This is a genomic window from Microbacterium sp. LWO14-1.2, assembly GCF_038397715.1.
Lineage (GTDB): Bacteria > Actinomycetota > Actinomycetes > Actinomycetales > Microbacteriaceae > Microbacterium.
Genome location: NZ_CP151633.1, coordinates 1,286,444 through 1,344,114, shown reverse-complemented (window position 1 = coordinate 1,344,114; position 57,671 = coordinate 1,286,444). Strand labels below are relative to the sequence as shown.

Sequence of the window (57,671 nt, the reverse complement as noted above, 5' to 3'; positions counted from 1 at the left end):
CCCGGCGTCGCGCCGGTGTGGCCTTCCCAGACCCATCCGATGGCCCACAGCTCGACCACGGCGACCGCCACGAGGACGAGCGATCCCGTGGTGAACCAGATCGCGACGGCCACGGCTGCCACGATCGCGACGTCGATCAGGTACGCACCGGCGCGCTGGCCGGACGTCGCGGGGGCGGCGATCGTCGTCGGCACGGGCGGGGGAGTCGTTCGCGTCCGCGATCGCAGCGGAGCGGCGGGCGGGGAGACGGTCACGAGAAGACCTCCAGAATCTGTCCGGCGATCCCGGAGCCGTACAGCAGGGCGGCCGGGGCCAGCGCGAGGAGCAGCCCTTCGACGATGTCACCGGTGCGCGACCATCCGAGCGACCGCCAGTCTCGGGCGAGCGGCACCGTCAGGCATCCGACCACGACGCCCGCCAGCAGGAGCGCAAGCGAGACCAGCAGCCCACTGGGCTGCAGGGCGAGGATGAGGGCAGTCGCCGAGATGGCCGCGATGACGGTCCCGGTGACCAGGGCGGCTGCTCGGGAGATGCCGTTGCGCACCGTCCGCGAGGTGAGGAGGAAGTAGCAGCCGGCGCCGAGCGACCCGCCCAGCACGCACCACGACTCGATCGACCGGTCGACGGCCGTCGGCACCGCGTAGAGGGCCGACAGCATCGCGAGCGTGCAGGCGATCACGATGCCCGCTTCCGAGCGGCGTCGCGCGAGGAAGTACTGCCGTGCAGCGGCCTCGGCATGCACCGGGGACGGCGGGATCGGAGTCCCCGATCGCAGCCCCTGCGCGTCGCGGATCACGAAGGGCGTGTCGATCAGCTCGTTCGCGTCGACGTCGAGTGCTGCCGCGCGCATGTAGTGGAAGATCGGGATCGCGCAGGCGATGTGCACGGCCGTCATCGTCGTGGCCGGGATCTCGGCGAGGAACGCGGCGGTGTCGACGACCGCGAACACCGACCAGAGCACGGCGACGACCGCCGTCGTCGCACGGGGCACGGTGCCCGCCACCTGCGCCTGGGCATGACGGGTGCAGGCGATCGTGGCGCCTGCCACGAGGCCGGCCGCGATCATGGCCCCCGCATCATGGAAGCCGGCGAGCAGGACGGCGCCCCCAGCGCCGCCGAGCAGCGGCGCGATGTACGCCACGGACGGAGCCGAGTAGTCCACCGGCCGGGTCAGCATGCTCACGGCGCCCGCGAGCAGCAGGACGGCCGACAGCCCCACGATCAGTGGCGTCGGAGTGAGCACCGCGCAGAGGACGAGGGTCGCGGTGATCAGGAGCAGCAGTGCCAGCAGCAGCGGACCCAGGTGCGCGCGAGAGGCAGGCGCATCGGCCCGCGCGGCGCGACGCGACGACGCCGCCTCGGTCTGCGTGCGGTCGAACAGCCAGATGACACCGCCGTCTCCCGGCGTGACCGAGACGGTGCTGTCGAGATCGATCGCCGCGCCGGAGGTCGTCGTGCCCACGTAGCGGCGCAGGTCCACGCCGCCGACGGCGAGGAGCTCTGACACGGTGGAATCAGCGGCGACGACGAGGTCGTGTCGTCCGTTCGCGTCGGCGACGGTGAGGCGAATCGTCTTCGCTGACATCCCCGCCCCTCGAAGTTCTCGCGCGATACCGGTTCATCTCGGCGTCCTGCCACAATAGTAGGCGACGCGAGGAGGGCCAGTCGTGAGCACCACCAGCAATCGCCGTGCGCCGAAACCCCCGGCCGGGGGCCAACTCACCCTGCAGCAGGCGCCGGAGCTCCCGAAGCCCGAAGGTGCCTCGAACACCCTCATGATGGCACTGCCGATGGTGGGGAGCCTCGGGTCCGTCGCGGTGCTCTCGCTCACCCAGGGCGGCGACGCCACACGCACCTACATCATGGGCGGGCTGTTCCTGTTCATGGCGCTGTCGATGGTCGGCGGGCAGATGTGGCGGCAGAAGTCGCAGCACTCCACCAACGTCGAGAACACCCGCCGCGAGTACCTCGCCTACCTCGCCGAGACGCGCGACGCCGTCCGCGAGGTGGCGTCTCGCCAGCGCCGCTACGAGGAGTGGATGCTGCCGGCCCCCGACTCCCTGCCCTTCATCGTGGAGGAGGGGTCCCGCGTGTGGGAGCGGCCGGTCGGCGACCCGCAGTTCCTGGTGACGAGGGTCGGCACGGCCACGCAGCCGCTCGTCATGACGCTCGACGAGGCTCCGATCCCGCCGCTCGCGCAGCTCGACCCGGTCAGCGCCTCGGCGGCGCACCGCTTCGTCCTCACCCACGACCAGGTGCCCGACCTGCCGTTCGGTCTGAACATCGCCACCTGCGCGCGCATCGAGCTCGTGGGCGACACCGTGCGCGGGCGGGGCCTCGCGCGGGCCATGATCGCGCAGCTGGTGACCTTCGCCGCGCCGGAGGACCTGCAGGTCGCGGTCATCGCGTCGGGCGTCGACCTCCCCTACTGGGAGTGGGTCAAGTGGCTCCCGCACGCGCAGTCGGAGAGCAAGACGGATGCCGTGGGCGGCGCGCGCCGGATCGGCTCCTCCTGGGCGGAGATCGAGCCGCTGATCGCCGACATCCGTTCGCGCGGACCGGTGAGCGGCCGGGGCGGCGGAGCCGTCCCGCACATCCTGGTGATCACCGACGGCGTCGAGCTGCCGCCGGGCAACCTGCTGAACGAGGAGGGCGGCGTGGACGGCGTGACCGTGCTCGACATCCCTCGGGAGTGGGACCAGCTGACCGACCCGCTCACGATCCGGCTCATCCTCGAGGGCGAGACCGGCACGGCGCTGACGGTCGCGCGGCGCGGTGTGGGTGCGGTCTCGGCATCCGCTGACTTCCTCGGCATCGCATCGGCCGAGGCGGTCGCGCGGCGGCTCACCGGCCTCGGCGAGGCGGCGCAGGACGAGGATGCCGGCGGTGCCCGCACGATCAGCGCCGAGCTCACCGACCTGCTGTCGTTGCCGGACGTGCGCGACTTCGACCCGGAGGTGGCGTGGAAGCCGCGCTCCGCCCGGGACCGGCTGCGGGTGCCGATCGGGCTCACCTCCACGGGGCAGCCGATGGTGCTCGACCTCAAGGAATCCGCGCAGCAGGGCATGGGCCCGCACGGCATGCTGATCGGCGCCACCGGATCGGGGAAGTCGGAGGTGCTGCGCACCCTGGTGCTGTCGCTGGCGATGACCCACTCGTCCGAGGCCCTCAACTTCGTCCTCATCGACTTCAAGGGCGGTGCGACCTTCGCCGGCATGGCCGATATGCCGCACGTGTCGGCGGTCATCACGAACCTCGGCGACGACCTCACGCTCGTCGACCGCATGCAGGACGCGATCCAGGGCGAGATGACGCGTCGGCAGGAGCTGCTCCGCGACGCCGGCAACTTCGCGAACGTGACCGACTACGAGACCGCGCGCAAGGGCGGTCGCACCGATCTCAAGCCGCTGCCCGCGCTGCTGATCGTCGCCGACGAGTTCTCCGAGCTGCTCGCCGCGAAGCCGGACTTCACCGAGCTGTTCGTCGCGATCGGCCGCCTCGGTCGGTCGCTGCAGGTGCACCTCCTGCTCTCGACGCAGCGTCTGGAGGAGGGCAAGCTCCGTGGCCTCGACTCGCACCTCTCGTACCGGATCGGTCTGAAGACCTTCTCCGGCGCCGACTCGCGTGCGGTCATCGGCGTGCCGGACGCGTTCACCCTTCCCGGAGGCGGTGGCCACGGCATCCTGAAGTCGGATGCCGAGACGCTCACCCAGTTCCGTGCGGCGTACGTCTCCGCCCCGCCGAAGACGCGCCGGCGCAAGCCCGGCGCGACGGCGGAGGCACCGGGGAGCGACCTGCCGGTCCGCGCGATCGAGGCGCGCTCCTTCACCGCCGCCCCCGTGCACGTGCAGGAGGACGCCGAGGAGCCGCAACTCGCTCTGGGCGCTGCTGCCGGCGAGGCCCCGGAGAAGCGCGTGACGTTCGACATCGCCGTCTCGCTCATGAAGGGTCGGAGCGTGCCCGCGCATCAGGTGTGGCTGCCCCCGCTCGACGTTCCGCCCACCTTCGACGAGATGCTCGGCGACCTGGTCGAGGACCCGCAGCTGGGTCTCATCTCGCCGCGCTGGCGCGCGCAGGGACCGTTGACCATCCCTCTCGGCATCGTCGACCGGCCGCTCGAGCAGCGTCGCGACAGCCTCGTCATGAGCCTCACCGGTGCAGGCGGTCACCTCGCCATCGTCGGCGGGGCGCGGAGCGGCAAGAGCACACTGGCTCGCAGCGTCCTCACCGGCATCGCCCTGACCCACACCCCGCAGGAGGTGCAGTTCTACGTCATGGACTTCGGGGGCGGCACGTTCGTGCCGTTCGGCAAGATGGCGCACGTCGCAGGGGTCGCCGGCAGGAACCAGCCCGACGTCCTGCGACGCATGTTCCAGGAGGTCGTGGGGATCGTCAACGCCCGCGAGCGCTACTTCACCGCGAACTCCATCGACTCGATCGAGACGTACCGGCGACTGCGTGCCAGGGGGCAGGCCGACGACGGGTACGGCGACGTCTTCCTCGTCATCGACGGCTGGCCGACGATCCGCGCCGAGTTCGACGAGATGGAGTTCGGCATCCAGGCGCTCGCCGGTCGGGCGCTGACGTTCGGCGTGCACCTGATCGTGACGACGACCCGCTGGATGGACTTCCGCACCGCCATCCGCGACACCTTCGGATCGAAGCTCGAGCTGCGTCTCGGCGACACGACCGACTCGGAGATCGACCGCAAGGTCGCCGCCAACGTGCCGCTCGGGCGGCCGGGCCGAGGCCTCGCCCCGTCGAAGCACCACATGCTGACGGCCCTGCCCCGCGTGGACGGGTCCGGGGACCCGGAGACCCTCGGTGAGGGCGTCGAGCATCTGATCGAGCGGGTCAATGCGGCGTGGAAGGGGCCGCAGGCTCCCAAGCTCCGTCTGCTGCCCGAGATGCTGGAGCTGCCGCGTCTGCAGCAGCTCGCCGCCGGCACGCCGCTCGAGAGCCAGGTGCTCCTGGGGGTCGACGAGGCGGAGCTGGCGCCCACCGCGTTCGACGTGCGTCGCAACCCGCACCTGTATGTCTTCGGCGACAGTCAGTCGGGCAAGTCGAGCTTCCTGCGCGCCTTCGCGCGCGAGGTCATGCGCACGACCACCCCGAAGACGGCGCAGGTGTTCGTCGTCGACTACCGCCGTGCCCTGCTCTCGGAGATCCCCGACGAATACCTCGCCGGCTACTACACGACGGCGCAGCAGGCCTCGGAGGAGCTCGCCGGCCTGGCGGAGTATCTGCGCGGACGACTGCCCGGTCCGGATGTGACGCCGCAGCAGCTCCGCGACCGGTCCTGGTGGACGGGGGCGGAGGTCTACGTGCTGGTCGACGACTACGACCTCGTGAACACGCAGTCGGGCAACCCGATCGCGGTGCTGCAGCCCCTGCTCGCGCAGGCCACCGACGTGGGCCTGCATCTCGTGCTCGCCCGCCGTTCCGGCGGTGCGTCCCGCGCGACGTTCGAGCCGGTGATGCAGACGCTGCGCGATCTGGCCTCTCCCGGCATCCTCCTGTCGGGAAGCCCCGACGAGGGGCCGCTCATCGGCAACGTCAAGGCGACGCCGGCCGTGCCCGGTCGGGCCAAGGTCATCACGCGCGAGCGCGGGGTGCAGACCATGCAGCTCGCGTACGCGCCCTCGTCCCACCTCTGACGACGATGAGTCCGAGGTTCGACCGGCAGGTGGGCAGAGCTACCCATGGGCAGCGCCGCACCTGACCCGTAAGGTGATATCTGTCGCCGGGCATCGGCGTCACGGCCCCCATCCGGGGTCGACCAATCGGGGCCCAAGAGCCCTTATGACCAGGAGGTGACCGTGGCAGGAGAAGTCTCTGCAGCGGATGGTGCCCTGCAGCAAGGTGCCAGCATCGTCAGCAGTTCGAAAACGGACATCATCGGTGAGCTGAACTCGATTCAGAGCCAGCTCTCCGGCATCGGTGCGTCTTGGGCCGGCTCGGGCGCCGCTGCGTTCCAGCAGACCTTCCAGGCGTGGCAGGAGAAGTCGCGGAAGATCACGAACGCGCTCGACACGTTCGAGCAGAACCTGCGCGACTCGCAGTCTGCTTACACCCAGACCGACGACGCGTCGGCGCAGGCTCAGAACAAGTTCATGGGCCGTCTCGGCTGAGATCGGAGGGGAAGACACTATGGGTAACGACGGTTACAAGATGCAGTTCGGCGCTGTCGACACGGCGGGTACCGACCTGGTCCGCGGCGCCAACAACATCGAGAGCAAGCTCAACGACATGGAGGACGCGCTCAAGCCCCTCCAGGCCAACTGGACGGGTTCGGCCTCGGAGGCCTACCTCCAGGCGAAGGCGCAGTGGAACTCGGCCCTGAGCGAGATGAAGGCGCTCCTGACCGACATCGGACGCCAGGTCTCGCAGGACTCTGCCGACGGCCAGGCGAACGAGAACAAGAACATGAACCGCTGGTGACGATGTCGCCACCTTCACGGTGAGTTCTGAGCCGGCTGTCACCCTCGGGTGGCAGCCGGCTTTCTCGTGCGGGGAGGAGCCGGAGGCCGAGCCGACTCAGCGCGCGGCGGTGGCGTCGGCGAGGTGCCGTGCGTTGTGGCTGAGCACCTTGACGATGATGCCGTGGCGGCGCAGTTCCGCGACGGTGCGCGCGCCCTCGTCGGCGTCACGGCCGAGGGCGCGGATGTTCGCGACGACGAGCACGTCGCCCTTGTGCAGCGTCGCGATGAGGCGGGAGAGTCGGTCGTTCCAGCTCTCCAGGATGTCGGGGGCCGGATGACGGAAGCCCTCGATCGGCACGCCGAAGCGCGTGAGGTCGTCGCGCTGCTCGACCACCGACGGCATGTCGTCGCGCGACACGACGAGTCCGACGAGGCGCGAGCCGTCGGGGCGGGCGAGCCAGAAATCACGGTTCTGCTGCAGCTCGGTGAAGCACTTCGGGCACTCGGCCGCGGCGTGCGGCAGGTGCAGCGGGCTGGTCAGCGGCTCCTCGACGGATGCCGCCGCCCTCGTGGGATCGATCGTCTCGCTCATCGCGCACCTCCGGCATCCATTCTGCCCTGAATGAGACGCGAACGGTGACGCGTCAGAGCAGTCCGAGCGCGGTCACGGCGTCGCGCTCCTCGACGAGCTCGGCCACCGACGCGTCGATTCGCTGACGCGCCCAGTCGCTCACCTCGAGTCCCTCGACGACCTGCCATTCACCGTCGACCGACTGCACCGGGAACGAGCAGACGAGACCCTCGGGCACCCCGTACTCGCCCTGCGAGACGACGCCGGCCGACGTCCAGTCCTGGCTGCCGCGCACCCAGTCGCGCACATGGTCGAGGGTCGCGTTGGCCGCGGATGCGACGGAGGAGGAGCCGCGCACCTCGATGATCTCCGCGCCGCGCTTGGCGACCCGGGGGATGAACGTCGAGTCGAGCCAGCCGGGCACATCGCCGACGATGGCCTCGAGCGCCTCGTGCACCGGTCTGCCGGCCACGGTGGCGTGCGACACGTCGGGGAACTGCGTGGCCGAGTGGTTGCCCCAGATCGGCACGCGGCGCACCGTGTCGACGGGCACCGCGAGGGTCTGGGCGAGCTGCGCGCGGGCGCGGTTCTCGTCGAGGCGCGTCAGAGCGGTGAACCGCGACGACGGCACTCCGTCGGCGGCTGCCGCCGCGATGAGGGCGTTGGTGTTCGCCGGGTTGCCCACCACCGTGACGCGCACGTCCGGCGAGGCGTTCGCGGCGATCGCCGCCCCCTGCGGACCGAAGATGCCGCCGTTGGCCGCGAGCAGGTCGCCGCGTTCCATGCCGGGTCCCCGCGGGCGAGCGCCGACGAGCAGCGCGAGGTCGCATCCGTCGAATCCGACCGCTGCGTCGTCGGTGACCTCGACGTGCTCGAGCAGTCCGAACGCGCCGTCCTGCAGTTCGAGGGCGGCGCCCTCCGCGGCGCCGAGCCCCTGGGGGATCTCGAGCAGTCGCAGCCGCACCTTCTCGTCAGGGCCGAGCAGGTCTCCGGCGGCGATGCGGAACAGCAGCGCGTAGCCGATCTGTCCGCCCGCGCCCGTGATCGTGATCGTGGTGCTCATGCCCCGAGCCTACGACGGGCGCCGGCGATGCGGGGGCGCGGCACCCGGGCGGAGTACCCTCGTGGCATGACCTTCAACCCCGAGGCCGATGTCTCCGGCAACACCGCCCGTCGCAAGGGCCGCGGCGCGGTCGTGGCCGGTGCCGGGGGCGTGGGCCTTCTCGGCATCATCGCGCTCATCGCCGGTCCGCTGCTCGGCATCGACCTCACCGGACTCCTCGGCGGGTCCGGCGGCGGGGGCACCGGTTCCGAGCCCTCCGAGGGCAGCGTGATCGAGAACTGCCTGACCGGCCAGGACGCGAACGAGAACGTCGACTGCCGGGTCGCGAGTTCCCAGCTAGCCCTCGACGGCTACTGGGAGGACCACGTCGAGAACTACCGGCCGCCGCAGCTGATCATCGTCGACGGTGCGACGGCCAGCTCCTGCGGGACGGCGTCGAACGCCGTGGGGCCGTTCTACTGCCCGCCCGATGAGACGGTGTACATCGACCCGACGTTCTTCCAGCTCATGCAGCAGCAGTTCGGCGCATCGGCCGGCAACCTCGCGCAGCTGTACATCGTGGGGCACGAGTGGGGCCACCACATCCAGTACATCACCGGCGACATGGAGCGCTACCCGAACAACGGCACCGGGCCTGACAGCAACGGCGTGCGCATCGAGCTGCAGGCGGACTGCTACGCCGGCGCGTGGATCGGGCAGATGGAGGACGAGGAGGACAAGAACGGCGTGCCCTACCTGCAGCCCAGCACCGAGGCGGAGCGGCAGGATGCTCTGAACGCGGCGTTCACGGTCGGGGACGACAACATCCAGGAGCAGTCGAGCGGCACCGTGAACCCGGAGAGCTTCACGCACGGCTCGAGCACGCAGCGGCAGTTCTGGTTCGCGAGCGGCTACCAGAACGGCCTCGACAGCTGCTCGCAGCCCCTCACCGTCTCCGGCGACGAACTCTGAACTCGGCACCCCGGCGGGCGCGTCGGGCATCGAGCTGAGGGCGCTCGGGTCCCGAAACGGTCAGAACGGCAGGGAGGCGGCGCGCGCCTGATCCGCGAGCAGCGCCGGGCGCTCCGAGAGGGCGGGCCCGTGCCCGGGGAGCGTGACCCGGGCATCGAGCGCCTCGACCGTGGAGAGGGCATCGATCGCGTCCTCCGGGATCGCGTGGAACATCCGGGCGAGCAGTTGCGGACCGGCGAGGGGACTCGTCGGGTGGCCGCTGACGAGAGCGTCGCCGGTGATCAGGACTCCGGCGCGGGGGAGCAGGAATCCGGTGTGCCCGCGGGTGTGACCGGGAAGAGGGACAGGCTGGATGTCGACGCCCACCGCGTCGGCGAGGTCGTCGGGCAGCGGTCGCGCGTCGAGCACCGGAGCCGCTTTCTTGCCGCCGGCGCGGAGGGCGTGGAGGGCCCACCGGAAGACGCCCGGGCGGAACGCGTGCGGCAGCACGTCGCGGATCTCGACCTGCTCGCAGATCTCGCGCCGCACGTTGGGGATCTCCTCCGCGGATGTCAAGACGGGGCAGGACGCCTCGGCCGCGAAGGCCGCCGCGTTGCCCATGTGGTCGCCGTGGCCGTGCGTGATCAGGATCGCCGCGAGCTCCCGCACCGCGTGGCCGGCGTCGCGCAGGCTCGCGCGCACGGCACCCTCGTCGCCCGGATAGCCGGTGTCGATCAGCACGGGCCCTGCCGCGCCGTCCAGGATGATCCAGTTCACGCTCGGCCCCTGCACGAACACCACGCCCGGTGCCACCGTCGCGCTCCGATATCCCGACATCGCCACTCCGTTCCTCGCTGTCGCCGCGGTCCTCCCCGGGCCGCTCCCCATCATCACCGGCGAGGGGGCGTGCCCGCCGCGACGGGTCGAGAGCTCGCGCATCGTATGCCGGGATTCCGGTGGCTGCGGGCGACCTGCCAGTCAGGCGCGGAGCGCCGCCGTGAGCGTCTTCAGAAGTCCCAGGACGCCGCCGCCGGCTCGGAACCGGGTCAGGCCCTCGCTCACCTGCGCGCCCGTGCGCGCGGAGACGAACCACGGCGGCGTCGGCAGGATCGTGAACCGGCCTCCGCCGTTGACGAGCGGCAGCGAGCGAGGGAACGGACGGAACGGCCCGCGGATGACCGAGCGCTCGACGCCATCCAGCAGCAGCGCGTTGTGCACGACGCCGATCCCGCTGCCCACGTCGTCGATCGTGTTGCCGGGGAAGGCGCCCCAGGTGAGCGTCGGGATGATGAAGCCGAATGCGGTCCAGCTGTTGATGGCGATCGACCCGTACCGCAGTGCGGCGATCGCGCGCTCGAAACCGGTGCCGAGCGACTTCTCCGTCACCGGGTCGACGAGCAGGTTGGCGCCGAGCGTGCCCTGCAGGCTGTCGTTCGCGTACGCGACGGCGGCGTCGAGGAACGCCTGTCCGGAGCCCGGCAGCGAGACGACACCGAGCACCGGGGCGAAGTACTCCGTGCTCTGCAGCGCTGCGGCATCCTGTCCCTCGTCGATCTCGACGAGCAGTCTGTCGCCGAGCACGAGGGCGTCGGGGTAGTCCTCCGTGGCCGCGTCCATACGCGAGGGCGATCCCGGGTACCAGATCGGCCGCTCCGGGGCGTTCGCGTAGGCGCGGCGCAGCGCGGCCCGGAACGCATCCGCCTGCTCCCAGTCCGCCGACACGATGACGACCTGTCCGGCGATGCAGTTGTGGCCGCCGTTCTGCAGGCGCATGGTCGCGATGTGCTCGGCCTGGTAGGTCAGGTCTGCCTCGGTCCACGGACCGGGCACGACGATGATGGGCGAGACCCCGCCGAGCTCTGCGGTGATCGGCTTCTTCATCTGCGGACGGTTCTCGCGGCGACGGCGCGTGGCGCCCGAGCCGCTTCCCCAGACGATCGCGTCGAAAGTCGCGGCGGATCCGGTGATGTGCACGTGTGCGAGATCGCGGTGGCCGGTGAGGTAGGCGCCGACGGCGGGGCCGCCGCGGACGATGCGCAGGAATCCCGGGCCGATGAGCGGAGCCAGGGCCCTCTTGAACACGGGGACAAGGGCGTCCTGCGTCGGGTTCACCTTGAGCAGCGCGGTGCGGTTGTGCGCGAGCAGTTCGTAGAGCACGTCGAGCACCGGGATCGACGTGACGTTGCCGGCGCCGAGCACCAGGCCCACACCCCCGGATGCCGCGGGCGTGCGCTGCGCGAGGCCGGCGCCGGCGCGCGCGCCGTTCGGGGTGATGCCCGGCTCGAGCCACACCTCGCCCGTGAAGCCGGACAGCAGGAACCGGTCGATGCCCGTGAGGGGGAAGGCCTGCACGCGGACGCGTCCGCCCGGTGCACGGCCCACGCGCACACCATCCAGCGGATTGCGACCGTCGGCGAGGCGGGCGAGTGTGTCGATGTACGCGTCGAGCGCACCCAGCACGCTGTAGGGGCCGCTCAGCCACTCCTCACCGCGCAGCGGATGGCGTCCGTCCAGGCGCTTCGACGCGGCGGCCGTGACGGCCCAGTCCTCCGCCGCGGCGGCGACGCTCGTCCGCACCTGACGCAGCAGGGTGACCCGCTGGGCGAGAGTCAGCGCCGACCAGGTGCCGGCGCCGACGTGCAGCTCGCCGATCGCGGCGTCGAGGCGGGCTCGTTCGCCCTCGTCGAGGTCGGGCCCTTGGGCGGAGCCGGCGGTGGGCGAGGCGGACGTGGTCGCAGAAGTCATCGGCGTCTCCTTCGGACGGGTCTCCAGCCTATGCCGCCGGCACCGCCGCGCGACGGGTCATGCCTCGGTCAGATCAGCGACAGCTCGCGCAGCTTCGCCTCGACGTCGGCGTTCGACGGCTCGACGTGGTGCGAGGAGTCCGGGTAGAGCACGACAGGGATGTTCGTGCGGCCCGAGATCTCCTTGGCGACGTCGGCGGCCGAGGGGTCGGCCACGAGGTCGACGTAGGTGTACTCGACACCCAGCTCGTCGAGCTGCTTCTTGGTGCGGATGCAGTCGCGGCACCAGTCGGCGCCGAACATCGTGATGGTGGATGCTGCGGGAGAGGTCATGCATCAAGGGTACGTCCGCGTGGGGTGCACGGCGCCGGGACGACGGGGGATCGCCACCCGAAGGGTTGCCAGGTTAGGTGAGCCTTACCTAGACTTGTCGGCATGACGACAGCGAGCGAGCACCTCGAGGATCCGGACTGGGAGCGCATCGAGGGAGCCGTGCTCATCGCCGGAGACGCCGCCGATGTCGGCCTGATCACCGCGATCGCCGCGCGCATGCCGTGGGACGCCGAGGGCGTGATCCTCATCGAGGCCGCCGCTCGCATCCAGTTCCGTCACATCGACGTTCCCGAGGGGGTCTCCGTGCGGTGGCTGCTGCGCGGCGACGGCATCCGTCAGCACGCGAAGGGCGAGCGCCTCGCGAACGCCGTGCACTCGTGGTGCGTCGAGTGGACGTGCTCCGAGCCCCCCGCTCAGTGGACGGTCTGGCTCGGGCCGCACACGCCGCCGCACGTCGCGCGCATGGCGCGCAGCCTGCTCGGCGTCGCGAACTAGCGGGTCGCGGCGCTCAGACGGTCGCGAGCGCCGGTGCCTGTGCGGACGCGCCGGCCGTGATCGCATCGAGCGCACGGCGCAGCGAAGAGCTCGAGGTGTGCGCGGTGTACGGGAAGTACACGACCTCCACGCCCACCTCGGCGAACTCCCGCTCGAGGCGCAGCCCCTTGTCGGTGCCCCGCCAGTCGTCGCCCTTGAAGAAGTGCGTGAAGTGCACGTCGCGCCACGAGTCCATCTTCGACGGACTGGTCTCGACGTACACGTCGTCGACGAACGAGATGTGCTTGACGATCTCCGCGCGCTCGGCCGTCGGGATGACGGGCTCGATGCCCTTCACCTGGCGGAGCATCTCGTCGCTGACGACGCCGGCGATCAGGATGTCGCACTGCTGCTTGGCGTGACGAAGAAGGTTCAGATGCCCGACGTGAAACAGGTCGAAGGCACCAACGGCATAGCCGATGCGCGTCTGCATGATCTCCCCAGATCAAGTAGTTCCCCAGAAGGCGGATCCCCATCCGCCCAGCGACTCCCACAGCCGCATTCGAGCAGTGTAGCAGGAACCGGTTTCGTCGCGCACAGCAACCCGTGGAACGATGGAGGCCGCAGCGAGAGCCATCGCCGCCGAAGGGGGACACCGTGCAGACAGCGGTCACGGTCATCGTGCCGACGTTCAACGAACGCGACAACGTCGCGGAACTCGTCGCACGCACCGCCGCCGCGCTCGCCGGATACGACGCCGAGATCCTCTTCGTCGACGACAGCACGGACGACACCGCCGCCGAGGTGGCGAGGGTCGCGGCCGACGCGCCGCTGCCCGTCCGCGTCATCCATCGCGACGACAACACCGGCGGTCTGGGCGGCGCGGTGGTGGTCGGGCTGGGGGCCGCGGCATCCGACCTGTGCATCGTGATGGACGGCGACCTGCAGCATCCGCCCGAGCTGCTGCCGGCGCTCGTCGCGCGGCATGCGGAGGGCGGGGTCGACGTCGTCGCCGCCTCACGGTACGTCGGCGGCGGCGACACGAGCGGACTCGGCACGGCCGTGCGCTTCGGCGTCTCGCGGGCCGCGACCTGGCTGACCCGCGCGATGTTCCCGATCCGCCTCGCCCGCAGCACCGACCCGATGACCGGGTTCTTCCTCGTCGACCGGAGCCGCCTCGACCTCGCGACGCTCAAACCCCAGGGTTTCAAGATCCTCCTCGAGATCCTCGCCCGCACCGACCTGCGCATCGCCGAGGTGCCGATGGAGTTCGGCGAGCGGCGCCACGGCACCTCGAAGGCGAGCCTTCGCCAGGGGACGACCTTCATCGCCCACCTCGCACGCCTGCGGTTCGGCAAGATGTCGCTGTTCGCGCTCATCGGCGTGATCGGGGCCGTCGCGAACCTCGCGATCATGTGGGCGCTCACCACGGCGGGCGTCCCGTACGTATGGGCGGCGATCATCGGGGCCGAGGTCACCATCGTCGGGAACTTCCTGCTGCAGGAGCGCTTCGTCTTCGCCGACATGCGCACCGACGCCCGGGGGCTCGGTCTGCGCTTCGCCGCCTCGTTCGGGTTCAACAACGTCGAGGCGGCACTGCGCATCCCGCTGATGGCACTCATGGTCGAGACGTGGCACATCTCGAGCGTCCTCGCGACCGGGCTCTCGCTCGTCGTCGCGTTCTTCGCGCGTTTCCTGTTCCACTCGCTCGTCGTCTACGCGCCGAAGCGCGCGCGAGGCGCCGACGCGGCATCCGAGCCGAAGCCCGACACCGCGGCCCTGCGCGTGATCAGGGCGATCGACGCGGAGGCGATGAAGCCGGGCGAGCTCTAAGAGAGACCGTGCCCTGCGGCAAGGTACTCCTGCAGCGCGGCGTCGACGTCTCGGGGCGTCCAGCCGGTCGCCGTGATCTTGGCCAGATCGAGCATGCTGTTGCGCGGGCGGGGCGCGATCGGACCGTCCTGGCCCACGAAATACTCCTCCGTCGTGACGGGCGTCACTGCCGCCGGATCGTGACCGGACAGGCGGTACACCGCGCAAGCGATGTCGGCCCAGGAACGAGGCGATCCTGAGCTCGTGACGTTGTAGACGCCGTGAGGAGCCCCGGATGCGAGGAGGTGCACGATCGCCCCCGCGAGATCCTCGGTGAAGGTCAGACGCCCCACCTGGTCGCCGACCACGCGCGGGGCGACGCCACGCTGGGCGAGCGAGGCCATCGTGCGCACGAAGTTGCGCCCCTCGCCGATCACCCACGAGGTCCGCAGGACGTAATGGCGCGGAACCGTGGTCGCTGCGATGTCTCCCGCCGCCTTGCTCTGTCCGTACACACTCAGCGGCGCGACCGGATCATCCTCGCCGTACGCTCCGTCCTTGGTGCCGTCGAAGACATAGTCGCTCGAGACGTGCACGAGGGTGATGCCGTGTTCGGTCGCAAGGCGGGCGAGGTTCGCGACACCCGCGGCATTCGCCGTCCAGGCCGCCTCGCGGCCCGCGGGGGTCTCCGCCAGGTCGACAGCGGTGAAGGCGGCTGCGTTGATCACCGTCTCGTAATCGCGCCACCGGCGAGCGGAGGCGAGGTGAGGGTCGGTCAGATCGAGATCCGAGCGATTCGCGTACTCCAGGTGCGGTCGGTCACCCAGAGCGCGGCGCAGCGCCGCCCCGAGCTGCCCGCTCGCGCCGAGGACCAGAGTCTTGCGCGGCGGGATCGGGCGGACCTCCGCGAGCCGGGGGTGGGCCAGATCCTTCGCGGAGATCTCGACCTCGTCGAGCGGGATCGGCCACGCTATCGCCGCGGTCTCGTCACCGAGATTGAGGAACGAGTACTCGGCGTCCGGCGACCAATGGTCGTTGACGAGATACGTGTAGGCCGTGTCCGGCTCGAGCGTCTGGTAGGAGTTGCCCACCCCGCGAGGAACGAAGATCGCTCGCGAGGGATCGAGCTCGGCGGTGAAGACCGCGCCGAACGTGTCGCCCTCCCGGAGGTCGACCCATGCTCCGAAGATGCGTCCGGTGGCGACGGAGACCCACTTGTCCCAGGGCTCCGCGTGGATGCCGCGCGTCGTGCCCACCGCATCGTTGAACGACACGTTGTTCTGCACCGGGCCGAAGTCGGGGAGTCCCGCGGCCCGCATCTTCTCACGTTGCCAGTTCTCCTTGAACCACCCTCGCGAGTCTCCGTGCACCGGCAGCTCCGCCACCAGCAGCCCGGGGATGGGAGTCGGGGTGACGACGAGATCCTTGCCGAACTCCGTCATCACTGCCCCTTCGCCGCGTAGAACGACTCCGTCGCGTCCTTCGACGGTGCCCACCAGGCCTCGTTGTCGCGATACCAGTCGATGGTCGACGCGAGACCGGATTCGAAGTCGGAGAACTGCGGCGACCAGCCGAGCTCGGTGCGCAGCTTCGTCGAGTCGATCGCGTATCGCAGGTCGTGACCCGCACGGTCGGTCACATGGTCGTAGGCGTCCGCAGGCTGCCCCATCTGGGTGAGGATCAGCTCGACCACCGATCGGTTGTCCTTCTCGCCGTCAGCCCCGATGAGGTAGGTCTCGCCGATCTCGCCTCTGTCGAGGATCGCCAGCACAGCCGACGAATGATCGTCCGCATGGATCCAGTCCCGCACGTTCTGACCCGCCCCGTACAGCTTCGGGCGGATTCCGCGGATCACGTTCGTGATCTGCCGCGGGATGAACTTCTCCACATGCTGGAAGGGGCCGTAGTTGTTCGAGCAGTTCGAGATCGTCGCCCGCACCCCGAACGATCGCACCCAGGCGCGCACCAGCAGGTCGCTGCCCGCCTTGGTGGACGAGTAGGGAGACGACGGGTTGTACGGTGTGCTCTCGGTGAAGCGTGCGGGATCGTCGAGTTCGAGGTCGCCGTACACTTCGTCGGTCGAGATGTGGTGGAACCGGCGGTCGTGGCGACGCGCGGCTTCGAGCAGCGTGTAGGTGCCGATGATGTTCGTGTCGAGGAACGGCCTCGGGTCGTGCAGCGAGTTGTCGTTGTGCGACTCCGCGGCGTAGTGCACGACCGCGTCGACCTCGGCGAACAGGCCGTCGACGATCGAGGCGTCGCTGATGTCGCCTTCGACGAGACGCACACGATCCTCGGGGAGACCCGCCAGCGATGCGCGGTTGCCTGCGTACGTCAGCTTGTCGAGGACCACCACCTCTGCGTCGGTGTGGGCGATCACGTGGTGGACGAAGTTCGAGCCGATGAAGCCGGCGCCTCCGGTCACGAGCAGACGGGTCATGCGCGGCCCCTTTCGAGCAGTGCGAGCAGGTAGGAGCCGTAGCCGGACTTCACCAGGGACTCGGCCCGCGTGCGCAACTCCTCATCGTCGAGGAAGCCCTGCCTCCAGGCCACTTCCTCGGGGACTCCGATCTTCATGCCAGTGCGGCGCTCCATCGTGCGCACGTAATCCGCGGCATCCGTCATCTGGTCGAATGTCCCGGTGTCGAGCCACGCCGTGCCGCGGGGGAGCACTTCGACCTGCAGTCTGCCCCGGCGCAGGTATTCGCGGTTCACATCGGTGATCTCGAACTCGCCGCGGGGGCTGGGTCGCAGCTCGCGAGCGATCTCGACGACGTCGTTGTCGTAGAAGTACAGGCCGGGCACCGCGTAGTTGCTCTGCGGCTTCGCGGGCTTCTCCTCGAGGGACACCGCCCGACCGTCCGCGTCGAAGGACACGACCCCGTACGCTTCCGGCTCGCCGACCCAGTACGCGAACACGGCTCCGCCTTCGATGTCTGAGAAGCGCTTCAGCTGGGTGCCGAGACCAGGGCCGTACAGCAGGTTGTCTCCGAGGACGAGCGCCACCTTGTCGTCCTCGATGAAGTCGGCGCCGATGGTGAACGCCTGCGCGAGGCCATCCGGGGACGGCTGTTGCGCGAAGCTCAAGGAGATCCCGAACTGGGAACCGTCGCCGAGGAGCCGTTCGAAGTGCGCGGCGTCGTGCGGAGTGGTGATCACGAGGATCTCGTCGATACCGGCGAGCATCAGGGTCGACAACGGGTAGTAGACCATCGGCTTGTCATAGACCGGGATGAGCTGCTTCGACACTCCCAGCGTGATCGGATGGAGGCGGGTGCCGGAGCCGCCCGCCAGAATGATGCCCTTCATGATCCCCCTCGTACTGCGTTGAAAAAGCGTGGTGGCGTCACGGAAAGGGCGGCCGTCCCCTGCCGCCCACGACCCCCACAGTCGTATCGACGACTCTAGCGGTTCGCCTGCTGAGAGCGTGAGCGGCGCTTGACCCGCACCGCCGCGCGATAGGCGTCGGCGTGCGCGCGGCCGGCGTCGGCCCATTCGCGGCGCGAGAGGTCGGGGGAGCCGTCGAGGTCGGCGACCGCCCGCCAGGTGGTCACGAGATCGTCGGCGTCGAGGTCGCCGTCGTACATGCGCACCCAGTCCGCGCCGACCTCGCGGGCCAGAGCCTCGTTGGCCTCGTTGCGAGGCACGAGCACCGGTCGGTCGAGCGACAGGGCGGCGAGCACGCTTCCCGAGTTGTGCATGAAGCGGTAGGCCAGCACGATCAGCTCCGACGAGGTCGCGAGCTGCACGAGTTCGGCGTCGCTGAGGAAGTCGAGCTGCAGGTGCACGTCGGGCAGGTCCGCGGTCCGAGCCCGCAGGTCGTCGCCGAGCTCGGTGCTCGACGGTCGACCGCCGATGGCCAGGCTCAGCTGCGGTTCGGTCGCCACAGCCTCGCCGTACGCGTCGATGAACCCCTCGAGTCCCTTGTAGCGGCGCACTCCGCCGAATGCGCCGAGCCGCCCGCGCACCCGTTCCGCCGCGGGGTACTCGGCGTACCAGTCGCGGTAGTGGCCGTGCAGGATGAGGTGGTGCGGTGCGGCAGCCGGCAGCGGCGTCGTCTCGTTGATCGCGATCCGGTAGTCGGTGTGCTTCTCGATGAAGCGCAGCACCCGGAGCCGCGCGGCGTCGTCGTCGGGCAGCTCGATGTTGTGCACCGTGCGCACCACGGCGATGCGGCGCGACAGGCGGTGACGCATCGCGAGCGCGGCCGTGAGCACGAGCTTGCCCGTCGACTTCACCCACGAGGACCCGTGCATCTTCGCCTCGGGCCAGTGCCAGTGGAAGGCGTCGTATCGGCCGAAGAGCGCCGTCTTCCACGAGAACCGCAGGTGCGTCAGTCCCTCGGTCGCGCCGAGGGCGTCGTCGAGCATCTTGTTGTAGGGGTTCGTCGTCGGCCGCGGAGCGCCCAGCGACTGCATCACGCGGATGCCGGAATCGGTCATGGTCGTGTCATCCTCCGATGGGCGACGGTACTCGTCGTAGCGGCGACCGAGGGCGGCGGCGATCGTGCCGCGGCCGCGGTGCACCAGTCTCGTGCCCCTGGCGTGGTGGTCGATGCGCGAGGTCAGCGCGCCGAACGCCCGCCGCGCGCCGCCGACAGCGATGCGCGCGACGCCTCCGAGCAGTGCCTCGGCCCGCACGAGCGCGCGCCGGGGCGCGCCGTCGGTGAGCTGCAGGCGGATGCGGGTTCCGGCGTTCGCTGAGCTGAACGCGCGCTGCGCCGCCCACGCGCGGCTGAGGCGCGCCGCGACCACGAGGTCCTCGGTCTCCGACTCGTTGCACCACACGATCCGGCCGCCTTTGCGGGCGAGCTGGCGGGAGAAGAGCGTGTCCTCGCCGCCGCCGAGTCCGAGGGTCTCGTCGAAGCGCAGTCCGAGCCGCCGGATGGTCCGGAGGTCGAGCAGCAGGTTGCCCGCCGCCGCGACCTGCAGCACCGTGCCCGTCGTCCGCGGTGGGCGGCGGAACGTTCCGGAGGCGAGAAGCCAGGGGTCGACGTCGTCGTCGAACACCGAGATGACGCGCCCCATCACGGCATCCGCCTCGTGCTCCCGCCAGACCCCGACGAGTGCAGACAGCCAGTTCTCCCGGGGGATCTCGTCGTCGTCGATGAAGGCGACGAGGTCGCTCTGCGCGCACTCGTCCAGGATGCGGTTGCGTGCCGCCGCGATCCCGGCGGTGCTCTCGACGACGTAGCGGACCGGCAGTTCCGCGTCGGCGGCGGTACGGCGGGCGGAGCCGGTCGGGTCGTTGTCGACGACGAGCACGTCGATCTCGAGCCCGAGCCCGCGGCATTCCTCGATGCGGGCGGGGAGCGCGCGAAGCAGGGCCGCCAGCAGCTCGGGGCGCTGATACGTGGGGACGCCGATGGTGACGGCGACCGCGTCGCCCGATGCCGATTGCTGTGTCATCCGCCCCGTCCCCATGGCACATCGCGCCGCACCCGGCGCCGGCTCATCGTACCGTGACGGCCGGATTCCGGCATCCTGAGGCGCTCTCGCGTATAGTCTGTGCCCTGGGAGTCGACGTCGGTCGCGACTCCGGGGAATTCGACCGGCGACCCGAGCCGATCCGCGATGCGGAGCCGGGGGGAGGAGCGCGTGCCCGTGGTGCACGGACGCCTGGCGATCGTGGTCGTCAACTACGCCTCCGCCGCGCTGCTCCGCCGCAACCTCGTGATCGTCGAGGGCGCGGCCAGGGAGCTCGACCCGGCGACGACGGTGATCGTCGTCGACAACTGGGCGGGGTCCGACGAGCGACGCGAGACGCGGAGCGCCGCTGCCGAGCACGGCTGGACCCTCGTCGAGTCCGAGACGAACGCGGGCTTCGGCGGCGGCGTCAACCTCGGCGTGACCCGCGCGCTCGCGGACGGGGCGATCGATGTGCTCGTCATCAATCCGGACGCGCACATCGACACGGCATCCCTCCGCCTGCTGCGGGATGCGACCACCGAGGCCCGCACCACCCTCGCCTGCCCCGTGATCGAGGACTCCGACGGGCGCACCTGGTTCGCGGGCGTCGACGTGCTGCTCGATGACGGCACGATGCGCGCTCGACGCAAGCGCACCGTCGGCGACGCGCGGCCGTTCGAGCCGTGGCTGAGCGGCGCGTGCCTCTGGATCACCCGCGAGGTGTGGGAGCTCACCGGCGGCTTCGACGAGGACTACTTCCTGTACTGGGAGGACGTCGATTTCTCCCACCGCGTCCTCGACGCCGGGGGAGGGCTCGCCCTCGTAGAGGGGGCGAAGGCCGTGCACGACGAGGGCGGAACCCAGCGCGCCGAGGTCGAACCGAGCCGCGCCAAGTCCGAGGGCTACTACTTCTACAACATCCGCAATCGGATGCTGTTCGCTGTTCGCCACCTCGACGACGAGGCCGTGCGACGCTGGTCGCGATCGATCCCGCGCACGGCGCGCGAGGTCATCCTGCGCGGGGGTCGCCGCCAGCTGCTGCGATCGGTCGCGCCGGTCAGGGCGTACCTGCGCGGTGTTCGGGAAGCGCGGCGCATCGCACGCCGTCGGGGAGTCCAGCGGAAGGACGGCACATGGTCCTAGAGGCGTACCATCGCCTGGCGAAGGCGCAGAAGGGGCACGCCAGGGGCGCGCCCGCGTACTCGGTGTACGTGAACCGCCGCATCGGCCGCGTCCTCGCCGCCGTCGCCTACCGGTTCGGCCTCACGCCGAACCAGGTCTCGATCATCAGCGCGATCCACTCGTTCGCGGCCATCGGCCTGATCGCCTTCGCGCCGGTGACGGTGCCGCTGGGGCTGCTCATCGCTCTGCTCCTCGTGCTCGGCTACGCGTGGGACTCGGCCGACGGCCAGGTCGCGCGCCTTCGAGGCGGGGGAAGCCCGCAGGGGGAGTGGCTCGACCACTTCATCGACACGCTCAAGATCGCCTCACTGCATCTCGCCGTGCTCGTCGGGCTCTACCGCGTGCTGCCGGAGACGCCCGCGCTGCTCCTGATCCCGATCGTGTTCAGCATCGTCGCGACGACGACCTTCTCCGGGATGCTGCTGAACGATCTGCTCAAGGGCAAGCACGCCGTCGAATCGACGCACGAGCGCGGCGGAGGCACGCTGCTCCGGTCCCTGGTGCTGCTGCCGACCGACTTCGGCCTCGTCTGCCTGGTGTTCGTCCTCTGGGGCTGGACCCCCGGTTTCCTCGTCGTCTACTCGCTGCTGTGCGCGGCGGCCGTCGCGTTCCTCGCGCTCGCCGCGGTGAAGTGGTTCCGTGAGATCGGAAGGCTCGGTGCGACCTCATGACCGAAGAGAGCATCCTCGTCGTCTGCGCCGCGAACGTGTGTCGTTCCCCGCTCGCCGAGCTGCTGCTGCAGCGGGGCCTCGGCTCCTCGGCCGGCATCACCGTGACGAGCGGCGGGGTCAGAGCGACGGCGGGTGACACGATCTGCACCGAGGTCGCCCACCTGCACGGCGACGAGGCGTGGCGCGAGTCGGCCGACGCGCATCGTGCACGGGAGGTGACCGCGGAGATGATCGAGCACGCGAGCATCGTGCTGGCGGCCTCGCGAGACATCCGCGGCGAGCTCGTGCGTCTCGCTCCGAGGTCGCGCGACTGGATGTTCACGATCAAGGAGGCCGCCCACCTGGGCGAGGGGTTCCCCTCGGCGGCCGAGGATCGGGTCGTCGAGTACGTCGCGCACCTCGATCGCGCGCGCTCCCGCGCCGTGCCGCTCGCCGCGCCCGATGATCTCGGCAGCCGCCTGCGACGGGTGTTCTCCGGCCGTGCGCCGAGCGACCCCACGAGCATCGCCGACCGGCATGGGAGCCGCGGTCACCGCGACACGATCGCGGAGGTCGAGCGAGCCGTGGAGACCATCGTGGCTCAGCTCGGCGGTCCGGCCCGTCGTTCTTCCTGATTCCCTCTTGTGAGGGCGGCGTTTCGGCATTAGTATGAGCCGACGCCGCGTTCTGCGCGACGTGAGGGGAAGCCGAGGCGAGGGGCCTCGGAACTGGGGATTTTTTCTGTACTGGGGAGCTGCAGTGTTCAGCGTTTCTTCCTGCCGTCGTGGGGATGGCACATCGCGCACGCATCGTGCGCTCCTGATCGCGCCCGTCGTGGCGCTCGCCGTCGTGCTCGCCGGATGCACGGGTGCTCCGGCCGCGTCCGAGACACCCGAGCCCGAAGCCTCGGTCACGACCGAGTGGGACGCGCCGGCCGATCCGACCGCCGACGGTCCCACCGAGGCACCGGAGCTGACGGTGCAGGCCGGCGCCCTCGACGAGACGATCACTCTCTCGACCGACGTGGCCATCACGATCGACAAGATCTCGACCACGACCGTGACGCCTGAGACACCCGGCGAGTACGCGGGTCCGGCCGTCGTCGTCACGGTCTCGGTCGCCAACGACTCCGACCGCGCGCAGAGCATCGACTCGGCCGTCGTCAATCTCGTCACCGACGACGGCGACGTGGGGGTGGCCACCACGGCCGGCCCGAACAAGCCGCTCCAGGGCGAGCTCGCCGCAGGCGCCAAGACCGAGGGCACCTACGTCTTCATGCTCGACCCGGCGCAGGGTCGAGCCGTCTCGATCAACGTCAACTACGCCGCAGGAGAACCCGTCGCGACCTTCGCCGGCGTGATCTCCTGACGCATCACGGATTCATCGTCATCGTCATCTGAGCTTTTCATTTTTTACCCTGCTCGATATATCGCAATACCGCAGTACTGAAGTACGGCAATCACTTTTCACAACATCACATTTCTGGGGACTGGGGAGTCACTCATGGGGAACACATCGATCGGGAAGCGGACGCGCTCCGTCCTCGCTTCCGTCGTCACGGCGGCGCTGCTCGTCGCCGGCATGACGACGCTGGGAGGGCAGGCCGCGGTCGCGGCCGACGCGCCGCAGCCGCCGCCGCTGCTGCAGCGCGACGACAACGTCGTGACGTCCGACCCGATCCCGACTGTGCAGATCGACAACGGCTACGTCTGGTCGCAGACGACCATCGGGTCGACGGTCTACGCGGTCGGCAAGTTCGACAACGCCCGCGCGCCGCTCGCCGTGCCGGGCACCAGCCTCACGGCACGGTCGAACGTGTTGGCCTACGACATCAACACCGGCCAGTTGCTCTCGTTCGCACCGCAGGTCAACGGCGTCATCAAGGCCGTCGCGGCATCGCCCGACGGAAGCCGCATCTACATCGGCGGATCGTTCAACTCCGTGAACGGCCAGACCCGCTGGAACTTCGCGGCGCTCGACGCCCAGACCGGCCAGCTCGTCTCAGGCTTCAACCCCTCGATCGGCGGCAGCGGCGTCTACGCCCTCGCGACCTCGGGATCCAGCGTCTACGTCGGCGGCCTGTTCACCCAGGGCAACGGCACCACCCGCAAGAACCTCGCCGCCTTCAACGCGGCCAACGGCGCACTGCTGCCGTGGGCGCCACAGGCCGACCTGCAGGTCGATGCGATGGTCATGGACCCCGCGGGACAGAACGTCATCGCGGCGGGCCGCTTCTCTCAGGTCAACGGTGACACGAGCATGCGCGGTACCGTCGCGATCGACAAGACCACGGGTGCCGTCGACACCAACTGGGCTCTGCCGCAGACGGTGAAGAACGGCTCCAACACCGGCGGCAACGCCGGCAAGGCGGGCATCTTCGGCCTCGCCGCCGACGCGAACGGCGTCTACGGCACCGGCTGGGTCTACGCGGACGCCGCGACCGGCAACCTCGAGGGCACGTTCGCCGCCGAGGCCGGTTCCGGCCAGGTGCGGTGGATCTCGGACTGCCTCGGCGACCACTACGGCGTCTACTCCACAGGCAAGGTCGTCTACACGACCAGCCACACCCACGCCTGCGGCACCATGGGCATGCACCCCGAGCAGAACCCGCGCACGCACCGCTACTCGGAGGCCTACACGGCCGATGCCCGCGGCACGCTCGGCAACCAGCCCGCCGCCGGCGGCACCTACAAGAACTGGCAGGGCACCCCGGCGCCGTCGGCGTACGCGTGGACCCCGGACTGGGCGGTCGGTGTGACCACCGGCATGGGCCAGGCCGGCCTGTCGATCACGGGCACCGGCAACATGATCTCGATCGGCGGCGAGTTCCGCTCCGTGAACAACGGCCGCTTCGAGGGCCTCGTGCGCTTCTCGACCACGCCTCCGGGCGGAGCCAAGGACGGCCCCCGTCTCTCGGGCGCCAACTGGGTGCCCACCGCGCAGTCGTTCATCCCCGGTCGCGTGCGGGTCTCGATCCCGGCGAACTGGGACCGCGACGACCTCGTCCTCACCTACGAGCTGCGTCGCGCGGGGAGCACCACGCCCGTCGCCACGAAGACCGTCAACAGCACGTGGTGGGACCGCTCCTCGATCAGCCTCGAGGACAAGACCGCCACGCCGGGATCGCAGCAGCAGTACACGGTCGTCGCCAAGGACGGCAACGGCAACACGGTGAGCAGCCAGAGCGTGACCGCGACGGTCGCCGCCGGTGCGGCCTCGTCCTACGTCGACACCGTCACGGCCGACGAGCCGCAGCTGTACTACCCGCTCGGCACCGTCAACCAGGACTGGGCGGGGTCGAACACCCCGACCTTCGGCTCCGGCGTCAGCCAGACCCAGACGGGTGTGAAGAACACCATCACCGGAGCGTCCTCGTTCAGCGGGAACAACTCGGGCCTCGTGGCGGCGAGCAACCGCGTGGCAGCGCCGAAGCAGTTCTCGACCGAGCTGTGGTTCAAGACCACCACGACGTCGGGAGGCAAGCTGCTGGGCTACGGCAGCTCGGCGACCGGTGAGTCGGGAAGCTACGACCGTCACATCTACATGACGAACAACGGCCGCATCATCTTCGGCGCCTACAACGGCAGCACGCAGACGGTGCAGAACAACACCGCCCTCAACGACGGCGAGTGGCACCACGTGGTCGCGTCGCAGGACTCGTCCGGCATGAAGCTGTACGTCGACGGAACGCTCGCCTCCTCGCTCCCCGGAGCGACGGACGCCGAGGGATACGTCGGATACTGGCGAGTGGGCGGCGACAACATCGGCGGCTGGCCGTCGGGACCGAGCTCGTACTACTTCGCGGGCTCGATCGACGAGGTCGCGGTGTACTCCTACCCGCTCACCGCGGCGCAGGTGCGCACGCACTACGGCGTCGGCAAGGGCTTCGTCGCCCCGACCGCGGACTTCACGGCGACCCCGACCGACCTCTCGGTCGCGTTCGACGCGAGCGCCTCGGCGCCGACCGCCCCCGCCACGATCTCCGGCTACCGCTGGGACTTCGGCGACGGGACACCGGCCGGCACCGGCAAGACCGTGTCGCACACCTACGGCGCTGCGGGCACCTACACAGCGAAGCTCACGGTGACCGACAGCAACGACCTCTCGACCACGGTCGAGAAGACGGTCGTGGTCCAGGCGCCGAACGTGCTGCCCGCTCCGTCGTTCGTCGTCACGGGTTCCGGGCTCTCGGTCTCGGCCGATGCCTCGGCATCCACGGACTCCGACGGGACGATCGTCTCGTACGACTGGAACTGGGGCGACGGCACCACGTCGACCGGCCAGGTCGCGAGCCACGTCTACGCGACGCCCGGCACCCGCACCGTGACGCTCACCGTGACGGACGACCGCGGCGGCTCCGCCTCGACCACTCGTGACGCCGTCACGACGCACGCCAACCCGGTCGCGGCGTTCACCTCGACGGCCTCCGGCCTCCGGGTCGACGTCTCCGGAACGGGGTCGAGCGCGTCCGACGGGGCGACCCTGACCTACTCGTGGAACTGGGGCGACGGCACGGCCGCAGGCACGGGTGCGACGGCCAGCCACACCTACGCGCAGGGCGGGGCGAAGGACATCACGCTGACCGTGACCGACAGCCTCGGCGCGACGGCCAGCCAGACCAAGTCGGTCACCGTGCAGGCGCAGGTGTTCGCGGCATCCGACTCCTTCGGTCGGGTCGTCTCGAGCGGCTGGGGAGCAGCGGATGCCGGTGGCACCTGGGCGCCGATGAGCGGCTCGGCCGCCGTCACCTCGGTCGCCGACGGCGTCGGACGCATCAACCTCACCGCGGGCGAGACGCGCGAGATGCTGCTGCAGGGAACGTCCCTGCGCGACACCGAGTCGCGGATCACCTACACGCTGACCTCCGGTCCGTCGACGGGAGTCGCGTACGAGGGTCTCGGCGCTCGCCGCTCCGGCAACAACGGCTACCGGGCGCTCGCCTGGCACCGCGCCGACGGCACGACGTGGCTGGTCATCCACCGCAACGGCACCGCCATCGCGAGCACGGCCGTCGCCGGGCTGACCTGGTCGGCCGGCAGCACGTTCAACCTGGCGATGGAGACCTCCGGGTCCTCCACCACCACCATCCGTGCGAAGCTGTGGGCCAGCGGCGCGGCAGAGCCCGCGAACTGGCAGCTGTCGACCACCGACGCCACTCCGGCGCTGCAGGTGGCCGGTGCGCCGACCGTGTTCTCGTACCGCGCAGGCAGTGCGACCGGCACGAACATCGCGACGTTCGACGACTTCACGGTCAAGAACCTCGGTGCCGCTCCGCAGCCCGAGCCGCAGCCGGAGCCGCAGCCGGAGCCCACGAACGCCGCTCCGGTCGCCTCCTTCACGGCGACTCCCTCGGCGCTCACGGTGAACGTCGACGGCAGCGCCTCGACCGACTCCGACGGCACCATCGCGTCGTACGCGTGGAACTTCGGCGACGGCACGACCGGCACCGGGGCGACGAGCTCGCGGACCTACGCCGCGGCCGGCACCTATACGGTCACCCTGACCGTGACCGACAACAAGGGCGCGACGAACACGACGACGCGTCAGGTCACGGTCACGGCTCCTCCCGTCGACCCGCAGCCTCCGGTCGACCCGGCGGCGCTCGCGGCCGATGAGTTCGAGCGGACGGCGGGTCCTGGCTGGGGCTCCGCGGTCACCGGTGGCGCCTGGACGATCACCGGCGGCTCGCAGGCCGCCGCCACGGTCGCGGACGGCAAGGGCAAGCTCTCTCTGATCGCCGGTGATACGCGTCATGCGACGTTGGGGTCGACGGCGGTGGGTGATGCGGTGTTGTCGGTGCAGTTCTCGGTGGATCAGCCGAGTTCGACGGGTGGGTCGTATATCGGTGTGATCGCTCGGAGTTCGGCGGCGGGGAAGTACTTCGTGCGGGCGTGGTTGCGTCCGGATGGGACGGTGTGGTTGGTTGCGCATCGTGAGGGTACGGTGTTGGCGACGCAGGTGGTGTCGGGTCTGACGTATCAGCCGAACACGTCGTATTCGTTGAAGGTGTCGGTGACGGGTTCGTCGTCGGTGGCGTTGCAGGCGAAGGTGTGGGCGACGGGGTCGGTGGAGCCGGCGGCGTGGCAGTTGAGCACGACGGATGCTGCTCCTTTGGCGGCGTCGGGTGCGGTGGGTCTGAGCGGGAATCGTTCGGGTTCGTCCACGGCCGCGCTGGGTGTGACGTTCGACTCGTTCCGCGTCACGGCACCGTAACCACCTTCCTCTCCTGAGAACCACCCGCCGGATCCGCACGGATCCGGCGGGTGGTTCTCTTCGTTCCCGAGGACGCCGGACTGTTTTCACACATCCCCGAGGAATCCGTGAACACGGCCGCGATACCGTGGAACGTCGCCTTTGGGGAGGCGATTGAGGGGTTGGGGAACCCCTCATTCTGGGGAGTGGGGAAACAACACATGGGGAACTCTTTCGTGCGCCGTGCGCGCCGATCTCTCGCCGTCGTCCTGACGGCGGGTCTGCTCGTCGCAGGCATGACCGCGCTGGGAGCGCAGGCGGCGGTGGCCGCGGAACCGTCGTCACCGCCGCCGCTCCTGCAACGCGATGAGAACGTCGTCACGTCGGATCCGATCCCGACCGTGCAGATCGACAACGGATACGTGTGGGCGCAGACCATGATCGGCTCCACCGTGTACGCGGTGGGCAAGTTCGACAACGCCCGCGAACCCCTGGCCGCACCGGGTGCGAAGCTCACCGCCCGGTCGAACGTGCTCGCGTACGACATCGAGACCGGTCAGCTGCTGCCGTTCGCGCCCAAGGTCAACGGCGTCGTCAAGGCGGTCGCGGCCTCGCCCGACGGCACCCGCATCTACATCGGCGGCTCCTTCAACCAGGTCAACGGCGCCTCGCGCTGGAACATCGCCGCTATCGACGCCAGGACCGGCGAGCTCGTCCCCGGATTCGCGCCGTCGATCGGCGGCAGCGGGGTCTACGCACTGGCGACCTCGGGGGAGACCGTGTACGCGGGCGGACTCTTCACACAGGGCAACGGCGCGGCGCGCAAGAACCTCGCCGCCTTCACCGCGGCGACCGGCGCCGTCCAGCCGTGGGCGCCGCAGTCGGATCTCCAGGTGGATGCCCTGGTGATGGACCCCGCGGGACGGAACGTCATCGTCGCCGGCCGCTTCTCGCAGGTGAACGGCGACACCGCCATGCGCGGCGTTGCGGCCGTCGACAAGATCACCGGAGGACTCGACACAGGCTGGGCGCTGCCGAAGACCGTGAAGAACGGCAGCAACGCCGGTACGACGGCGGGCAAGGCGGGGATCTTCGGTCTCGCAGCCGACGCCGGTGCCGTGTACGGGACCGGCTGGGCGTTCGCCGGCCCCGCCGTCGCGAACCTCGAGGGCACGTTCGCCGCGGAGGCGGGGACGGGGGCGGTGCGCTGGATCGCCGACTGCCTCGGCGACCACTACGGCGTCTACTCCACCGGCAAGGTCGTCTACACGACCAGCCACACGCACGCGTGCGAGACCATGGGGATGCACCCCGAGCAGAGTCCCCGCACCCACCGGTACTCCGAGGCGTTCACCGCCGAGGCCCGCGGGACTCTCGGCCGTCAGCCCGACGGCAACTACGTGAACTGGCAGGGCACTCCGGCGCCGTCCGCCTACGCCTGGTCGCCGGACTGGGCGGTCGGGACCACGACCGGCCTGGGCCAGGCCGGCCTGTCGATCACGGGCACCGGCTCGATGATCTCGATCGGCGGCGAGTTCCGCTCCGTGAACAACGGTCGCTTCGAGGGACTCGTGCGCTTCTCGACCACGCCCCCGGGCGGTGCGAAGGACGGGCCGCGACTCTCGGCATCCACCTGGGTGCCGACGGCACGCGCTCTCGTCCCCGGCAGGGTGCGGGTCGTCATCCGCAGCAACTGGGATCGTGACGATCTGTCGCTCACCTACGAGCTGAGGCGCGCCGGTGACGATTCCCTGGTCGCGACGACCGCGCTCGATTCGACCTGGTGGAGGCGTGCGCCGATCGTGCTGACGGACGAGACCGCGGGCGCCGGGGCGGGTCAGCAGTACGTGGTGGTGGCGCGCGACGGCAACGGGAACGCGGTCCGCAGTCAGACGGTGACCGCCGTCGCGCCCAGCGCGCCGTCGGCCTACGCGGATGCCGTGATCGCCGACGGCCCCCAGCTGTACTACCCGATGGGCGGCACCACTCAGGACTGGACCGGCGCGAACACCGCGACCGTCGGAACCGGCGTCACCCCGACCACCGCGAACGTGGCACACACACCGCCGAACGGCTCGAGCTTCTCCGGCACGATCGACGGTCGCATGACAGCGACCGCGTGGGGCTCCGCGCCCGGCGCCTTCACGACGGAGCTGTGGTTCAAGACCGAGACGAAGACCGGTGGCAAGCTCATCGGCTGGGGGTCGTCGTCGACCGGCAACTCCGGCATGTACGACCGACAGCTGGTCATGGCCGATGACGGGCGTGTGGTGTTCGCCACGAACGGCAGCGGAGTGAAGACGGTCACCTCGCCGACTGCGTTGAACGACGGCGTGTGGCACCACGTCGTCACGAGCCAGAGTTCGTACGGCATGAAGCTGTACGTCGACGGCGTCCTCGTCGCGACGGATGCGTCGGCGACGAAGGGACAGTCCTTCGGAGGGTACTGGCGCGTCGGAGGCGACTCCGTGTCCGGTTACCCGCTCGCTCCGACCTCGATGAACTTCCAGGGCAAGATCGACGAGGTCGCCGTCTATCCGCAGGCCCTCTCGGCGGACCAGGTGAAGACGCACTTCAGCATCGGCCGGAACGTCCTGCCACCCGCTGCGGCCTTCACGGCATCGTCGTCCGGACTCGATCTGACGGTGGATGCCGCGGCGACCGCGGCATCCGGCACGGCGACGGTCTCGTCCTACTCGTGGAACTGGGGCGACGGCTCCGCCGCCGGGTCGGGGGCGGCGGCGACGCACGCATACGCGCAGCCCGGGACGTACACGGTGCGCCTCACGGTCCGCGACAGTAACGACCTCGTCTCGAAGACCGAGCGGTTGATCAACATCCCGGCGCCGAACACCGCCCCTGCGGCCGCGTTCACCGCGTCGAGCGTCGACCTGACGGCATCCGTCGACGGCTCCACGTCGACCGACGCCGACGGCACGATCGCGTCGTACTCGTGGAACTGGGGCGACGGCGCCGTGTCCGCGGGGAGGACCGCCTCCCACGTGTTCGCCGCCGCGGGGACCTACACGGTCACCCTGACGGTGACCGACGATCGCGGCGTCACGCACGCCGCCACCCGGGCGGTGACGGTCACGGCGCCGCCCGTGAAGTCGGAGCTCCCGGCGCTCGCGGCCGATGAGTTCGAGCGCACGGCGGGTCCTGGCTGGGGTGCCACCGGCACGGGTGGCGCCTGGACGATCGCGGGCGGCTCGCAGGCGACGACCTCGGTGAGCGACGGTCGAGGCAGGATGGCACTCGCTCCCGGTGATACGCGTCATGCGACGTTGGGGTCGACGGCGGTGGGTGATGCGGTGTTGTCGGTGCAGTTCTCGGTGGATCAGCCGAGTTCGACGGGTGGGTCGTATATCGGTGTGATCGCTCGGAGTTCGGCGGCGGGGAAGTACTTCGTGCGGGCGTGGTTGCGTCCGGATGGGATGGTGTGGTTGGTTGCGCATCGTGAGGGTACGGTGCTGGCGACGCAGGTGGTGTCGGGTCTGACGTATCAGCCGAACACGTCGTATTCGTTGAAGGTGTCGGTGACGGGTTCGTCGTCGGTGGCGTTGCAGGCGAAGGTGTGGGCGACGGGGTCGGTGGAGCCGGCGGCGTGGCAGTTGAGCACGACGGATGCTGCTCCTTTGGCGGCGTCGGGTGCGGTGGGTCTGAGCGGGAATCGTTCGGGTTCGTCCACGGCGACGCTGGGTGTGACGTTCGACTCGTTCCGCGTCACCGCACCCGAGTAAGATCCTGACGCATGACCACTGCCGTTCCGATCGTGCTGCTCGCCGTCGGAGCGATCGCCGCGGGAGCCATCGCGGTGCTCCTCTTCCGGATGCTGCCGAGGGCGGCGTTCGCGGTCTGGACGTGCGTGCTCTTCTTCGTCCCGATCTGGGTGGGAGCGAACCTCGGTTTCTACTGGGCGGCGATCACGCTGCTCACGGCTCTGCTGATCGTCGTCAACTGGTCGATCGTGCCGCTGCGCGCGGCCGACGCGTGGGTCGCGTCCTTCGTGCTCGTGGTCGCCGGGCTCTACGGCTTCGGCTCCGTCGACCTCGCGTCGCTCGTCGCGGCGATGCTGGAGTGGATCATCCCCTACATCTGGGGGCGTGTCCTGCTCGCGCGCGTCGACACCGCGTGGGTGACGACCACGATCTCGGTCGTGGCCATCATCGCCGCGGCCCTCGCGGTCGTGGAGTTCGTGACGTCGTTCAACCCCTTCGTGCTGGTGCCGGGCTCGGGAGTCGTGTACGACACGTGGAGCCCCCTCCAGGAGCGCGGCGGTCTGCTGCGCGTCGAGGGGGCGTTCGGTCACTCGATCGCGCTCGGGGCCGCTCTCGCGATGTCGTCAGCGTTCGTCGTCGCCACGCGCTGGCGTCTGCTCCCCAAGATCGCCGGTGTGCTGATCATCGCTGTCGCGACGGTGCTGACCTTCAGTCGTGCGGGGCTCATCACGCTCGTGCTCACGCTCGTGCTCTCGACCTTCCTCATCGCAGGGGTCTCGACGCGGTTCCGCGTCGCCGTCGCCGCCGCGGGTCTGCTGGGCACGGCGATCGTCCTGCCGATCATCGACACCGTGTTCGGCGCAGCGGGTGAGGAGGCGGGCGGCAGCGCCGACTACCGCACCGACCTGCTGGTGCTGCTCGAACAGGTGCAGCCGTTCGGCAACCCCGGCGACTGGGAATCGCTGGTCTCGGGGGACTACTACCTCGGCTACTTCGCCCGGTCCATCGACAACGCGCTCGTGCTCACCCTGCTCCGTTACGGCTGGGTCCCGACGCTGCTGATCATGGCCGCGATCGTGTGCGCGGCGCTGATCGCGGTCCGCCGGTCGACCCGCAACGCCGCGTCCCTCGCAGTCGTCGGACAGCTCCCGAGCCTCGTCGTCGTGGCGCTGATCACGCAGTACAGCATGTTCCTCTGGTTCTGCGTCGGCCTCGCGATCACGTGGGCGAACGACGCGACGCGCGGGGGAGCACGGCATCCTGCATCCGAGTTCCTGACCGAGCCCTCTGCCGTTCCGGCGCTCAGCGCCCCTGCGCGGAGTCATCCACAGCCATGACGGGGGCCGCGTGGGTGTCTCCTCTAGAATCGAAGTCTCAGGGGGAACGGGGAAACATGGGCGAGAGCCGGGTCAGTCTGCGCGTGATCGCGGGCTCGCTGCGCAAGTTCTGGTGGATCATCGTCGCCGGCGCGCTCATCGGCGGCATCGGGTCGTTCGGATACGCCTCGCTGCAGACTCCGCTCTTCCAGGCGACCACCTCGCTCTACTTCGCCCTCAACCAGGGCACCAGCGCCTCCGACCTCAACCAGGGCTCGGCGTACACGCAGAGCCAGATGCTGTCGTTCGCGCAGCTCGCGACGAGCTCCCGCGTGCTCGACCCCGTGATCGAGGAACTCGACCTCGACGTCACGCCGCGTGAGCTCACGCGCTCGATCGAGGTCTCGATCCCGCAGAGCACGGTCACGCTCCGCATCACCGGCATCGCCGACGACAAGGATGCCGCTGCCGACCTCGCGAACGCTGTCGCCGGTCAGCTGATCCTCGTCGTGAAGGACGTCGCGCCGAAGGATCCGCAGGGTGAATCGACCATCAGCGCCGAGATCATCGACGACGCCGTCGCCCCGGAGTTCCAGTTCACACCGAGCAAGCCGCGCGATGCCCTGCTCGGCGCCTTCCTCGGCGGCGTGCTGGGTCTCGCGGTCGCCGTGCTGATCGGCGTGCTCGACACGCGTGTGCGCAACGAGGAGACCCTCGCGCAGTCGGGCGGCGACCCGGTGCTCGGCGTGGTCTCGAAAGACACCCTGCTCGCGACGCGCGGCATCGCGGTGGCGCAGGAGCCGCTGGGGCACACGTCGGAGGAGTTCCGCCGCATCCGCTCGGCTCTCGCATACGCCAACGTCACGTCGCAGGTGAAGGTCCTGCTCGTCACCTCCGGGTCACCGGGGGAGGGCAAGTCGACGGTGTCGGTGAACCTGGCCATGACGCTGGCCGGTCTGCGCAACTCCGTGCTCCTGATCGACGCCGACATGCGGCGGCCTCGGGCGCACGAGCACGCGGGGATCGACGGCTCGATCGGCCTCACGAGCGTGCTGCTCGACGAGGTCGACTTCGAGGTGGCCAAGCACAGTGTCGCCGACAGCACGCTCGACATCCTGCCGGCGGGAACCGTGCCGCCGAATCCGGCCGAGCTGCTGACGTCGTCGCGCATGACGCAGCTGCTCGACTTCGCCGCGACCGAGTACGACTACGTCGTGATCGACTCGCCGCCGACCCTGAGCGTGGCGGACGCCAACCTCTTCGCGACGCAGACCGACGGTGTGATCCTCGTGGTCGATGCGACGAAGACCGGCCGCGCGGCTCTCGCGAAGAGCATCAAGTCGCTCGAGTCGGGCGGTGCCCGCATTCTCGGCACGGTGCTGAACCGGGCTCGCCCCGACCGCCACCGCAGCGAGTACTACAGCGACTGATAGCCGCGCATCCGCGCGGACGAGTCGACTGTGTGCTGGGATACTGCCGGGAAAGCGGCGGGTGAAGTTGTGGAACCTTTACCTGGCCGTTATTCTTCAGGGGTTGCGAGGGGGACTCGCGCTCTGCTGCCGGGGTTAATCTGCGGCGGACGTTGGTGATCGTAGACCCTGCCCCAGAAGACCGCGACATGGCCTCGTACCCGAAGCACGACTCCACTGCCCGTGACCTCTCCGCTGCGCGGACGCCGCTGCGTCGACGCACTCTCGCCGCCGGGCTGAGCGCCCTGATGGGGGTGAGCGCGTTCCTCGCGCTCGCACCCTCCGCCGCCTCCGCCGCCCCGCAGGCGTCCGCCGTGCCCAGCGCTGTCGACGGCACTCCTCTCCTCGACGACGGCATGGACCGCGACGTCGCCTCGGGGTGGGGCGACTCGGCATCCGGCGCCTGGCGCGTCGTGGAGGGCGCATCGAGCGTCTCCGACGGCGAGGCGCTGCTCGCCAGCCGCAAGCCGGGCATCACCGCCCGCGCGACGCTCGACGGGGTCGAGGCGACCGACGTCGACAGCCGCTTCTCGCTCACCGTCCCCACACTGCCCACCGGCGGACCGCTGTACCTCGCGCAGGCCGTGCGCGTCGTCGGCAAGGACGCCTACGGCGTGCGCGTGCGCGTCGAGCCCAAGGGTGCGGCCTATCTGTCGCTCGTGCGTCTCACCGATCTGATGCGGGTGCAGAACGTCGCGGAGCGCCGGCTGCCGTTCACCGTCGAGGCGGGCACCGAGGTCGAGGTCGCTCTCAGCGTCACCGGCACGAATCCGGTGGAGCTCGACGCGAAGGCCTGGGAGGCCGGATCCGCCGAGCCCGCATCCTGGCTCGTATCGCACTCCGACGCCTCCGCATCGCGCATCGAAGGGGCGGGCGGCTACGCCTTCGCCCTCTACACCTCGCGCGGCGCCAAGACGGTCGTGCCCGTCGCGATCGACGACCTCTCGCTCACCACGATGGATGCCGTGGCACCGGCGCCCGTCCCCGAGCCCACGCCGACCGAGCAGGCACCGCAGCCAGAGCCCTCCGAGGAGCCTCAGCCCGAGCCGTCCGAGCAGCCGCAGCCGACGGAGGAGCCCTCGCCTGCTCCGAGCGAGGAGCCGGTGCCCGCACCCACTCCCACGGCGACGGCGACCCCGACGCCCTCGGCGACCTCGAAGCCGACTCCGACTCCGACGGCGACTCCTAAGCCGACGCCGACGGCTACGCCGAAGCCCACCCCCTCGGCGACCCCGAAGCCGACTCCCTCGGCGACCCCGAAGCCGACTCCCTCGGCGACCCCGAAGCCGACTCCGACGGCCACCCCCACCCCGACTCCCACCCCCACCCCCACCCCGACGCCCACCCCCACCCCCACACCGACTCCCACCCCCACCCCCACCCCCACCCCCACCCCGACTCCTGCCCCTGAGCCGCCCGCGCCGACCGGTCCGCAGCCGTCGACCGTGCCCGCGGGGGTGCGCGGGGCCGCCGGCGCCGCCGCACCCGGCTCGATCGCCTACCCGGCACCGGCCACCGCGGTCTACGTCTCGCCTTCGGGCATGGACGGCTCTGCAGGCACCAGCGCCGCGCCGGTCCGGTCGATCGCCGCAGCGCTGCGCATCGTGCCGAACGGTGGCACGATCGTGCTCCGGGGCGGCACCTACCACGAGGAAGTCGTGGTCCCGGGCAGCAAGCGCGTCACCATCCAGCCGGCGCCCAACGAGGCGGTCTGGCTCGACGGCACCCAGAAGGTCACCGGATGGCGAGCCTCCGGCAGCACCTGGGTCGTCAGCGGGTGGAAGACCGATCTCGACTCGAGCCCCACCTACAGCAAGGGGGCGGCCGACAACACCGAAGCCGACTGGCGCTTCATCGATCCGGCGTATCCGATGGCAGCGCACCCGGATCAGCTCTGGATCGACGGCGTGCAGCTCCGCGAGGTCGCCTCGGCCGCCCAGGTCAAGCCCGGGACCTTCTTCGTCGACGACGGCGGTGACCGCCTCATCGTGGGCAGCGATCCCACGGGACGCACGGTCGAGGCGAGCGTCCTCACGCAGGCACTGTCGATCCAGTCCGCCGGCAGTGTCGTGCAGGGGATCGGCGTCCGTCGCTACGCCACCAGCGTGCCCGAGATGGGCACGGTCGTGGCCGCAGCCAAGGACATCACGCTGAACGACGTGACGATCCGCGACAACTCCACCACCGGCTTCTACTCCTGGGCGCCGCGCACCACGCTGACCCGGGTGTCGCTGATCGGCAACGGGATGCTGGGCGGCGGCGCCTCACAGGCCGACGGGCTGAAGGTCGTCGGGATGCTGTCGGTCGGCAACAACTCCGAGCACTTCAATCACGCACCCGTCTCCGGCGCGTTCAAGGTCACGCGGACGCAGGGCGTCTCGGTGATCGACTCCGCCTTCACCGAGAACTACGGTCGCGGACCGTGGTTCGACGAGTCCGTGATCGACATCGTGTTCACGGGGAACGACGTGATCGGCAACACCGGGCACGGCGTGATGGTCGAGCTCTCGGAGAGGGCGATCGTCGCCGACAACGTGATCGCCGCCAACGGCGAGTTCGGTCTCTTCGTCGTGGACTCCGGCAACGTGAAGGTCTGGAACAACACGCTCGCCGGGAACGCCGACCGGAACATCAACATCGCGCAGGACTCGCGTCGCGCCTCCGACCCGAACGCCGCAGGACACGACCCCCGGACGCGCTACGCGCCGCTCGCCGACTGGATCGTGCGAGGCATCGTCGTGTCGAACAACGTGGTCGCGGACAGCGGCGGCAACTGCATGGTCTGCGTGCAGGACTTCTCGCTGCAGTTCACCGGCTCGCAGATGGTGTCGAGCGTCAACGGCAACCTCTACCAGCGCTCGCAGCCCGGCACCCCCCGCTGGTTCTCGGCCTGGTCGCGCGGGTCCGTCTCCCGCGACCCCGCCGTCGCCGACACCCTGCGGCAGTTCACCGCGGCGACCGGTCAGGACCGCCGTTCGGTCGAGGTCAGCGGAGCGCCGGTCGTCGACGCGTACTACACGCTGCTGCCCGCGCAGCAGGGTTCGCAGGCGTCGATCGCGGTCCCCGTGCCCGGCGATGTCGCGTCGGCATCGCGGCTCGACCAGAACGCTACGACACTGGGAGCCCTGCCTCGTCGATGATTGATCTATGAGCTCACTTCTCGCCGTCGGCGCGCGAGCGCTGACGATGGTCATCGCGCTCGTGTGCGGCGTGCTGACCACCCGGATGATCATCGGTGATGCAGGAGTCGACAGCTTCGCGCTCTACACCCTCCTCACCACGATCCCCTCACTGCTCACGTTCACCGACCTCGGCAGCGGGGCGGTGCTCGTGAACGCCGTCGCGACGAGTGACGACGTGCGCTCGGACGAGAAGCTGCGCTACCAACTGACCTCGGTCGGACGAGTGCTGCTGATCTTCGCGGGGTCGGCGATGGCGATCAACACGGTGCTGGTGACGACCGGGGCATGGGAGCTGGTGTTCGGCGAGGCCGGAGGGCGTCCCGGCGCCTCCCTCGCGGCCTTCTACTGCGTGACGATCTTCTGCCTCGGCATCCCGTTGGGCGTGTGGACTCGGATCATGCTCGGCCAGCGCCGCAACCACGTCGTGATCCTCCTGCAGGGTCTCATCTCGCCGCTGACGCTGCTGGGCGTCTGGCTCATGCTGACCTTCGGCGGCGACGACCTGCACTCGTTCGTCGCGATCGCCTCGTTCGCGGCGTCGTTCCTGGTGGGTGTCCTCGGCATCCTGATCACGGCGCGGACCACCTCGCCGCTCATCCCCTCCGCTGCCGGCATGGTGCTGCGGCCCCGCCGGTTCCCCGGCGTGCGCGTCATGGATGTCGGATGGCCCATGCTCGCGCAGATGGTCACGTACCCGATCGCGGTCGGATCGCAGCGGTACATCATCGCGCAGCTCGGCGGACCGACCGATGTCGCCGAGTACGGCGTCGCCGGTCAGGTCTTCTTCGCCCTCAACGGGCTGGTGATGGCGGGCGGGCTCGCGCTGTGGCCGCATTTCGCTCGCTCACGTCACAAGGGCGACCTCACGCGCGGGCCGTTCCTGCTGTCGGCGCTGTTCGCACTCGCGGTGGCCGTGGCGACGGTCATGGTCTGGCTCGTCGGTCCGTGGCTGTTCGGTTTCATCACGCAGGGCGAGCTGACCGTCAGGCCGACGACGATCTTCGCATTCGGGCTGATGATCATGCTGACGGCTGCGGTGTATCCGCTCGGCATGTTCATCATGGACAAGCCGGGCATCCGGTTTCAGGTCATCCCGACGTTGAGCATGGCGGCGCTCGGCATCACGCTGTCGTTCGTGCTCACGCCGATCCTGGGAATCGCCGGACCGCTGATCGGTGTCGCCTTCGCCCTGCTGGTGTGTCAACTGATTCCGTTCACGATCTACATCGTGCGTCACCGGGCGCGCCTCACCGCGGCACCGGCCGACACCCCGACCGCGGACGTCTCGGGCTAGGCGCTCGCCGCGTCGTCGGTCGCGCCGAGCAGGTGCGACCGGATGCTGGCGCGGTACTCCGATGGCGCGTGGCGACGCAGGGCCTCTGCGCGGGACTCGTCGACAGCGTCCACGATGCGGTCCCACCGCTCGCGGAAGTCGGTGAGCGCCGCCGCGATCGCGCGCGCGTCCCCGGCGGGGACCAGTGCTGTCGTCTCGTAGCCGCCGGCCGCCTCTCGGAGTCCGCTGCTGTCGCTCGCGATCACGGGACGCAGAGCCAACACGCCTTCGACGGCGGTGTTGCCGAATGGCTCGTCGACCCGCGAGGGGACGACCAGCACGTCGGCATCCGCGAGGAACGGCCAGATGTCGGGGTGGAACCCCGCGAAGTCGACCTCGACGCCCGCGGAATCCGCCTGGTCGCGCAGTTCCCTCTCGAACCACTCGTAGCCCTCGAACACGGCCCCGAGCAGCGTCAACCGCACGGGCTGGTCGGCCGCACGCAGCTGCGCAGCGGCCTCGATCACGAGGTCGGGACCCTTCCGCGGCGACAGGCGGCCCACGTACAGGACGCGCAGCGGACCGTCGATCGCTCGGCGCGGGGCGGCGGGCTCGTCGGGCGACGCCACGCCGTTGTAGACGACGTGGGACCGCCGCGCGAGGGCGGGCAGGGCGGCACGGAGCGTCTCGAGACTGAACCGACTGTTGACGAGGGTCTGCTGCGAGGCGAGGTGGGGGGAGTAGAGGATGCGGTTGACCAGCCGGTTCCCCGAGGCTTCCGCCTCGTGCACGTGGCTGACCGCGCGCGTACCGCGCAGACGGGCGACGAGAGGCCACTGCGGGATGATGATGGTCGACACGTACACGACGTCCGGGCGCAGGGAGCCGATCAGTCGCCAGGCGGCTCCGAGGCCGCGGAACATGTCGCGGAAGAGCCGGGGCAGTCCTCGCGGTGTGAGCAGCACCTTGCGGAGCACGAGCATCGGGATGACGACGACCTCTGCACCCGCGGCGCGGAGCTCCCGATCGAGGAGTCCTCGGCTCGGGAGCGCGACGACGACGCGGGAGCCGCTCTCGACGAGCGCGATCGCACTCTCGAGCAGCATGCGATCGGAGCCGAACATCTCGGCGCCGGGGTGCACGAGAAGGACGATGCGCCGCGCGTCACCGCTCACGGCGTCGTCCGCTTTGCCGCCGACGACGGCGCCCAGTCCTCGGTGCGGCGCCTGGCGCGCTTGGCCGAAGGGTGGATCGTCGAACGATCGGCGAGGCGTCGGGCGAGGGCCTCGTACTCGTCGGCCACGTCCTCCCAGCGGAAGTGCGTTCGTGCCCGCTCCTGGGCGTTGCGGGCGCGGGTCGCGGTGAGGGCACGGTCGTTCTCCGCCGCGACGACGTGGGCGGCCACATCGTCGGCATCCGCGAAGAACCAGCCGTCGTCGTCGAGCACCTCGCGGTTGAAGGGCACGTCGAAGCCGATCACAGCGGTCGCGGCGCCCATCGCGCGGAGCAGAGACGGGTTCGTCCCCCCGACGGAATGGCCGTGCACGTACGTGAGAGCGTTCGCGTACAGGGCGTCGAGGAGCTCCTGGTCGTAGACGCCGCCGATGAGACGGATACGGTCGTCGCCGTCGGCCAGTCGCTGGATCTCCTGCGTGTACCCGGCGCTGTACGGTGCCGAGCCGACGACGACGAGGGGCAGTGTCGCAGCGCTGTCGCGGTAGCCCTGCACGATCTCCAGCACGTGGTTCTCGGGTTCGAAGCGTGCGACGACCAGGTGGTAGCCGTCCGGTTCGAGGTCGAGTTCGCCCACCCCGCGCGCGGGCGGCTCCTCGAGGATCGGTGCGCCGTAGCGGATGAGCTCGGTGGGTACTCCGAACTGATGCGTGTAGTAGTCGGCGATGCCGGGGGCGTCCGCGATCAGCGCGTCGGCTGTGCGCACGCCGAACTGCTCGGCCCACCGGTAGTAGGCCTTGCCCCGCGGGCCCCACTTCGAGCGGCGCCACTCGAGGCCGTCCATGTGGAGGGCGACACGCGCGCGGCGCAGCCGCAGAAGGGGCAGGAACGGCGAGTTCGCGGCGTTGAACACGAACGTCGCGTCCGGACGCCGACGGAACATCAGGTGCAGCGTCGACAAGCCGGTGTGGCTCAGCGTCTCCACCTGCTTCACGGGCACCGCGGGGAGGTGCACCACGCGCATGCCGAGGTACTCCTTCTCGCGACGCTCCGAGCCTCGGGTGTACACGACGACGTCGTGGCCGCGCTCGGCGAGACGGCGACCGACTTCCTCGATCGCGGTCTCGAATCCTCCATATGCTGCGGGCACCCCCCGCGTCCCCACCATCGCGATGGTGAGGGCGTTCCCCTGGCTCATGGAATCAGTATGCCCCGCTGGGCTGCACCATGACCTTGGCGGTGCGCCACATGATCTGCAGGTCGTTCATGACCGACCAGTTCTCGACGTACCGCAGGTCGAGGCGCACGCTCTCGTCCCACGAGAGGTCGCTGCGTCCGGAGACCTGCCACAGCCCGGTGATGCCGGGCTTGATGTAGAGGCGACGGTAGACCGTGCCGTCGTACGCCGTGACCTCGCTGGGCAGCGGCGGACGCGGTCCGACGACGCTCATGTCGCCGACGAGCACGTTCCAGAACTGGGGGAGCTCGTCGAGCGAGAGCTTGCGCAGGATGCGGCCGACACGCGTCACGCGCGGGTCGTCCTTCATCTTGAACAGCAGGCCGGCGCCTTCGTTCTGCTCCTTGAGTGCGGCGAGCTGCTGCTCGGCATCCGTCTTCATGGACCGGAACTTGACGATGCGGAACGTCCGTCCGTCGCGGCCGACGCGCTCCTGGAAGAAGAAGAGCGGGCCGGGCGAGTCGAGCTTCACGAGCAGCGCGAGGAGCGGCGTGATCAGTGCGATCGGGATGAGCGCGATGGTCGCGACGGCGATGTCGAGTGCGCGCTTCAGCACGTGCTGCCCGCCCTCGTACGACGGGATCTGCACCTGGATGAGCGGCAGGCCCTCGACCGGCGCGAACGAGATTCGCGGACCGGCCACGTCTGTCAGACGGCTCGAGAGCACGAGCTCGGCGGCGGTGCCTTCGAGCTGCCAGCTGAGCTTCTTCACGAAGTCGGGCTCGCCCTCGGGGCGGCTCGCCACGATGATCGTGTCGGCGCCGAGCTCGGCGGCCACCGTCGACACCGTGTTCACGTTGCCGATCACGGGGAAGTGAGCACCCTCGACCTCGACATCGCGCGCGTTGCCGTCGAGCAGTGTGGCACCGACGACCTGGTAGCCGGAGGCCCCGATCGGGTGCAGGGTTCGGACGACGTACTCGACGTCGTCACGGTTGCCGACGACGAGCGTGCGCGAGGCGAACCGCCCCTGCGCACGCTGCGCCGTCAGCCAGTGCCGCCACACCCATCGGGTGATGAGCAGCGCGAGTACGCCGAACGGCAGTCCGACCAGCAGCACGAGCTGCATGGACTCCCAGCCGAGCACGACAGCGACCATGGCGATGATCCCGAACGCCAGTCCGCTGGCGTGCGCGACGCCGCGGTACTCGGTGGCGCTGGCGCGGAACAGCGCTGCATCACGTGTATGCAGAGCGCTGAGCATCAGATACCAGAGCGCAGCCAGCGGGATGCCGTTGCGCAGGGCCTCTTCCCCTGCGACTCCCGACACCAGCTGGATCGCTGCTGTGATCCCGACCGCGAACAGGATGATCCCGGCATCCGAGATCCGCAGTCGCATCCGATAACGCCGCTCCCACTGACGGCGTCGCTCCAGCGTCGCGGACACGCGTGGTGTGACCACCGTGTGCGTGACCGACTTGGTGGCTCGCGGTGCGGCGATCGGCGTGAAGACCGAACCCGTGCGAGAGATGCTCAGAGCATCCTCGACGGAAGTCATGCCGAGGCCTCGTGAGCCGTGAATGTACGCAGAAATCCCCAGTGCGACATGTGTTTCCCCAGTGTTCCCCAGACCAGGGACCCCACGTCCCCAGCATCGTCTGCATACCCGACCCCTCGGGTCCTGCCGCGAACCGTGATCCCACATCACGGGAAGTGCTGGCACCGTCCCACACGGTGCACGCGTACAGCAGGAACTGCAGACTCCGATCACTATAGCGGATGGGGCGCGCGAGAGGAAGATTTTTCACACGTGTGGATGAACCGATATTCCGCCGCTTGCGCCCACTCCGTGATCCGCGCCGATATTCTGACCGCCGTGACAGCCTCCGCGCCTCGATTCCACCTCAGCCGCATGCAGCCGCGCGACCCCGCGCAGCCGCATCGGGCGGCCAGCAGCCTCGAGCTCTTCTTCGACCTCGTCTTCGTCGTCGCCGTCAGCATCACGTCCGCGCAGCTCCACCACGCGCTGAGCCACGGCGACGTCGTGCACGGGATCACGTCGTACGCGATGCTCTTCTTCGCGATCTGGTGGGCCTGGATGAACTTCACCTGGTTCGCCACGTCCTTCGACACCGACGACTGGCTCTACCGCGTCACGACGATCGTGCAGATGGGAGGTGTGCTCGTGCTCGCCGCCGGTGTGCCGGCAGCGTTCGAGCACGGCGACTTCCGGATGCCGGTGCTCGGATACATCGTCATGCGCGTCGCCATGATCGCGCAGTGGCTCCGCGCCTCGCGCGGGGCGGGGGAGCTGCGCGGTGCGACACGCCGTTATGCGGCGGGCATCGCGGCCGTGCAGGTGCTCTGGGTGCTGTTCCTGCTGATCCCGTCCGGCACGCTGCAGCTGATCGCCTTCATCGTCTTCGCTCTCCTCGAGGTCAGCATCCCGGTGTTCGCGGAGTATCGACGGCAGACGCCGTGGCATCCGCATCACATCACCGAGCGCTACGGGCTGTTCACGCTGATCGTGCTGGGCGAGAGCCTCCTCGCCTCCGCGAATGCGATCATCGACGCGAGCCACGAGCTGGAGTCCTTCGTGCCTCTCATCTCCATCTCGGTGCTCACGCTCGTCGTCACCGCGTCGCTGTGGTGGATCTACTTCTGGCCGCCCCACCACCGGGCGATCACGACGTTCGGTCGATCGCTGCGCTACGGCTACACCCACTACCTCGTGTTCGCCGCGGCCGCCGCCTTCTCGGCGGGCATCGAGGTCGAGCTCGACGTGCTGACGGGCGAGAGCCACCTGTCGACCGCCGAGGCATCGCTGACCGTGACGATCCCGATCGCGCTCTTCCTCCTCGCCATCTGGTGGGTCGCGATCCGCGACAACGCAGACCGTGTGGTGAACACGGTCGTTCCTCTCGGCGCGGTGCTGGTGCTGCTCGACCCGGTGCTGCCGATCCCCGTCGCGATCACCGCGGGGGTGATGGCGCTGATCGTCGTGGTGCTCGTGCTCCGGCCGCCGCTCATCCCTCGGGACGGCGAGCGCTCTTCATAGTCGCGCCACAGGTGCACCATAGCCTCCTGATCGACTCCTCCGTGAGCATGGATCCATCGCCGACCCATCCCCTTACAGGAGCCCGACATGAGCCGCATCCCCGAACCCGTCCAGACGCCTGACGGCCCCGCCTACGAGGGGCGACTGCTCGACCGCGTCGACGAGGAGGTCGTCGACCAGGGCGCCGCGTTCGATCTGCGCACCCTCGTGAGCCGTCGCGGCGTCCTGGGCCTCGCAGGCCTCGGCGTCGGCGCCGTCATCCTCGCCGCCTGCGCGCCAGCCACAGGCGGCTCGTCCACCCCGACGGCCACGACAGGGTCCAGCGGCTCCAGTGCCGGGACCGCCGACGGCGAGATCCCCGACGAGACGGCCGGGCCGTATCCGGGCGACGGCTCGAACGGACCGGACGTGCTCGAGGAGTCGGGCATCGTCCGCCAGGACATCAGGTCCTCGATCGACGGATCGGCGACGGCCGACGGCATCCCGCTGACTGTTCGGTTCCAGATCCTCGACCGAGCGAACGGCGGAGTCCCCTTCGCGGGCGTCGCGGTCTACGCGTGGCACTGCACCGCCCAAGGCGAGTACTCGATGTACTCGTCGGGCCTCGAGGACGTCGACTACCTGCGCGGAGTCCAGGTGGCGGATGCCGACGGGTGGGTGTCGTTCTCGTCGATCTTCCCGGGGTGCTACTCGGGCCGCTGGCCGCACATCCACTTCGAGGTGTATCCCGACGTCGACTCCATCACCGACTCCGCGAACGCCATCGCGACCTCCCAGGTGGCCCTGCCGGAGGAGACCTGCTCCACGGTCTACGCGGACGCGCGGTACGACGGCTCCGCGCAGAACCTGGCGCAGACGAGCCTCGCGAGCGACAACGTCTTCGGCGACGATTCCGCCGCGCTGCAGCTCGCGACGATCACCGGAGACGCGGATGCCGGGTACACCGCCGCGCTCGTCGTCTCGGTCGACACGACCACCGCTCCGAGCGCCGGATCGGCGCCGTCCGGCGGGCCGGGCGGCGGCGACGGAGGACCGGGCGGCGGAGGCGAGCCCCCGGCGCGGTGACTCTATCTGCTAGACTGGCGGACGCACCGTGTGACATGGCCACCCTCTGGGCCGCCGCGGCGCCACTGATCAGGGCCATTACGGACCACGCACATCGACGCGCGCGGCATCCGCCCTCGATCGCACGACTTGCGGAGCGCTGACGCGCGCCCGCCACACAGCAATGAGTATCACCATGAGCACGACCACCATCTCCTCCTCCTCCGATCCCCTGACCTGGAAGCAGGCCGACATCGACGTGCACGTCGCCACCCGTGGCGGCGAGTTCGCCGGCTTCGTCGAATTCGACGGCTCGGCGCACGTCACGCACGATCACCGCGGCACCGCGCTCGGCGCGTTCGACTCGCTCGACGCAGCTCGGCACGCGCTCGAGCGCGTCAACGCACCCCAGCGCCGTCCGTCGACCTTCCCTTTCGCTCTGCCCCGAGTGCTGCGTCGGAGGCCGCGCCGCGCCCGGGCCTGACCGCCCTCGGACCGTGCGCTGAGAGACGGTCTGGCAGTGCCCTGGGAAAGCCCGTCGTATGCCGACCACCGCATGCGCACCGGGTTAGCCTGAGGACAGCGATCGGCATCCGCCCTTGGCTTCCACAGCTCAAGGGCTCCCGATCGTCAGGAGAGCATCATCTCCCTCGCACAGGTCGACACGACCAGCACCCTCGGACCGATCCGTCAGACCTACTCGGGCAATGCTGAGTTCCCGCCCATGGCGCAGGCCTACAGGCAGGTGTCGCAGGTCGTCAAGGAGACCGGACTGCTGCAGCGGACGCCGTGGTTCTACGGCCTCGTCGCCGCAGGCGTCGCGGTGGCCCTGGGCGGCGCGATCACCGGTTTCATCCTCCTCGGCGACAGCTGGTTCCAGCTGCTCATCGCCGCCGCGCTCGGTGTCATCCTCACGCAGGTCGCGTTCCTCGCACACGAGGCGGCGCACCGGCAGATCCTCTCGTCGGGCCCGGCGAACTTCCGCCTCGCGCGCATCCTCGCGGCCGGCGTCGTCGGCATCAGCTACGCGTGGTGGGACTCGAAGCACACCCGTCACCACGGCAACCCGAACCAGGTGGGCAAGGACCCCGACATCGAGGTCGACACGATCTCGTTCCTCGAGACGGATGCTGCGAAGTCGCGCGGCCTGGTGCGCATGATCACACGTAAGCAGGGGTGGCTGTTCTTCCCGCTGCTGACGCTCGAGGGACTCAACCTGCACTACCTCGGCATCAAGCACCTCGCGACCGGTCGCAAGGTCAAGGGGCGCTGGACCGAGCTCGCCCTCATCGCCGCGCGTTTCGCCGTCGTGCTGGTCCCGGTGTTCCTGCTGCTCCCGCTCGGCATGGCCTTCGCCTTCATGGGCGTGCAGCTCGCGGTCTTCGGCGTCTACATGGGGGCCTCCTTCGCGCCGAACCACAAGGGGATGCCGATCATCGACCCCGACGCCCGGCTGGACTTCTTCTCGAAGCAGGTGCGGACGTCGCGGAACATCCGCGGCGGGCGCTGGGTGACCTGGCTGATGGGCGGGCTCAACCATCAGGTGGAGCACCACCTCTTCCCGAGCATGCCCCGCCCCCACCTCTCGAAGGCCCGCGAGATCGTGCGCGACTACTGCGAGGCGAACGGCGTCGACTACACCGAGACGAGTCTCGGCCGGTCGTACGCCATCGTGATCGAGTATCTGAACCGCGTCGGCCTCGCCGCCCGCGATCCCTTCGACTGCCCGGCCGCAGCCCAGTTCGGCCGCGCGTAGCGGTTCACCCGAGCCGCGTCGGCGACCCACGCCGCCCCATCAGCCGTTGCGGCGGATCCAGCGGAACGTGGCTCTGCTCAGCACGAGACCGACGACCAGCCAGATCCCGAGCGCGAGGGCCACGGCCCCGAGCTGCCACTCGCCGGCCGGCTCCACGGCCTTGAAGGAGTCCGGCAGGATCGCCGCGCGCATCCCCTGGGCGATCCACTTGAGCGGGAACGCCGCGGCGAGGTTCTGCAGCCACTCCGGCAGCGTCGTGAACGCGATGTAGACACCCGAGATGAACTGCAGCAGCAGCACGACCGGGATGACGACGGCCGACGCGGTCTTCCCCGAGCGGGGGACCGACGAGAGCGCGATACCGAGCAACGCGCACGTCAGCAGCCCGAGGGCGAACACCCAGGCGAAGCGCGCCCAGTGCTCGGCATCCGTCGGCAGGTCGACGTCGTAGAGCACGACCGCCACGATCAGCAGCAGCCCGATCTGCAGCACTGCCGTGACCACGACCTCGCCGAGCTTGCCGATGAAGTACGTCACCGGGGAGATGGGGGCGCTGCCGAGACGCTTCAGGGTGCCGTCGCTCTTCTCGACGGCGATCTCGATCGACAGGCCCTGCACACCGGACAGGAAGATGCCGCCGGCGATCAGGCCGGGCAGGTAGTAGGTCGCCATACTGACCGTGTCGGCACCCTGACCGATGTCACCCGTGAAGATCGTCGCGAAGATGAGGTACATCACGGTCGGGAAGAGGAAGGTGAAGAACACCTGGTCACCGGCGCGGAAGTACTGCCGGAGCTCGAAGCCGATGCGCCGGAGGCCGAGTCGCACCGTGCGTGCGAGGCCGAATCGGGGGGATGCCGTGGCGATGGTCATGCCCGCTCCTTGACGTCGAGGTGGAGGTCGTCGTCCGCTGCGCCGTGCTCGCGGATGAGGTCGAGGTACACGTCCTCGAGGGTGGGGCGCACGACCTCGAGGTCGCGGGGCTCGCCGCCGCGCGCCTGCAGGTCGGCGACGAGCGCGCCCGGCTCATGCGTGCGCTCGGCCTGACGGTTTCCCTCGCCGTCGATCCACCGCACGACGGGCACGCGTGCCTCCGCCCCGCCGATCTCGTCGATCGCGCCGATGTCGGCGATGCGACCGTTGACGATGACCGCGGCGCGATCGCCGAGCTGGGCCGCCTCATCGAGGTAATGGGTCGTGAGGAGGATGCTCGTCCCCTCGGCCTTCAGCGAGCGGATGAGGTCCCAGAACTGCCGTCGCGCCTCGGGGTCGAAGCCGGTCGTCGGCTCGTCGAGGAACAGCAGTTCGGGGCGGCCGATGATGCCGAGGGCGACGTCGAGGCGGCGCTGCTGGCCACCGGAGAGCCGCCCGGCCCGGGAGCGCTGCTTCTGCTCGAGGCCGACCGCCGCGATGACGTCGTCCACCGGGCGCGGGTTCGGGTAGTACCCGGCGAACTCGGTCAGAAGCTCGCGCACGGTGAAGGTGCCCGCCTCTCCCGACGACTGCAGCACGATGCCGAGGCGCGCCTTCCATTCCAGCCCACCGCGCTGCGGATCGACCCCGAGCACCCGCACCTCGCCGGAGGTACGGTGACGGTATCCCTCCAGGATCTCGATCGTGGTGGACTTGCCGGCCCCGTTCGGGCCGAGGAGCGCGAACGTCTCGCCTCGGCGGATGTCGAAGCTGATGCCGTCGACGGCCGTGAATCCGCCGTACGACTTCCGCAGATCCTCGACCTCGATCACGCTCTCTGTCATGAGTCCAGAGTGCCCGGTCGCGGACGTCGGCGATAGTCGACACGGTTCGCTGCTCCGGAGACGCGGGAGGGGCGTGAGCAGAAGCCCGCTCACGCCCCTCTCAGAGTCCGATGGTCAGCGCGAGGCCTTCTCGTCGCTCTCCACGACCTCGATCGTGATCTTGCCGTCGATCGTCGCGTCGTCCTCGTCGAGGATCTCGTCGTCGAGCGCCTCATCGCCGCGGAACTCTTCGACGGGCTCCGGCACCTCGGCGATCAGCTCGACGTCGGCGGATTCGTCGGCGTCGGCGGCGTCAGCGTCAGAACCAGCGGACGGGACCGCCGGCGCCGCGGATGTCGCCGCGTGCTCGTCGCTGAAGATGCCGTCGGGGCGGATCAGCTCGCGCACCTCGGCCATGAAGCTGGCGAGCTGCTGCTGCTGCCAGCGCAGCTGACGGGCGTGGTCCTCGGCATCCCGCAGCACCGTCGAGGTGTGCTGCGTGACGGAGTCGACGATCTTCTGCGACTTCGCGCGCGCACGGTCGAGGGTGTCGCGCGCGCGCACCTGCGCGTCGGCCTCGATGGTCTGCGCCTGCGAGCGCATCAGCCGCTCGTAGTCGTCGGCCTTCGCCGAGATCCGCTGCGCGTGCTCGAGCGAGGCGGTGACCTGCTCGTTCGCGTCGGTCGTGATGCGTTCGGCGTGCGAGACGGCCTGGTTGTGCAGCACCAGGAACTCCTGCTGCGCATCGTCCTGACGACGGGTCAGCGTCTCTTCGAACTCGAGGACGCGGGCGTTCATCTCGCGCACCTCGCGCTCGGCATCCGCGCGCAGCTGCGTCGTCTCGCGCGTGACGAGCGAGCGCAGAGCCGCGGCGCCCTTCTCGGCCTCGGTGCGGATGGCGGTCGCCTCCTGCGAGGCCTGGTGCACCTTCTCGGCGGCGTGGGCGGCCTCGCGCTCGAGAGTCGCCTGGTGCGCGGTGTACTCGGTGTCGATCTTCAGGCGGACCTGGTCGGCGTCGTGCTGCGCCTGCGCGATGATGCGCGCCACGTCGGCGTCGGCCTCGGCGCGCTGCGTCGTGACCTCCTCGCGGGCGGCGGCCATCAGGCGGTCGGCCTGCACGGCGGCGTTCTGGATGAGCACGTTGGCCTGCTCTTCGGCGACCCGCAGGATCGCCTCGAACTGCTCGCGCGACGGCGCTTCGACGCCCTCGGCGCGAGGTGCGTCGACGAGCTCGTTGGTGAGGGTGGTGATCTGCTGCTCGGCGTCTGCGGCCTGCGCCTTCGCGGCGGCGAGCTCGGCCTCGAGAGCCTCGCGCGCGGTGCGCTCCTCGTCCTTCACCGCCTCGACGGTGTCTTCGTGGCGCGCCTCGGCGTCGGCGAGGTCGGCCTTCGCCTGCTGCAGCTGGTTGCGCAGCGCGCTGAGCGCGGCATCCACCTCCGCCTTGTCGTAGCCGCGGAACGAGGCCGTGAAGCCGCCGCTCTGCTCGCGCGGGGCGTCTTCGATGAGCTTGTCGAAGAAGTCGGGAGTGCGGTCGTTCTGAGGGGAGTCAGTCATGGTCAGCCTTTCTGGCGCATGTCACAGGGACCGGGGTCTGCGATGTGGCGAGATGTCGGATGCCGAGGGCCGAGCGGGCGCATCGACGACTCAGCACAGCCTAGTTGCGTCGGCTCCGATTCGTGCACCCGTTTCCCCAGGCTTCAGTCGGTCAACCGCCATATCGGTCCGGGGTCCTCACTGCGCTCGAACCGCGAGGGAACGGGCGGTGTCGAGTACGTGATCCCGTGGTCGGATGCCGCATCGACCACGCCGCTGCGCAGGTCGGTCCAGAACCCGGCGGTGTTGGGGCGGCCGAGGTACTCCCGGAACTCCTCGACCCGCAGTCGGGCGCCGGCGGGGCCGGGGACGAGTCGTGCGATCGCGTCGTCCGGCTCCACGAAGCGGATGCCGTAGACGCCGTCTCCGAGGATCGTGAACTTGCGCGGCTCACGCTGCACGACCCCGTCGACGAGCCGCTGGGCCGCCTGCGGGTCGGTGCGCAGCTCGACGGCCGTGCCGAGGGTGTCCAGGATGGCGAGCAGCTGGTCCTCCTCGAAGCGCCGCCCGGCTCGGCGGCCGCGTTCGCCCGAGGAGCGGCGGATCCAGCGGGGGAGCACCATCGCGAGCACGACGATGACCGCGACGAGCGCGATGAGGAGGAGCGGGTTGTCCACGACCACCAACCTACGACGCGCCGAGATCGGGCGCCGGGGCGATCATCCGAGCACCGCCATGATGAGCACGAGCACCGGGAGGCATCCGATCGTTGTGAGGAACACGGTGTCGCGCGAGATCGATTCGCCGACGTCGTACCGCTGCGAGTAGTTGAAGACGTTCTGCGCGGTCGGCAGGGCGGCGAGGATCACGACGATCAGCACCTCGTGCGCGGAGAGTCGGAACACGAACTCCGCCACGACCCACGCGATGACGGGCATCGCGAGGAGCTTCAGCACCGAGGCGAGGACCACGTCACGGCGGTGCCCCCGCGCTCCCAGCACGCGCTGACCGTGCAGCGAGATGCCGTAGCTGATGAGCAGCACCGGGACCGCGGCGTCGGCGATGAGCTGTGCGGGCTGCATCACGAGCGGCGGCAGGGAGAGGTCGAACACCGACACCAGGGTGCCCAGCAGCGAGCCGATGATGATGGGGTTCGTCGCCGTGCGCCGCAGCGTCTTGAGGAAAGAGGCGGAGTCGCTCGTGACCGCGTCGAGGATCGACAGCGACACCGGGGTGAAGACGAGCAGCTGCATCAGCACGACGGGCGCCGGATACGCGGCGCTGCCGAGCAGGTAGAGGGACAGGGGGATGCCGATGTTGTTCGAGTTGACCTGTCCGGCGGCCAGGGCGCCGATCAGGGTCTCGCCCACGGGGCGCCGCCACCACAGGCGTGCGACGAGCGTGTAGACGGCGATGATCGCGACGGCCGCGATCGCGGAGACGGGGAGCAGCGACGAGAACAGCATCGTCGCATCGGCCTGCGCCAGCACGGTGAAGAGGAGGAACGGCGAGAGGACGAAGAAGATCAGCCGCCCGAGGACGTGCCGTGCGTGCGGTCCGAGCAGATCGATGCGTCCGATGACCCACCCGAGGGCGATCGCGACGCCCACCACGGCGAATCCGGTGAGCGTATCGAGCATTCTTCGAGCGTAGCGAGGCGGGTCGAGGAGCGGGAATGCCAGCTGTTCCGTACGTTTGTACTCATGAATCAATCGATCCGCCTGTCCGGCTCATCCGCCAGCCGGTCGAGGCGGATCATCGCTTCGATCGTCACCGCCCTCGTCCTGGTCGCGGTTGCGGCTGTTCCTGGGGCGCCCGCAGAGGCGGCGGAGATGTTCGTGACCCCGGTGAGCGGGCGCGTGAGCGACACCGTGAACGGATGCCCTGCGGGCACTCGCCCTACCCATCAGGGCGTCGACATCAACCAGAACTCCAATGCGGGCGTCTACTCCGCGGCGTCGGGCACCGTGACGACGGCTGTGAACTCGAACGCGACGACCGGGTACGGCAGTCAGATCGTCATCACTCACGCGAACGGCTATACGACCAGGTACGCCCATCTCGTCTACGGGTCGGTGACCCTCACCGTCGGCACCGCCGTCGCTCAAGGGTCGCTGATCGGGATCGTCGGGAGCACCGGCCAGAGCACGGGGCCGCACCTGCACTTCGAGATCTATCGCGGCAGCGACAACGTCACGAACACGTACTTCTACTGCGGTCAGGGTAATGTCACCGCCCTCACCTGGCTCACGATCAAGACCTTCCCCGTGAACGCGGACATCAGCGGCGACTCGTACGCTGATCTGCTCGCCGTGTCTCATGCCGGTCAGATGATCCTGTACGGAAGCAACGGGAAGGGCGGGTGGGGGACCGTGCCGTTCGGCTACGGGTGGGCGACCACCAGATCGATCATCCGCGGCGACTTCGATGGCGACGGGCGCGGCGACATCATGGCGATCCGTGCGGACGGCACGCTGTGGTTCTACCGCAACCTCGGCGGGTACGCATTTCACGCCACCCAGGTCGGCTGGGGGTGGGATTCATTGCGACTGGTCTCCGGCGGTGCCGACTTCGACGGCGATCGTCGTGCCGACATCGTCGCCGTCGGAGCCGACCAGCGTCTCTATCTGTATTCCGGGAACGGTGCAGGAGGTTTCGCGTCGGTCGCCCCGATCGGTCAGGGATGGGACGGCATCGATACGATCGTGGCCGGAGACTTCGTCGTCGATGGTCGGGGAGATGTGCTCGCTCGTGACACCGCCGGACGCCTCTTCCTCTTCCGCGGGGACGGCTCCGGCGTGACGTCCGCAGTGCAGGTGGGGAACGGCTGGAGCGGGATGACGGCCATAACGGGTGGCTCCGACTACACATCGGACGGGTACGCGGACGTGATCGCTCGGGACTCGGTCGGCGACCTGTGGATCTATCCGTGGCTTGGCTCGACGTATTTCGGCACGCCCATGAAGGTCGGCAACGGGTGGAACATGCACCGACTCATCCAGTGAGGTCGCTATCAAACCGCAACCTCCGCGTCAATGGTTCGGCCCTCATGAGCGGGGATCCGACGGCATCCGTACGCTGGCAGTACAACGAGCCGCAAGCATGCCGCTCCGCGTCGGTCGGCCCAGTCGGCGCTTTCGGGTTTCTCTCGGTCTCGAGCGCACTGCGGGGGTGGGTGCGCTTGCGGACCTTCTCATCGGCTGCTCCGGTCCTCCGTAATCGGGTACGGGGGACCGGAACCCCTCCTCCGTCGTCGGCCGCGATCTGGGAGCCGCTCAGCGGAACACTCGCGTGATCCCGCTGCCGATCTGGGTCAGCTGCGTGTAGAGAAGCACCCGGAAGACCGGTCGGAGCAGGAACGAGCGCAGTCTGTTCGGGCGCCGGGTCGGGTCGCGGTCCCAGGCGAGGGTGATGCGCACCTGCGTGCCGCCGGCCGCCGGCTCGCAGCGGAAGCCCACCGTGCGCGTGTTCGCGTGCTCCGCGTCGGGGTAGGAGAAGCGCCAAGCCGGGCCGGCCGCAGAGGCGGACTGCTGGATCAGCTGCCGGTGGAAGCCGTCTCTGATCTCCACGGGCCTGCCGTCCGGATGCGCCGACGTCGATCGGCCCTCCCACCGGTTGTCCGTCAGCGCGACGGACTCGATGCTCGGCTCCCATTCCGGGATCCTCGCCGGATCCGCGACGAACGCCTCGACCTCGACGGGTGGTGCGGGGACGAACACGTCGTGTACTTTCCGCAGGATCTCGGATGCCGCGGCGGTGGCCGCGTCGGGGAGGTTCTCGGCCTGGTCCATGGCGGCGGTGATCTCCGGTTTCGTGACGCCGAGCTGGGCGAGCAGCGCGTCGATGGTTCCGCTCGGTTCCTCGAGCAGCGACCGGAGCACGGCGATCGAGCTGCCGTCGCGTCCGCGCGTGTTCGCGAGGTTGAGCACCGCGAGGGCCTGCGGGGTCCAGTCGTACCCCGCCGTCTCGTGGAAGACGATGCGCGACGGCTCGTGGCTGACGTCGACGCCGAGTGCGGCGAGCTGAGTCGCACGCTCCTGGTCGATGGCGTCGCGCACCCGGTCGAGGCCGAGTCCGAGGCTGCGCAGCACCTGACCGCCGAGGTCGGCGTCAAGGGTGAGCGCGAGCAGGAGGTGTTCGACTTCGGCGTCGCGCGTGCCGTAGCGCGAGGCCTCCTCCATCGCAGCGAGCGACAGCGTGTGCGCGGTGGCGGCGGCGCGCGTCAGTTTGCTCACGAGTTCCTCCGGGGAACGGGGATGGCGGGGTCGATGCGCCGCGCGTGCTTCTTGTGCACGGCCTGGCGAGTGACGCCGAGGGCATCGGCCACGTCCTGCCAGGTCATCCCGGCGCGCAGCCCCGCCTCCACCTGGGCGAGCTCCCAGATGTCGGTGAGGCGTCGCAGTGTCGCGATGGCCCGCAGGCCGGCGCGGGGGTCGCTGGTGCTGGCGGCGATGGTCGCCACGTCGACGGATTCGGATCCCATGCCGTCAACCTACGTTGCTAATTCCCCGCTTGTCAACCCTGGTTGCTCGGGTGCTGCTGGCTCACCCTGCGCTGGCGGCCTCGCGCTCCTCGGGGGAGTTCGGGGTCCACCCGAACCACACGCCGTCGCCCTCGATCACACTCCAGTCGCCGCAGACGAACACACTTCCCGCCTCGTACGGATCGGGGGCGTCGTCCAGCACCCAGGAGGGAGCCGAGCGCCGATCGACCTCGCCGCAGTCGCCGGCGAGCGAGGAGTCGCTCGTGAGCAGGATGACGGCGTCGGCGGCATCCTCGAGGGTGGAGGTCCGCACGGTGATGTCGGTCGCATCGGCGGGAATCCACGGAGCGTCCACCTCGGCATCCTTCTCGAAGGCGTTCGCGTCGTCGAAGGTGGACGTCGCGTACTTGTGGACGAGGCTGTCGTACGCGGAGCATCCGGTGAGAGCCAGCAGCCCTGCGACGATCAGGGCGGGGGCGGCGAGGGCCGTTCGTGCGTTCATGCATCCAGCCTCGCTGCGTGCAGCAGGCGGCGTCATCGCACGGGGGAGGTATCGGCATCCGTCTGGAGGATGACGTCGGGCCGTTCCACCTGGGCAAAGCAAAACCCCCGCCATGTAGAAGCTAGGCGAGGGTTTCTGGGACCACTGTAATGATGGTCCTTGTGGCTCCGACGGGCGTCGATCCCCGTACCTCCGGCCGCCGGTGCGGGGATCATCGAAGGATGGATGCCGCGGTGGTCGTCGGTGCGGGGCCGAACGGTCTCGCAGGAGCCGTGACGCTCGCACGCGCTGGACTGCGCGTACGGGTGTACGAGCGCGCCGACCAGCCGGGCGGGGGAGCGGCCACCCGGCAGCTGACGCTCCCTGGGTTCCACCACGACGTGTGCTCCGCGGTGCATCCGATGGCATTCGAATCGCGGTTCTTCCGGGAGTTCGGGTTGCGCGACCGAATTCCGTTCGTCACGCCGGAGATCTCCTTCGCGCAGCCTCTCGACGGAGGACGGGCCGGCATCGCGTATCGCGACCTCGATCGCACGCGCGACGAACTGGGCATCGACGGCAGGGCCTACGACCGGCTGCTGCGTCCGCTCGTCGAGCACGCGGGCGAGGTGGCCGGGTTCACCGGCTCGCCCCTGCTGCGGATGCCCGATCGCCTGCGCATTCCGCTTGCCTTCGGACTCCGCTCCCTCGAGCAGGGGACTCTGGCGTGGAATCGCAGATTCCGCGGAGACGTCGCCCCTGCCCTGCTCACCGGGGTGGCGGCGCACACGATCCTCGCTCAGCCCAGCATCGCAGGAGCGGGTGCCGGGCTCGCGCTCACGACGTACGCGCACGCGCAGGGCTGGCCGATCCCCGTCGGGGGCAGTCAGTCCATCGTCACGGCACTGCTCGACGACCTGCGAGCCCACGGCGGCGAGGTCATACTCGACCGCGACGTCACCGATCTCGCCGATCTCCCCGCCGCGGCGGTGACCCTCCTCGACATCACACCGCGAGCGTTCCTCGATCTGGCCGGCCACCGGCTTCCGACCCGCTATCGTCGGGCCCTGCAGCGCTTCCGCTACGGCGGCGGCGTGGCCAAGGTCGACTTCGCGCTGAGCGGACCGGTGCCTTGGCGGCATCCGCAACTCGCACGAGCCGGCACCGTGCACATCGGCGGTACGCGCGCAGAGGTGGCGGCCGCCGAGAACGAGGTGAACCGTGGACGGTTGCCAGAGCGCCCGTACGTGCTGGTCTCGCAGCCTTCCGTGTTCGACGGGTCCAGAGCGCCGGAAGGGCAGCACACGCTCTGGGCCTACACGCACGTCCCCGCACACAGCGGGGCTGACCGTCGAGAGGCGGTGACGGCGCAGATCGAGCGCTTCGCGCCCGGGTTCCGGGACACGATTCTCGCGACGCACTCGCGCAGCGCGGTCGAGGTCGAGCGGCACAACCCCAACTACCCGGGCGGCGACATCGCCGCGGGCGCCCCGAACCTCTGGCAGCTGCTCGCCCGGCCCACCGTCAGCGCAGAGCCCTGGCGGACACCGCTCCCCGGTGTGTATCTCGCCTCCGCGTCTACTGCCCCGGGGCCCGGCGTCACGGGTCTGCCGGGATGGTTCGCCGCGCGCTCGGCGCTGCAGCACGAGTTCGGCATCCAAGCGGCGCCGGACCTCGCGCCGAGCTGACGGCAGCGCCGGCCGATCTGTCAAGGGGCGGGGCGGGCTCCCGAGCGCCGCCTACTCTCGCCGCATGCGAGACGGACGGAAGATCGACAAGCGACGGCGCGGAGATTCGCGACAGGTGGTGGTGATCACCGGCGCCTCGAGCGGGATCGGCCGCGAGACGGCTCGGCGCTTCGCCCGCAGAGGAGCTCGCCTCGTGCTGGCATCGCGCAGTGCGAGCGCCCTCGAGACCGTCGCCGCGGAGTGTCGCGAGCTGGGTGCTGACGCGCGGGTGGTGCCGACGGATGTGACGGATGAGGCAGCGGTGAAAGAGCTCGCGGCGCACGCGGTCGCCGCGTTCGGCCGCATCGATGTGTGGGTCGGCAACGCGAGCGTCTTCGCGTACGGACGGTTCGAGGATCTGCCCTCCGACGTGTTCCGACAGGTGCTCGAGACCAACCTCATGGGTCAGGTGCACGGCGTGAGGGCGGCCCTGCCGCACCTTCGGCGTCAGCGGAAGGGAACCCTCGTCCTGGTCGCGTCGTTGTACTCGCGGATGGGGTCACCCGCCATCTCGCCCTATGTCACGGGCAAGTTCGCGGTCCTGGGATTCGCCGAGTGCCTGCGGCAGGAGCTGCGTGGCTCCGGGATCCGCGTGAGGGTCGTGCTTCCGGCGACGACCGACACACCTGTCTTCCGACACGCGGCGAACTACACGGGGCGGAAGGTGAGGCCGCTGCCGCCTGCGGTGTCGCCGACGCGCGTCGCGCGGGCGATCGAACGCGCGTCGAGCCGCCGTCGGCACAACGCGTTCGTGGGACGCGTC

46 protein-coding genes (2 of these 46 running past the window's edge) are annotated in these 57,671 nt (G+C 69.7%); 23 read left to right on the top strand and 23 right to left on the bottom strand.

The window, feature by feature from the left end:
- On the bottom strand, positions 1-254 hold the beginning of the coding sequence (locus tag MRBLWO14_RS06550; RefSeq protein ID WP_341935649.1) for an FHA domain-containing protein. It extends 1,291 nt beyond the left edge of the window; 254 of the gene's 1,545 nt are visible here — the first part of the coding sequence; its start codon is at positions 252-254; the stop codon falls past the left edge of the window.
- Entirely contained in the window at positions 251-1,585 is a 1,335-nt protein-coding gene (locus MRBLWO14_RS06545; RefSeq protein WP_341935648.1) for a hypothetical protein, read from the bottom strand. The genes MRBLWO14_RS06550 and MRBLWO14_RS06545 overlap by 4 nt, the downstream gene beginning before the upstream one ends.
- An 82-nt stretch (positions 1,586-1,667) precedes the next feature.
- Between MRBLWO14_RS06545 and eccCa the strand changes: the two genes are divergently transcribed.
- From eccCa to MRBLWO14_RS06530, 3 genes are all read left to right on the top strand, one after another.
- A complete protein-coding gene (eccCa, locus tag MRBLWO14_RS06540; RefSeq protein ID WP_341935647.1) occupies positions 1,668-5,657 on the top strand; it encodes a type VII secretion protein EccCa in 3,990 nt (1,329 codons plus the stop codon).
- A 162-nt stretch (positions 5,658-5,819) separates the two neighbouring features.
- The gene (locus MRBLWO14_RS06535; RefSeq protein ID WP_341935646.1) at positions 5,820-6,131 is read left to right on the top strand and encodes a WXG100 family type VII secretion target; all 312 of its coding nucleotides are present in this window, start codon (positions 5,820-5,822) and stop codon (positions 6,129-6,131) included.
- A 19-nt stretch (positions 6,132-6,150) separates the two neighbouring features.
- Positions 6,151-6,441, top strand: a complete 291-nt coding sequence (locus MRBLWO14_RS06530) for a WXG100 family type VII secretion target (RefSeq protein WP_341935645.1) — start codon at positions 6,151-6,153, stop codon at positions 6,439-6,441.
- Between the two features lie 96 nt (positions 6,442-6,537).
- Here MRBLWO14_RS06530 and MRBLWO14_RS06525 read toward each other — a convergent pair whose 3' ends face one another.
- The gene (locus MRBLWO14_RS06525) at positions 6,538-7,014 is read right to left on the bottom strand and encodes a recombinase family protein (protein ID WP_341935644.1); all 477 of its coding nucleotides are present in this window, start codon (positions 7,012-7,014) and stop codon (positions 6,538-6,540) included.
- 52 nt (positions 7,015-7,066) lie between these two features.
- Positions 7,067-8,056, bottom strand: coding sequence for a malate dehydrogenase (locus MRBLWO14_RS06520; RefSeq protein ID WP_341935643.1), 990 nt, complete (start codon positions 8,054-8,056; stop codon positions 7,067-7,069).
- A gap of 66 nt (positions 8,057-8,122) precedes the next feature.
- Between MRBLWO14_RS06520 and MRBLWO14_RS06515 the strand changes: the two genes are divergently transcribed.
- Positions 8,123-9,007, top strand: a complete 885-nt coding sequence (locus tag MRBLWO14_RS06515; protein WP_341935642.1) for a neutral zinc metallopeptidase — start codon at positions 8,123-8,125, stop codon at positions 9,005-9,007.
- Between the two features lie 60 nt (positions 9,008-9,067).
- On the opposite strand, the gene MRBLWO14_RS06510 is transcribed toward MRBLWO14_RS06515, so the two are convergent.
- The 3 genes from MRBLWO14_RS06510 to MRBLWO14_RS06500 all read right to left on the bottom strand — a co-directional run bounded on the left by MRBLWO14_RS06510 (position 9,068) and on the right by MRBLWO14_RS06500 (position 12,063).
- On the bottom strand, positions 9,068-9,823 hold the full coding sequence (locus MRBLWO14_RS06510; RefSeq protein WP_341935641.1) for an MBL fold metallo-hydrolase: 756 nt from the start codon (positions 9,821-9,823) through the stop codon (positions 9,068-9,070).
- 141 nt (positions 9,824-9,964) lie between these two features.
- Positions 9,965-11,731 (bottom strand): aldehyde dehydrogenase family protein, encoded by a 1,767-nt coding sequence (locus tag MRBLWO14_RS06505; RefSeq protein ID WP_341935640.1) that lies wholly within the window; start codon positions 11,729-11,731, stop codon positions 9,965-9,967.
- Positions 11,732-11,799: 68 nt separating this feature from the next.
- Positions 11,800-12,063: a glutaredoxin domain-containing protein gene (locus MRBLWO14_RS06500; protein WP_341935639.1), complete on the bottom strand. Its 264-nt coding sequence runs from the start codon at positions 12,061-12,063 to the stop codon at positions 11,800-11,802.
- 102 nt (positions 12,064-12,165) lie between these two features.
- Between MRBLWO14_RS06500 and MRBLWO14_RS06495 the strand changes: the two genes are divergently transcribed.
- Positions 12,166-12,558: an SIP domain-containing protein gene (locus tag MRBLWO14_RS06495; RefSeq protein WP_341935638.1), complete on the top strand. Its 393-nt coding sequence runs from the start codon at positions 12,166-12,168 to the stop codon at positions 12,556-12,558.
- A 13-nt stretch (positions 12,559-12,571) separates the two neighbouring features.
- On the opposite strand, the gene MRBLWO14_RS06490 is transcribed toward MRBLWO14_RS06495, so the two are convergent.
- Complete coding sequence (locus MRBLWO14_RS06490; RefSeq protein WP_341935637.1) at positions 12,572-13,030, bottom strand: adenylyltransferase/cytidyltransferase family protein; 459 nt, start codon at positions 13,028-13,030, stop codon at positions 12,572-12,574.
- Positions 13,031-13,194: 164 nt separating this feature from the next.
- On the opposite strand from MRBLWO14_RS06490, the gene MRBLWO14_RS06485 reads away from it, so the two are divergent.
- Positions 13,195-14,370: a glycosyltransferase gene (locus MRBLWO14_RS06485; RefSeq protein WP_341935636.1), complete on the top strand. Its 1,176-nt coding sequence runs from the start codon at positions 13,195-13,197 to the stop codon at positions 14,368-14,370.
- On the opposite strand, the gene MRBLWO14_RS06480 is transcribed toward MRBLWO14_RS06485, so the two are convergent.
- The 4 genes from MRBLWO14_RS06480 to MRBLWO14_RS06465 form a co-directional block, all read right to left on the bottom strand.
- A complete protein-coding gene (locus MRBLWO14_RS06480; protein WP_341935635.1) occupies positions 14,367-15,791 on the bottom strand; it encodes a bifunctional dTDP-4-dehydrorhamnose 3,5-epimerase family protein/NAD(P)-dependent oxidoreductase in 1,425 nt (474 codons plus the stop codon). The two genes, MRBLWO14_RS06485 and MRBLWO14_RS06480, sit on opposite strands and share 4 nt — an antisense overlap.
- Entirely contained in the window at positions 15,791-16,789 is a 999-nt protein-coding gene (gene rfbB / locus MRBLWO14_RS06475; RefSeq protein WP_341935634.1) for a dTDP-glucose 4,6-dehydratase, read from the bottom strand. Before rfbB ends, MRBLWO14_RS06480 begins: the two co-directional genes overlap by 1 nt.
- The gene (rfbA, locus tag MRBLWO14_RS06470) at positions 16,786-17,658 is read right to left on the bottom strand and encodes a glucose-1-phosphate thymidylyltransferase RfbA (RefSeq protein WP_341935633.1); all 873 of its coding nucleotides are present in this window, start codon (positions 17,656-17,658) and stop codon (positions 16,786-16,788) included. Before rfbA ends, rfbB begins: the two co-directional genes overlap by 4 nt.
- Before the next feature lie 95 nt (positions 17,659-17,753).
- Positions 17,754-19,757: a glycosyltransferase gene (locus tag MRBLWO14_RS06465; protein ID WP_341935632.1), complete on the bottom strand. Its 2,004-nt coding sequence runs from the start codon at positions 19,755-19,757 to the stop codon at positions 17,754-17,756.
- 189 nt (positions 19,758-19,946) lie between these two features.
- On the opposite strand from MRBLWO14_RS06465, the gene MRBLWO14_RS06460 reads away from it, so the two are divergent.
- From MRBLWO14_RS06460 to MRBLWO14_RS06415, 10 genes are all read left to right on the top strand, one after another.
- Positions 19,947-20,900: a glycosyltransferase family 2 protein gene (locus MRBLWO14_RS06460; RefSeq protein ID WP_341935631.1), complete on the top strand. Its 954-nt coding sequence runs from the start codon at positions 19,947-19,949 to the stop codon at positions 20,898-20,900.
- Positions 20,891-21,610, top strand: coding sequence for a CDP-alcohol phosphatidyltransferase family protein (locus tag MRBLWO14_RS06455; RefSeq protein WP_341935630.1), 720 nt, complete (start codon positions 20,891-20,893; stop codon positions 21,608-21,610). Before MRBLWO14_RS06460 ends, MRBLWO14_RS06455 begins: the two co-directional genes overlap by 10 nt.
- On the top strand, positions 21,607-22,224 hold the full coding sequence (locus MRBLWO14_RS06450) for a hypothetical protein (protein WP_341935629.1): 618 nt from the start codon (positions 21,607-21,609) through the stop codon (positions 22,222-22,224). The genes MRBLWO14_RS06455 and MRBLWO14_RS06450 overlap by 4 nt, the downstream gene beginning before the upstream one ends.
- Before the next feature lie 199 nt (positions 22,225-22,423).
- Positions 22,424-22,957 carry a DUF4352 domain-containing protein gene (locus tag MRBLWO14_RS06445; protein WP_341935628.1) on the top strand — a complete coding sequence of 178 codons (534 nt, stop codon included), beginning with the start codon at positions 22,424-22,426 and terminating at the stop codon, positions 22,955-22,957.
- Between the two features lie 135 nt (positions 22,958-23,092).
- On the top strand, positions 23,093-27,802 hold the full coding sequence (locus tag MRBLWO14_RS06440; RefSeq protein ID WP_341935627.1) for a PKD domain-containing protein: 4,710 nt from the start codon (positions 23,093-23,095) through the stop codon (positions 27,800-27,802).
- A 200-nt stretch (positions 27,803-28,002) separates the two neighbouring features.
- Positions 28,003-31,521: a PKD domain-containing protein gene (locus MRBLWO14_RS06435; RefSeq protein ID WP_341935626.1), complete on the top strand. Its 3,519-nt coding sequence runs from the start codon at positions 28,003-28,005 to the stop codon at positions 31,519-31,521.
- 11 nt (positions 31,522-31,532) lie between these two features.
- A complete protein-coding gene (locus tag MRBLWO14_RS06430; RefSeq protein WP_341935625.1) occupies positions 31,533-32,837 on the top strand; it encodes a hypothetical protein in 1,305 nt (434 codons plus the stop codon).
- Positions 32,838-32,893: 56 nt separating this feature from the next.
- Complete coding sequence (locus tag MRBLWO14_RS06425; protein WP_341935624.1) at positions 32,894-34,246, top strand: polysaccharide biosynthesis tyrosine autokinase; 1,353 nt, start codon at positions 32,894-32,896, stop codon at positions 34,244-34,246.
- Positions 34,247-34,434: 188 nt separating this feature from the next.
- Entirely contained in the window at positions 34,435-37,425 is a 2,991-nt protein-coding gene (locus MRBLWO14_RS06420) for a right-handed parallel beta-helix repeat-containing protein (RefSeq protein ID WP_341935623.1), read from the top strand.
- 7 nt (positions 37,426-37,432) lie between these two features.
- Positions 37,433-38,761 carry a hypothetical protein gene (locus MRBLWO14_RS06415; protein ID WP_341935622.1) on the top strand — a complete coding sequence of 443 codons (1,329 nt, stop codon included), beginning with the start codon at positions 37,433-37,435 and terminating at the stop codon, positions 38,759-38,761.
- Here MRBLWO14_RS06415 and MRBLWO14_RS06410 read toward each other — a convergent pair.
- From MRBLWO14_RS06410 to MRBLWO14_RS06400, 3 genes are read right to left on the bottom strand one after another with little or no spacing between them, the layout of a single operon-like run.
- On the bottom strand, positions 38,758-39,915 hold the full coding sequence (locus tag MRBLWO14_RS06410) for a glycosyltransferase (RefSeq protein WP_341935621.1): 1,158 nt from the start codon (positions 39,913-39,915) through the stop codon (positions 38,758-38,760). The genes MRBLWO14_RS06415 and MRBLWO14_RS06410 overlap by 4 nt on opposite strands.
- Positions 39,912-41,111, bottom strand: coding sequence for a DUF1972 domain-containing protein (locus MRBLWO14_RS06405; protein WP_341935620.1), 1,200 nt, complete (start codon positions 41,109-41,111; stop codon positions 39,912-39,914). The genes MRBLWO14_RS06410 and MRBLWO14_RS06405 overlap by 4 nt, the downstream gene beginning before the upstream one ends.
- A gap of 4 nt (positions 41,112-41,115) precedes the next feature.
- Positions 41,116-42,648 carry a sugar transferase gene (locus MRBLWO14_RS06400; protein ID WP_341935619.1) on the bottom strand — a complete coding sequence of 511 codons (1,533 nt, stop codon included), beginning with the start codon at positions 42,646-42,648 and terminating at the stop codon, positions 41,116-41,118.
- A 354-nt stretch (positions 42,649-43,002) separates the two neighbouring features.
- Between MRBLWO14_RS06400 and MRBLWO14_RS06395 the strand changes: the two genes are divergently transcribed.
- The 4 genes from MRBLWO14_RS06395 (at position 43,003) to MRBLWO14_RS06380 (ending at position 46,948) form a co-directional block, all read left to right on the top strand.
- Complete coding sequence (locus tag MRBLWO14_RS06395; protein ID WP_341936172.1) at positions 43,003-44,148, top strand: low temperature requirement protein A; 1,146 nt, start codon at positions 43,003-43,005, stop codon at positions 44,146-44,148.
- Between the two features lie 87 nt (positions 44,149-44,235).
- Positions 44,236-45,213: an intradiol ring-cleavage dioxygenase gene (locus MRBLWO14_RS06390; protein WP_341935618.1), complete on the top strand. Its 978-nt coding sequence runs from the start codon at positions 44,236-44,238 to the stop codon at positions 45,211-45,213.
- Positions 45,214-45,388: 175 nt separating this feature from the next.
- Complete coding sequence (locus MRBLWO14_RS06385; protein WP_341935617.1) at positions 45,389-45,676, top strand: hypothetical protein; 288 nt, start codon at positions 45,389-45,391, stop codon at positions 45,674-45,676.
- Between the two features lie 159 nt (positions 45,677-45,835).
- A complete protein-coding gene (locus MRBLWO14_RS06380) occupies positions 45,836-46,948 on the top strand; it encodes an acyl-CoA desaturase (protein ID WP_341936171.1) in 1,113 nt (370 codons plus the stop codon).
- 39 nt (positions 46,949-46,987) lie between these two features.
- On the opposite strand, the gene MRBLWO14_RS06375 is transcribed toward MRBLWO14_RS06380, so the two are convergent.
- The 5 genes from MRBLWO14_RS06375 to MRBLWO14_RS06355 all read right to left on the bottom strand — a co-directional run bounded on the left by MRBLWO14_RS06375 (position 46,988) and on the right by MRBLWO14_RS06355 (position 51,857).
- Positions 46,988-47,821: an ABC transporter permease gene (locus MRBLWO14_RS06375; protein WP_341935616.1), complete on the bottom strand. Its 834-nt coding sequence runs from the start codon at positions 47,819-47,821 to the stop codon at positions 46,988-46,990.
- A complete protein-coding gene (locus MRBLWO14_RS06370) occupies positions 47,818-48,705 on the bottom strand; it encodes an ABC transporter ATP-binding protein (RefSeq protein ID WP_341935615.1) in 888 nt (295 codons plus the stop codon). Before MRBLWO14_RS06370 ends, MRBLWO14_RS06375 begins: the two co-directional genes overlap by 4 nt.
- 114 nt (positions 48,706-48,819) lie before the next feature.
- The gene (locus MRBLWO14_RS06365; protein ID WP_341935614.1) at positions 48,820-50,238 is read right to left on the bottom strand and encodes a cell division initiation protein; all 1,419 of its coding nucleotides are present in this window, start codon (positions 50,236-50,238) and stop codon (positions 48,820-48,822) included.
- Positions 50,239-50,381: 143 nt separating this feature from the next.
- Complete coding sequence (locus MRBLWO14_RS06360) at positions 50,382-50,894, bottom strand: hypothetical protein (protein ID WP_341935613.1); 513 nt, start codon at positions 50,892-50,894, stop codon at positions 50,382-50,384.
- 42 nt (positions 50,895-50,936) lie between these two features.
- On the bottom strand, positions 50,937-51,857 hold the full coding sequence (locus tag MRBLWO14_RS06355; RefSeq protein ID WP_341935612.1) for an AEC family transporter: 921 nt from the start codon (positions 51,855-51,857) through the stop codon (positions 50,937-50,939).
- Between the two features lie 63 nt (positions 51,858-51,920).
- Between MRBLWO14_RS06355 and MRBLWO14_RS06350 the strand changes: the two genes are divergently transcribed.
- Complete coding sequence (locus MRBLWO14_RS06350; protein ID WP_341935611.1) at positions 51,921-53,222, top strand: VCBS repeat domain-containing M23 family metallopeptidase; 1,302 nt, start codon at positions 51,921-51,923, stop codon at positions 53,220-53,222.
- Between the two features lie 270 nt (positions 53,223-53,492).
- Here MRBLWO14_RS06350 and MRBLWO14_RS06345 read toward each other — a convergent pair whose 3' ends face one another.
- The 3 genes from MRBLWO14_RS06345 to MRBLWO14_RS06335 all read right to left on the bottom strand — a co-directional run bounded on the left by MRBLWO14_RS06345 (position 53,493) and on the right by MRBLWO14_RS06335 (position 55,202).
- Positions 53,493-54,452: an SRPBCC family protein gene (locus tag MRBLWO14_RS06345; RefSeq protein ID WP_341935610.1), complete on the bottom strand. Its 960-nt coding sequence runs from the start codon at positions 54,450-54,452 to the stop codon at positions 53,493-53,495.
- Positions 54,449-54,700 (bottom strand): hypothetical protein, encoded by a 252-nt coding sequence (locus MRBLWO14_RS06340; protein ID WP_341935609.1) that lies wholly within the window; start codon positions 54,698-54,700, stop codon positions 54,449-54,451. The genes MRBLWO14_RS06345 and MRBLWO14_RS06340 overlap by 4 nt, the downstream gene beginning before the upstream one ends.
- 61 nt (positions 54,701-54,761) lie before the next feature.
- Complete coding sequence (locus MRBLWO14_RS06335) at positions 54,762-55,202, bottom strand: hypothetical protein (RefSeq protein ID WP_341935608.1); 441 nt, start codon at positions 55,200-55,202, stop codon at positions 54,762-54,764.
- 221 nt (positions 55,203-55,423) lie between these two features.
- Here MRBLWO14_RS06335 and MRBLWO14_RS06330 point away from each other — a divergent pair, with 221 nt between their 5' ends.
- On the top strand, positions 55,424-56,869 hold the full coding sequence (locus tag MRBLWO14_RS06330) for an NAD(P)/FAD-dependent oxidoreductase (RefSeq protein ID WP_341935607.1): 1,446 nt from the start codon (positions 55,424-55,426) through the stop codon (positions 56,867-56,869).
- A 64-nt stretch (positions 56,870-56,933) separates the two neighbouring features.
- Positions 56,934-57,671, top strand: the 5' portion of a protein-coding gene (locus tag MRBLWO14_RS06325) for an SDR family oxidoreductase (RefSeq protein ID WP_341935606.1). 246 nt of this gene lie beyond the right edge of the window; 738 of the gene's 984 nt are visible here — the first part of the coding sequence; the start codon lies at positions 56,934-56,936; its stop codon lies beyond the right edge, outside the window.

Bases quoted from the DNA above. Each gene is read 5' to 3' on its own strand.
- MRBLWO14_RS06545 (WP_341935648.1), bottom strand. From the start codon at position 1,585: ATGTCAGCGAAGACGATTCGCCTCACCGTCGCCGACGCGAACGGACGA.
- MRBLWO14_RS06530 (WP_341935645.1), top strand. From the start codon at position 6,151: ATGGGTAACGACGGTTACAAGATGCAGTTCGGCGCTGTCGACACGGCG.
- MRBLWO14_RS06525 (WP_341935644.1), bottom strand. From the start codon at position 7,014: ATGAGCGAGACGATCGATCCCACGAGGGCGGCGGCATCCGTCGAGGAG.
- MRBLWO14_RS06520 (WP_341935643.1), bottom strand. From the start codon at position 8,056: ATGAGCACCACGATCACGATCACGGGCGCGGGCGGACAGATCGGCTAC.
- MRBLWO14_RS06515 (WP_341935642.1), top strand. From the start codon at position 8,123: ATGACCTTCAACCCCGAGGCCGATGTCTCCGGCAACACCGCCCGTCGC.
- MRBLWO14_RS06510 (WP_341935641.1), bottom strand. From the start codon at position 9,823: ATGTCGGGATATCGGAGCGCGACGGTGGCACCGGGCGTGGTGTTCGTG.
- MRBLWO14_RS06505 (WP_341935640.1), bottom strand. From the start codon at position 11,731: ATGACTTCTGCGACCACGTCCGCCTCGCCCACCGCCGGCTCCGCCCAA.
- MRBLWO14_RS06500 (WP_341935639.1), bottom strand. From the start codon at position 12,063: ATGACCTCTCCCGCAGCATCCACCATCACGATGTTCGGCGCCGACTGG.
- MRBLWO14_RS06495 (WP_341935638.1), top strand. From the start codon at position 12,166: ATGACGACAGCGAGCGAGCACCTCGAGGATCCGGACTGGGAGCGCATC.
- MRBLWO14_RS06490 (WP_341935637.1), bottom strand. From the start codon at position 13,030: ATGCAGACGCGCATCGGCTATGCCGTTGGTGCCTTCGACCTGTTTCAC.
- MRBLWO14_RS06480 (WP_341935635.1), bottom strand. From the start codon at position 15,791: ATGACGGAGTTCGGCAAGGATCTCGTCGTCACCCCGACTCCCATCCCC.
- rfbB (WP_341935634.1), bottom strand. From the start codon at position 16,789: ATGACCCGTCTGCTCGTGACCGGAGGCGCCGGCTTCATCGGCTCGAAC.
- rfbA (WP_341935633.1), bottom strand. From the start codon at position 17,658: ATGAAGGGCATCATTCTGGCGGGCGGCTCCGGCACCCGCCTCCATCCG.
- MRBLWO14_RS06465 (WP_341935632.1), bottom strand. From the start codon at position 19,757: ATGACACAGCAATCGGCATCGGGCGACGCGGTCGCCGTCACCATCGGC.
- MRBLWO14_RS06455 (WP_341935630.1), top strand. From the start codon at position 20,891: ATGGTCCTAGAGGCGTACCATCGCCTGGCGAAGGCGCAGAAGGGGCAC.
- MRBLWO14_RS06450 (WP_341935629.1), top strand. From the start codon at position 21,607: ATGACCGAAGAGAGCATCCTCGTCGTCTGCGCCGCGAACGTGTGTCGT.
- MRBLWO14_RS06440 (WP_341935627.1), top strand. From the start codon at position 23,093: ATGGGGAACACATCGATCGGGAAGCGGACGCGCTCCGTCCTCGCTTCC.
- MRBLWO14_RS06435 (WP_341935626.1), top strand. From the start codon at position 28,003: ATGGGGAACTCTTTCGTGCGCCGTGCGCGCCGATCTCTCGCCGTCGTC.
- MRBLWO14_RS06430 (WP_341935625.1), top strand. From the start codon at position 31,533: ATGACCACTGCCGTTCCGATCGTGCTGCTCGCCGTCGGAGCGATCGCC.
- MRBLWO14_RS06425 (WP_341935624.1), top strand. From the start codon at position 32,894: ATGGGCGAGAGCCGGGTCAGTCTGCGCGTGATCGCGGGCTCGCTGCGC.
- MRBLWO14_RS06420 (WP_341935623.1), top strand. From the start codon at position 34,435: ATGGCCTCGTACCCGAAGCACGACTCCACTGCCCGTGACCTCTCCGCT.
- MRBLWO14_RS06415 (WP_341935622.1), top strand. From the start codon at position 37,433: ATGAGCTCACTTCTCGCCGTCGGCGCGCGAGCGCTGACGATGGTCATC.
- MRBLWO14_RS06405 (WP_341935620.1), bottom strand. From the start codon at position 41,111: ATGAGCCAGGGGAACGCCCTCACCATCGCGATGGTGGGGACGCGGGGG.
- MRBLWO14_RS06400 (WP_341935619.1), bottom strand. From the start codon at position 42,648: ATGACTTCCGTCGAGGATGCTCTGAGCATCTCTCGCACGGGTTCGGTC.
- MRBLWO14_RS06395 (WP_341936172.1), top strand. From the start codon at position 43,003: ATGCAGCCGCGCGACCCCGCGCAGCCGCATCGGGCGGCCAGCAGCCTC.
- MRBLWO14_RS06390 (WP_341935618.1), top strand. From the start codon at position 44,236: ATGAGCCGCATCCCCGAACCCGTCCAGACGCCTGACGGCCCCGCCTAC.
- MRBLWO14_RS06385 (WP_341935617.1), top strand. From the start codon at position 45,389: ATGAGCACGACCACCATCTCCTCCTCCTCCGATCCCCTGACCTGGAAG.
- MRBLWO14_RS06375 (WP_341935616.1), bottom strand. From the start codon at position 47,821: ATGACCATCGCCACGGCATCCCCCCGATTCGGCCTCGCACGCACGGTG.
- MRBLWO14_RS06370 (WP_341935615.1), bottom strand. From the start codon at position 48,705: ATGACAGAGAGCGTGATCGAGGTCGAGGATCTGCGGAAGTCGTACGGC.
- MRBLWO14_RS06365 (WP_341935614.1), bottom strand. From the start codon at position 50,238: ATGACTGACTCCCCTCAGAACGACCGCACTCCCGACTTCTTCGACAAG.
- MRBLWO14_RS06355 (WP_341935612.1), bottom strand. From the start codon at position 51,857: ATGCTCGATACGCTCACCGGATTCGCCGTGGTGGGCGTCGCGATCGCC.
- MRBLWO14_RS06350 (WP_341935611.1), top strand. From the start codon at position 51,921: ATGAATCAATCGATCCGCCTGTCCGGCTCATCCGCCAGCCGGTCGAGG.
- MRBLWO14_RS06340 (WP_341935609.1), bottom strand. From the start codon at position 54,700: ATGGGATCCGAATCCGTCGACGTGGCGACCATCGCCGCCAGCACCAGC.
- MRBLWO14_RS06335 (WP_341935608.1), bottom strand. From the start codon at position 55,202: ATGAACGCACGAACGGCCCTCGCCGCCCCCGCCCTGATCGTCGCAGGG.
- MRBLWO14_RS06330 (WP_341935607.1), top strand. From the start codon at position 55,424: ATGGATGCCGCGGTGGTCGTCGGTGCGGGGCCGAACGGTCTCGCAGGA.